Genomic DNA, 49088 nt, shown 5'->3' on the forward strand with positions numbered 1-49088 from the left:
GCACCCAGTTCAGCGCCGCCTTGCGCCAATGCCCGCAGGCTGGCATGTTGACGGGCGAATGTCGCCACGTGCAAGGGGGTGCGGCCGTGGCCGTCTCGCGCGTTGACGTCCGCCCCTGCAGCCAGCAGGCGCTGCAGACCAGGCACGTCGCCGCGCGCGGCTGCAAGATGCAGCCCTCGGTAAGCAGCGGATTCAGAGCCTGTAGGCGCTATTTGCGCGTTGACCACAGGCGCCAGCGAGAGGCCAGCCAACGTCAGACCCATGGCAGTCAGGCACCCGCGTCGACGAACCTGCGTGCTCATTGAAGCTGCCCGGCCACCTTGGTCAGTGCGCTCTGAGCGCATTGCTCATCCAGATGGCCGCCAGGGGCGCCCCCTACTCCCACGGCGCCGATCACTTCGTTACCTACCTTGATGGGTAGTCCCCCCGCCAGCAACAAATAGCCCGGAATCTGAGCCAGGTTGGCGGCAGCGGGGTTCTTTTGCGAAGCTTCCATGATGGCGCCCGTACTGTTCTTGGCCGAGGCAGAGGTGTAGGCTTTCAAGCGGCTGGCTTCCAGCGTGTGGGGACCAGCATTGTCCGCGCGCTGCACAGCACGCACGGTGCCTGCGCGGTCCACGACCGTGGCCGTGACCGCATAGCCATTGGCAGTGCATGTCGCCACGGTCTGTGCCGCAATTTCATTGGCCAGGGACAAGGACATATTCTTTTCGGTGCGAACTGCATCGGCTGCCTGAACGGCGTTGGCTGACAGGCTGAGAAGGGCGATAGCGAGGACTCGGTGCATGGTTTCTCCAGAAATTGGTGTTTTGCTGCGGCGTGGCTCGGATTCATCGGAACCTGGCGCCGTAGGGATACTGTAGAAATTTGCGGGCACCGCCGCCATGCGGCCAGTTACGTTCAAGCCTCCGTAAAACTACGGAGGTCTGCGGACACTTTGCATTGAATGGGTCAAGGGCGCAGTCAAGGTGCTCGAAAATATGTCCAGACGCCCAAGGCCCGCGCTTTGCACAAACGGGTTATGCCGCTTGACGCCGTGGAACTCTGCAGCGTGAGGCGCTACCCAAGAGTGGGCTTATCGACCGCTTCCAGGGTCCGCATCCGCGTCCACCAGCGCGGCATAGCGCCGTATGAGCTGAGCCAGCGAATCTGTACCCAACTTCGCAAACAAGTGGGCTCGATGGGTCTCTACCGTGCGCGGTGACAGATCCAGGGCTCGACCAATTTCCTTGTTGGTGAGACCGCTCGCGATCAGGCCCAGCACCTCACGCTCGCGCGGAGAGAGTTGTGCATAACGCTCCTCAGCAGAACGGTCGACGCCTTGGCGTTCACGTGTGCGCACATGCTGACGTACAGCAGTTTGAAGTGCCTCGATGAGCACTTCGTCGTCTACGGGCTTTTCCAGGAATTCCGCAGCCCCGGCCTTGAACGCGCGTCGACACATGTCTACCGTGCCATGACCAGTCAACATGATGATAGGCTGATCCACCCCGCGCGCCACCAGTTGATCCAGCACGGTCAGTCCGCTCGTGCCCGGCATGCGCACGTCGAGCAAGATGGCACCGATTCCGCCGCGCTCAAATCCATTCAGGAAAGCCTGAGGATCCTCCCAGGTCTGCACACGCAACCCCACTGTCCCGATCAGCAGGGCAAGGCCGTCGCGCACGGCTGCATCATCGTCTACCAAGTGAATAAGCGGAGACAGAGAGGCGGAGAGAACAGTCATGCCAGAGGAAGCAGTAAATGGAATTCGGCACCTAGGCCTTCAGGAGGACTAGCCAGCACCAGGCTGCCGCCCATGGCCTCAGCCAAACTATGAGACAAGCTGAGACCCAGGCCAAGGCCGCCCTCGCGTGTAGTGAAAAAAGGCTCAAACACCCGTGTTCTTGCCTCGGAAGGAATTCCCGCCCCCGTATCTCGAATCACGAGCAGCGCTTGTGCCCCTTGCCGCTGCCAATGCAGGTGGAGCCTCCTCCGAGCAGGGGACACTTGCTCCATCGCTTGCACTGCGTTCATCAGAAGGTTGTGAATAATCTGCTGCAGTGCCACAGGCTCAGCCCGAACGAGAGGAAGATCAGGCTGCGAGACGACCTCAGCCTCAATACTGTGGCGCTGTAGTTCCGGTTCGAGCAAATACAAAGCTTCTTGCACGGCCGCGCCCAGAGCCACAGGTTGAACTTGTGTTGCCAGCTCGGGCCGCTCCACGAGGCGACGCAACCGTCCCACCACGTCAGCAGCGCGGCGTGCCTGGTGGGCTGCTTGCGCCATGGCATCGCGCGCGGTTCCAACATCGGGCGGTTTTTCATCGAGCAAGCGACGGGCAGCCTGGGTATTGGCCAACAGCGCAGTCAGAGGCTGATTCAATTCGTGAGCCATGCCAGCGGCCAACTCACCCAAAGTGTTGAGACGAGCCACCTGACCCAGACGCAGCAACTCTTCAGCGCGCTGGCGCGCCACCCTTTGATTCCACAACATCCTGAGACCGGCCAGCAGCAATGCGGCTAACAGACTCCAGCCCACCATGGCTGCCAAAGGTAGCTCGCGCCAGGTCACGGGCCGCTCAAGGACCAGCTCCAGCGGCTGGCTGGCCGAAGCCAACACTTTCGCAGCTTCCCAGCGCCAGCGCGGGAAAGATCCGGGCCCAGCAAGCCCTGGTTGGATCACAAAGCTTGCACCAGCAAGGACAAGAGTCGCTCTCACCGCGCTGGTGGCCCCCTTCATGGGCCATTCGCCCCAGGGCATTGCAGCCTTCAGATCAATTAACAAAGCATGGCTGAGCGGGTGCGCCGCCAGCACCAACCAGTACCTGCCTGAAGACAGGTCTTCATTAGCAAGTACAGCCCGCCTCGTTTGCCGAGAAGTCGCCTCTGCATCCTTGAGAGTGACTTCGATGGCCGCAGGCCACATCTGTTGCTCTGGGCGTTGCACGACTTCGAGGATTTGCGGATAGAGCGCCGAGAGCCGCTCGGCGCCTCCACTCCCTTTGGCAGGTTGGAGCAGTGCCAGGGTGGCCAGAATGGCATCGTGCTGAGCCATACGTTGGCTCAAAACACGGTGGGCGATACGGGCATCTGTGTCGAAGTCCGCGCGCAACTCCGCCAACCGATTCATGGCCAGCCAGCCAGCCCCGATGGCGGAGCACGCCAGCCAGAGCGCCAGCCAGGAGTAACGACGCGCGATGGGCTTCATGTCAACAATTCTGGCATGCATTGCCAATGCACTAAAAAGGCACTGAAGCACCCTATAGGCCAGAAGATTGTGCTCGGCCCCAATTTATTGATTTTAGAAGCTGGTCGATAGCAGCCGCGGGGCTCATGATCGACACTCACTCACACAAATCGTGCAGACGCCTACGTTCGCCTCTCGTGAGACGGGTCGAGACTCTCCATCTCATCCTCGCCATAAGAATCGAATGCTGGAGGCCTGACACGCAATTCCCGTTCGTAGTCAGAATCATCTTCAAGCAACTCCGCGAATCGGCGGATGACGCCATGACCGGCGGGTTGCTCTGGCTGTGCGGGAGGGGCGGTACGGTCGATGATGCCGTCGATCATCCGATCTAGCATGCGTTCGGCTCCTGCATCGCTGTCCGCAGAAGCGGCATGCATCAGCGGCGTCCAGCCTTGACGATCCGCCGCATAAACGTTGGCGCCTGCCTTCAACAGCATTTCCAGCATCTCCTGGAATTTCACCCGCCTCCCTTCCTCCCGTGCAGCCTCGTCCTCCAAGCGGGCTCTGACGTATGGATCAGCGCTTTGCTCGGTGTTCAAAGACCCATTATTCGCCGTATCCAGGCCGCGCGCACTGACCGCGTGCATCAGAGCCGTCTGGCCTTGAAGGTCCGTCTTTTCAAGGTCCTCACCGCGTTCGATAAGTGCCTGCACAAAGGTCGGGAACTGCCTGGAAATGGCCTCCATCAGGAAGCTAAGGTCATTCCGTCCTGATTTTGAGTACTGAAAGGTAGCGCCATGATCCATCAAGAGCGACGCCATTTTCCAGTTTTGACGTGAGATTGCGGCTTCAAGGGCCCTATCTTTCAGAGCTGAATTGTGGGAGCCCGCGCCGTGTCTCAAGAGTAAGACCACCATATCCGTTTGGTCCGCAACGGCAGCGTACACCAGGGCGGGCGCGCCCTTGCTGTCGCACTTATCAATATTGATGCCCACCACCTTGAGCAAGCGCTCCACGACGTCCTCTCGCCCTTTCTTGGCTGCAATCATCAAAGCGGTGCGGCCATAACCCTCTCTCTGCTCCACTTGTGCCCCAAGCGTCAGCAAACAATCGACCATATTGAGATCACCGCGCTCGGCAGCCAGCATGAGAACGGTTCGCTGCTCGCAGTTAACGGCAAAAAAGCCAGGAATGCCAACGGAAAAGAGTTTGGAAAGTTGGATGGAGAACTGGGCCGGATACTGCTGGTGGATGGTCTGAAGCGTGTTCGCATCACTCTCCCGCACAGCTTGGCGCATCGCTTCGTCCAATGGCCGTCCGAGGTATTCTTCCCCCCGATGGTATATGGGCGTGGCGGCTCCACGGTAGTTACTCACGTCGTTTTGGCGGAATATGAAGCGCTCATGGCTTAGAGAGGTATTCAGTGCTCCGTTGCTCTCACCAACCTGAAAGCGACCTCCATAAGGTGACGCCGTCGTATGTGCTGGGCCAGGCGGCGTGGGGCTGCCCGTCTGAGGCTGAGACGTGGCCGGTTGGCGAGTCCCTGATGGATACAGCGAAGTGGAGTAAGGGACGGCGCCATGGGAGCTATTGAAGTCAGGCACAAAGGATTCCTTCATTAATTGCAGCGGTTCTGGCGAAGCATCCCTTTGACAAATGCGTCAGACCAGCATAGCTACTTCATAAGTCACACGATCTACCAATAGGTTCCGGGGCGGTATCATTTTCAAGTCTTGCACGCGGGCGTGTATCAGGTGCGGGATGTCCTGCGAAACCGCTGTCTTCACGCGTTGAAGTCAGACATTTCTGCTGCTCCGCCCACCAAGAGCTTCATGCGCTCATTGAAGGCCGTCTCGGATTCTCTGCAGAGGCGGACGTATTCTTGCTTGCTCATGCTACCTACGTAGTCCGTAAGGGCCTCCAGCAGCGCCGGCTGGCCCTGCGCGTGATCGAACGCGCTCCTGCCATCATCATCTCGCAGCATCACGTTGGGTCTTCTGCTCAGCAAATTTTCCACCGTCGCACGATCGCCTCGGGCCGCGATCACATCGATCAAGGCCGTACGGCCTCGCACATGTTGCGTATCAATTTCTTTGATGTGACTGAGAAGCAGAGTCAAAGTGCCGCTGATTCGGTTTGAAACTGCGTTCAATATCGCTTCCCAGCCACCGATTGAGCAGGCATTGAACTTGGACCACCACAGGGTTTCCTGCACAATTTCAGACCGCTCCTTGCGCTGCTCGGCAACCGCACGGGCCAATGCGTTCTCCAGTGTCAAAAGCCCTCCCACTTGAACGTCGGCGCCTATGGCCAGCAGAATTTCAACTACCTCAGCCTTTCGGTTCGCCACGGCGAAAAACAAGGGCGTTCTACCTAAGGAATCCATGGCATTCGGGTTTGCGCCTTGCGCCAACATAAAGTTCACCATGGTGGCACGACCATAAGCGCAAGCCTTCATCAAGAACCCACCACTTGGATCGTTCATCAAGGCTGTGAAAGCCTCTGCCGAGAATTGCGCCTGCAAGCCCGTCAACAACGCCATGTCATTGTTATCCACCGCAGTGCACATATGCCGGTGAGCTTGTGACGCTTCTACCGAACGCGGTTGCGGTATCGGCACCACAAGACGCTGGAACGGAGGAACCCGATTCGACTGCAAGTTCTGCAAGTCCATCAGGCCAGTTCGGCCTTGCTCGTCGGGTTGATTCAGATTGCCTGCTTTTCCCAGCAGAAGGGTCGCGATCTCCTTATAGGGATTTGAAACCCTTTGGACCTGCAGAGCACTTTCCGTGGTGAAGCGCTGCTCTGCATGCGAGCCGGTTCGTGCCGCCAGCAACTCGAGCACCTTTTCATGCTGCGCATCAAGCAGCCTCTCATAAGCGATCATCAAGGGACTGCGACCCTGAGCATCACGAATCTTGAAGTCTGCACCTTGATTGAGCAAGAGAAGGACCAAGTCGACTCGGCATCTTTCCACTGCGCAGATCAAAGGTGTCCACTGCGCCCCGCTATCTTGCAAATTGACGTCGGCGCCCTTGTTCACTACAGCAGCTACCCTGCTCACGCTGGCTCCTGCGTCAATTACATCCAACAGGACAGTGGTGCCCGAGCGTGGATCCAGCTCATTGATTTTCCGGGGCTCGTACCGCTTCAGTAGCCGCACGAATGGGTCAGAAGATCTTTTTTCACTCTCTGCCCTGGTTGCCAACATCAGCGGGCTTCGACCTTCGTTGTCGCGCAAAGTGAAGTCAGCACCGGATCTCAGCAAAGCGTCGACCATCCGTTCTCTCAGGGGATCTTGACGCGCAATAGCGACATGCAAAGCGGTTTTCCCCCCAGCATCCGGGATGTTCGGATGCGCCCCCTTGCTCAGAAGAAAGCTCAACTTTGAGATTTCGTCGGACAGCGCAGCCTTGACCAGGAAGGCCCCTTGTGGATGGTTCATCCATTGCTGAAACGCCAAGCAGTCGGCCTCGAAGAGCTGTTTCAGAGCGGCGTCATCTGCGTGATTGATCGCTGCGCGCAAGCGCTCAGGCATGGTCGGGATTTGCTTGCCGGGATCCACGCCCCGCGCTTCCAACAAAGCGTCGCGTGCCGCGCCATCGCCCATCTGGACGTCTCTTTCACCGCAGCCCTCAGCCTGGTGACGCGTGGGTGCCGCCAGAGGGTACGAAGCACCAAAGCCTTGTGTGATGGGGGGAAGCTGCGAGCTATTGGGGGTGGTCGATCCGAAGTTCATGAATTTCTTGAAGTCATTGAGCTGGGTGGGGCGGGTCGCCAAAAGAAAAGCGCATGCGATTTCTCTTGAAACGCGAACTGCAACCCGGACAATTACCTTGTTGGTAACGCAATCTGAAGAAGGGTTCCATGACGAGGCGTCACGCGGGCTCTGACGCATGGATCAGCTCTTTTCTTGGTGGTCCAAGACCCATTGTTCGGCGTATCCAGGCCGTGCGCGGTGACCACGCGCATCAGTCAGTCCGGCCTTGAAGGTACGTGTTTTCCAGGTCCTCGCAGCATTCGATAGGTCCCCGCACAAAGCTCGGGAACTGCGTGGAGATGGCCTGTATCAGAAAGCTAAGTTAGTCCCGTCTTGGCACCAAGGCATCGAAAGGGAGAACGGCATTCAAGAGCCGCGCCATTTCCAAGTTCTTACGTGACACTGCCATATAAAGGGCGTCAAATATCAGGTAAGGTTTTAGGGCGCCTGCGCGGTGTCTCAAGAGTAAGTCCACGATATCCGTTTGGTCCGCAGCGGCGGCATACACAAGGGCGGGCGTGCCCTTTCTGTCGCACCCATCTATATCTATGCCTTCCACCTTGAGCAAGCTCTCCACGACTTCCTGATTCCCCTTCTGGGCTGCAATCATCAAAGCGGTGCGGCCATAGTCATCTCTCTGTTCCACCTGGGCTCCGAGCGTCAGCAGATAATCGACCATTTTGCGGTCACCGAGCTCGACGGCCAGCATGAGAAAGGTTCGCTGCCCGGAGTCCACGGAAAACAGTTTGGAAAGTTGGCTCGAGAACGGGGCCGGATATTGCTGGCGGATGGCCTGAAGCGTGTCCACATCACTCTCCAGCACAGCTTGGCGCATCGCTTCGTCCAATGGCTTTCCGAAGTACTCATACTCCCGAGGGCCTATCTGCGGGGTGGCCCCAGAGAAGTGATTCACTTCATTGAGGCGAAACATGAAGCGCTCATTGCTTAGAGAAGCATTCAATGCGCCGTTGTTCTCAGCAACCTGAAAGCGACCTCTATACGGTGACGCCGTCGTATGTTCTGGGTCAGGCGGTGTCGGGATGCCCCACTGAGGCTGAGACGGGGCCGGTTGGTGAGTCCCTGATGAATCCAGGGGGTAGGACGGGAAGGCGCTGTGAGAGCTATTGAAGTCGGGCACGAAATATTCCTTCATTGATTGCAACGTTTCTGGCGAAGCACCCTTTTTGCAAATGCTTCAGACCAGCGGGTAGCAACTCAATGAGTCACACCATCGGCCAATAGGTTCCGTGGCAATATCACTTTCTAGTCGAAATGATTCGACTTCATGATGTTGATCATTGGAGCGCCGGATCCCATTGCGTCCGTGTGTCCTGTCCGGACTCCAGCGCCACCAGTTCATTCTCATCCACAGCCTGGGTGCGTTGCGCCCTGGCGTTCTCAAGGTCTGCCCTGTCGGACTCCAGCTCCTGGAGGCGGCGTTTTACTCCGCCCTGCCCGTGCTGTGCAGACTTGAGTTTCACAAGCTCGGTCATGTCAGCCGCAAGCTGCTGGAGGTCACGGATGAGTTCCGTTTGGCGGTCCAAGTGGAAGACAAGAAATTCCAGCACCTCTTCGGGGGCATTGGAGGAGGCCGCATGCATGAAGGCGTTCCAACCGTGGTGATCGCGCAGCTGGATGTTCGCGCCTCTGATCAGCAAGCTCGATACTGTCGCCAGATCGGCACCGGCAGCGATCACATGTATCAAGGCGGTACAGCCTTGCGCATCTTGCTCATCAACATCAGTGATCTGATTGAGCATGCACTCGAGCAAGCCACTACCCAACGAGGCAAGCTTGCTCGTGAGCGCGCTCCAACCATCGAGAGTTCTGAGATCCAAGTCTGTCGGTAGCAGGCGCTGCATGAGCTCAAAGCGCTCGCTTCGCTGCTGCACGACCGCCATCATCAGGGCGCTTCGGCCATCGTGCGCACGCAGAAAAATGTTGGCACCCGCGGCCAGGAGCTGACGCGCTATCTCGGGCTCTCGTTTCCAGACGGCGAGAAACAAGGCGCTCCTGCCTGAACTGTCTTGGGCATCCCGGTTCACACCGCTTTCAAGAAGAAACTTTACCCTGCTGACATGGCCGTGTTCGGCGGCCGCCACCAGAAAGGATTCGCCGTGGATCGTCATCACTTCGCTGAAATGATCTGGATAACATTCCCGGACGGCCTGCAACGCCTGGACGGTGGCACCGCCCTCCATATCGCGGAGAATCTTTTCCTGGATGTACGAGGCGTCCTGCCGATCATGGTTTTCGGCGAGCCATTGCGGCGCGTACGACCCATTGGGCCATGGAGCGCCAGTAGGAGATGGCAACCTGTTGGGGTCCATGGAGCCTGTGTCGAAGAGGATGGGTGCTGAATCGACATACACAATACGGAAGGAAGAGCTCTTGGCCAGAAGTTCCAGCAGAGCATTCTCAGACCCAACGGCCCGAATCATGTCGTCCAGGACGGTCAGTCCTGATTCATCCCTCACGTTGAGGTCCGTTACTGCTCTCAGAACAAGGTCCAGTGCATCGCGCTTCATTGAAAACGCGTACATCAAGGCGTTCCAACCGCCAAGATCGCGTAGCCTGACATCCCCTCCCCGCTCAAGCAACCACTTTATGATTGCCAGCTCACCGTCGGCCTCAATCACATCCATCAGGGCCGTCCTGCCACGATCGTCCTGTGCGTTGACGTTGGGCAGGCCTTGCATCAGATGATTCACTACGTCATCGCGCTTCCTCAAGACTGCAAACATCAGGGCGTTCCAACCGTCATCATCCCGCAAATCGGCTCGCGCACCCAGATTCAGCAACCTCTTCACGATGGCCAGGTCAGCGCCGGCCATGATCACATCCATCAGCGCAGTGCGACCATCGTCAGCCTGCGCATCGATGTGATCTGTCACTTCGTCAAGCATCAGCTCCAACATCTGCCGGTAAGGCCGGGACAGCGCTTCATTCTGGACACTCCAATTCACCATGAAGCGCTGGTCAGGAACCAGGCTTGACCTCAGAAAACTCTCCAACAGTTTCGCCCGCTGCGCCAACTGGTCTGAAACCACGATCATCAGAGCGTTGTATCGTTCGCTATCGCGCGCCCTGAAGTCCGCGCCCACCTCCAACATGCGGACCGCCAAGTCAATCCGGCGTGCTGAAATTGCGGAGATCAAAGGTAGCCGTATCCAATCTGTATTACCACCAGCCTGGTTGACATCCGCCCCCCGTCGCAGAAGGAGATCGAACATCTCCAAGTCGACTCCGGCGTCTAACGCATCCAGCAGGGCAGTGGTGTAGGTTTCATATTCGGGGCCTAGCGGCAGGGGCTCGTGGATTTCCCTTTCATATTGGCGCCATTGGTCCAGCAGAAATTCGGCTATCGCAGTGCGCCGCTCTGAACGCGCTGAAAGCGCATGCATCAAGGGACTCCAGTTCCTTGCGTCGCGCAGTTGGATGTCCGCTTTAGCTTCCACCAGGCACTTCACCATCGGCAGGTTCTGGCGCCCAACAGCGATCAGCAAGGCCGTTCTGTCTTCATCATCCTGGATATCCGGATTCGCCCCGCACGAGAGAAGCATCTCCATCATGCCCAAGCCAGCATGATCGTGCTGTGCAGCAAACATCAAGGCCGTTCTCCCTGCTGCATCCTGCATGCTCGGCTCCACGTCGCAATCGAGAAGAAATCTCAACATCTCAACATGGCCGAGCTCTGATGCCCGCACCAGAAACACTTCGTCGCCGTCGTGAATGGATTCGAAAAACCCGTTGGGATCGGACGCGGACAACTCACGCAGAGATAGAACGTCGTTGCGTTCAACCGCAAACCGAATTCGTTCGACTGCGGTCAAGACTCGGACATCTGGAATCAGCTGGAGTCCATTGAGCAAAGTTTCGCGGTCTGCACCATCGCTGATTTGAATGCGCCTCACATCCGGCGCAGCGGCTTGCGGCGGCGTCGCAACGAGACCATGAAAGTGCAGTTGAGATTGCAAACCGCCAGGATGGGGGGAGCCAAAGTTCACAGGGGAAGTTCTTTCCAGAGTTCGGTGGGTTGCCAACATGGAAGCTCAGCCGTCTTGCGAGGCAGGTTCAACCAATGAGTGAGACTTCCTTCAACCAGCGCGTATGAACTTCATTTGTCACAGGTCGTGGCCAGAGGTTCCATCGCCAGTTCATCCAACCCAAGCCACTCAGTGTTACCTCCAATCAACCAGGAGTTGGCACAGTTTTACTTGGACCGACCTGCCGGCCGACCAGCCTGCCCTGGCGAAAGACGACGCTGGGTGCGCTGTTGAAGATCGGCCACAAAATGATCTGAACCCAAAGCCCAACCGCTGTGTGCGGCGCGGGTCAGTGCCTCACTTTGTGCAGAACCCTGCCCCATCCCCACCAGGTTGGCGTAGGCGGCCTCTCTGGCAAACGGTGTATTGCCCAGCTCCCAGAACAGTGCATGCGGCGTGAGAAGTGGGTCTGAACGCAAGCCTATGTAGTGGGCATGACTGGACCAAGGGTAGTCCGCAGGGGACACTGCCATGCCTGCACGCAGCGGATTCAGATCCATGTAGATCATGCAAGCCAGCAGGTAGCGCTCTGCTTCTATCAAGCCAGATCGATAGCGCCCCTCCCACAAGGTGCCCGAGCGGTCATACCTGTCATTGAAGTAACGCACATAGCTGCGTCCAAGTGCCTGCATCATGTTCGGCAAGCCGTCGGCGCTGTCCGGCGTGACCAGCAGATGCAGGTGGTTGGTCATCAGTACATAGGCGTGCACCGCCACTTTGTGCTCGATTGCGAAGTTTCGCAGCAGGCCCAGCAATCGTTGGTAGTCCCCCGCCTCATGAAAAATGGGCTGACGATTATTGCCCCGCAGGATGACGTGGTGCGGATAGGCAGCGATGCTCAGACGAGGAAGGCGGGCCATAAATCTACAAGCCGAAGACTCTCAGCTCCTTCAAAAGTATTGGCAAGGATTCTACGAAAGAGCAAGAAACCAGGATCTGACCCCGGTTTTTAACCTAACTCATGAAGACATATTCCCGGATTCGCGATTTGAATTGAGCTTATATAACTCAAATCCGCAGATGAACTACTGACAATTGAAGCAGTACGACTTCATCAGAGAGGAAAAAGACTAATGCGGGTTTCACTGCCTTTTGCTTGCACATATAGAACCTGGTTCACCGCGGCGCTGCTATCGCTGTCCGCCACCATCGTCACGGCCACCCCCGTGACTCGCATTCAAGGCAAGCAAGGAAGCGCCGTGTGGACAACATCCACGACGGCGCCAGCAACCGCAACGGTCAGCACCGAATTGCTGAGCTTCACAACCGGGACGGGTGCCAGCGCAGTGACTTACTCCACTGGCCTGGATAACGGCATGCTGGTACCTGGCAGCTTTACGCCTGCCAATTTTCAGGCCTTCGTACCGTTGGCGACGGGCCTCACAGCCAATGCGTCCACGCTAACTGCCTGGGCTAACGGCATGGTTGTGCAGACGCCCTATCCCAACTTGACGTGGTTTCTCTCCGATGGCACCCAAGGGCTGGAGCTGGGCACTGCCATTTTCAATGCCCCCTCTCAGTCTCTTAACTTCCCCATCACCATCCCTAGCAGCGCCAGCCTCAGCGTTCCCGCCATTCTGACAACCCAGGTTGGTGACCCGGGCACGACAGATACGTATTACTTCGTGAACTCCAGCAACGTCATGATCGGCACACCGATTTCGGTCAGTTACGGCAGCGTGGCCTCTGTCGGGAATCTATCTTGGAAGTTCTTCACCGCTACGGGAGGCACTTCAGCGCAGCCCCCTGGACTCCGACCGCTCCGCATGCAGTCCTACACGCTGGCTGACTTTGGTTTGAATGCCTCTACAGTGGGCAGTGCCGCAGCCTTCAGGCAGGTCCTCAGCGGGCAATCAGACCTGGCGTTCGTCGCTTACAACCGGGACCTGCTGGCCATCAAAGCGCCAGACCTGTCCATTGATCTGACCAATCTGCCTACCGCGATCGTCTTGGGCGCCTCCTACAGCGGCAGCTTCGCGTGCACCAACATAGGCGCCAACAGCGCCACCGTCGGTACCAGTTGCACCCTGTCCGGCCTGCCTGCAGGCTTGTCGGTGGGCGCCTGTACGATCAGCGGCGCAGGCGCCTGGAGCGCAGGCAACTCGATTCCCGTGGGAAGCACGGTCACCTGCCCGGTGGCCGGAATTCCCACAGCCGCGGGCACCACGACCGCCACGGGCAGTACCAATGGCTCGAGCACCACGGTCGTGGGCGGCACCCCTGTGGTCACGGCGGACTCCGATATGTCCAATAACACTGCGACAAAAGAATTTGCCGTGCTCGCGGTGGACATGCAGGTAAGCGACGTCGACCTGCCTGCGGGCGTGGAAGGCGCCCCGTATTCCGGGAGTTTCGTGTGCACCAACGCAGGGAACATGGCAGCAGCCAATGCCACGTGCATCAGCTCCAGCCTGCCGAGCTGGACTACTGTCCTGTGCACTCCCCCCCAACCTGTCAATCCGTTGGCAGTCGGCCAGAGCATGGCTTGTTCCGTCACCGGCACGCCTCCCACGGGCAGCAACGGCACGACTCCGGTCACGATCACGGCCGGCTCTAACGGCCCAGAAGCCAATCCAGTGAACAACACGGCTTCAGGCAACATCGTCATCGCAGGCGTGCCTGACATGCGGTTTGCCAGTTTGAACTTGCCTGCGGCGACGGTGGGCGCGCCCTACTCCGGCAGCTTCACATGCACCAACTCGGGCACAGCAGCGGCCCCCGCAGCCACCTGCACCCCTTCGGGCGTACCCAGTTGGGCCACGGTGATGTGTACCCCGCCAATGCCTGTGTCTTCGCTCGCGGTCAATGGGTCTATCGCCTGCACGGTGACTGGAACACCCACCGTCAATGACCGCGGAACATCTGCCGTCACGGTGACCGCCGGACCGAACAACCCTGATTCCAACCCCAACAACAATACGGGCGCGGGCAGCATTGTGGTGACCGGTGTGCCAGACATGCAATTCACCAGCGTCAACCTGCCAGCAACTACGGTCGGTGTGGCTTACTCCGGCAGCTTCGTCTGCACCAACGGTGGTACAGAGCCCGCGTCTGCCGCGACCTGTGCGCCTACCGGTCTGCCCAGTTGGCTCACCACCACTTGCACGCCCACTACCCCTGTTGCTTCACTGGAGATCAACGCGACGATATCCTGCAATGTGACGGGCACGCCCACGGTCAACGACAAGGGCACCTCCGACGTGACCATTACCGCAGGCCCCAACAGCCCTGACGCTAACCCCAACAACAATACTGGAACAGGCAGCATCGTCGTTTCGGGCGAGCCTGATATGCAGGTGACCCAGGTTGAACTTCCCGCAGCTACTGTGGGTACCGCCTATTCGGGCAGCTTCGTGTGCACGAACGCGGGCACCGAAGCCGCGGCGGCGGCGACCTGCTCGCCTGCCGGCTTGCCTGCGTGGACCACCGTGACCTGCACACCACCACCTCCGGTCTCCTCTCTGGGGATCAACGAAGCGATAAGCTGTACGGTCACCGGCACACCAGCCACGGGCGATAAAGGCACGTCTACCGTCACTATCACGGCAGGCACCAGCACGACCGAGTCCAATCCGGACAACAACACAGGTACCGGTAGCATCGTGGTGACGGGAGAGCCCCATGTCGTCATTGACCTTTCGGGCATGCCGCCCAACGGCACCGTCAATCAGACCTACAACGGTTCATTTACCTGTGAAAACAGGGGCACTGCCGACGCGGATGCGGCACCCTGTACGGTCGCTGGCTTGCCGAACGGCTTGACCATAGGCGCTTGCACCATCAGCCCCAGCGGCGCGCCTTGGACATCGCCCGGCAACATTCCCGAAGCTCAAACTGTGACCTGCCCTGTCAGCGGCAGTCCCACCGCACCAGGCAGATCGGAGCTTATCGGGACGGGCGGCACCAGCACCGATACGGGCACGATCACCGTGGTGGCGGCTTTCGTGGCGCCGGTTCCCACCATGAGTGAATGGGCCCTGATGTTGATGACGAGCTTGCTGGCCGGACTGGGCCTGGTGGGCGCCCGTCGCATGCAACGCCGGGGTTGATCACAGCCTGCCTATCGGCGGCCAAGGCGCCGCCCTGGCGGCGCTGCGTACAAGCCGTCAGTGTTGCGGCAAAGATGCAGGGATGCCTCCATAATGCGGCCCATGCCTCGCCTCAGCCAACTCCTGTACCCGCCGCGGGACCCCGCACCACTTCGACCAGCCGCCACTGTGCTGCTGCTGCGCGACTCTCCCGCTGGTGTGGAGGTGCTGATGACGCGGCGCTCTCCCACGGCCAGTTTCGCGCCAGGGGCCTATGTGTTTCCGGGCGGCGGCATTGATGCTGCGGACGCGGCAACCCATGCCCTGGCAAGCAGGCGGGCCACGCAGAGCGACGAGCATCTGACGCAGGCCATTGCAGCCATACGCGAGAGCTTTGAGGAACTGGGCATATTGCTTGCAGAGCGTGCAGATGGCAGCTTTGCCACAGCAGAAGATGTCGCTGCGCTGGATCGCCATGCGCCCCTGGCTGAACAATGCCGGGCCCGGGGATTGAAGCTGGCCGCAGACAAGGTTTATGTACTGGCCCATTGGATCACCGACCGTGATCTACCGCGCCGCTTTGACGTCCCTTTTCTGGTCGCTCGCATGCCAGAAGGCCAAACGCCCGCTGCGGACGAAGCTGAGCAGTTCGAACCCGTCTGGGTGCGTCCGCAAGACGCACTTGAGCGCCACAAGGCAGGAAACTTTTTCATCATCTTCCCCACGATCCGCACTTTGGAACGACTGCAAAACTACAGTGACGTCCAGAGTATTCTGGTCGCCTGTTCTTCAGAAAAGCCCTTGTGGACCAGTTGCCCCCGTGCAGGGTTTCTGGCTGGCAAGGAAGCGCGCTACATGGAGCATGAGAGCCCATTCGGCGAACTGGAGATGGTGACGCCAGACGGCCAACTGCTGCACTCACTCGACTGGCAGGCTGAAAACCCTGTTTCCCTGCTTAAAAACGTGCAACGCCTGACGGCTGGCAACCCCGGCTTCATGACGGGCCCCGGCACCAACAGTTATCTGGTCGGTGATCCGCGCACAGGCTATATCGTGATCGACCCCGGTCCGGTGGATGATGCCCATACAGAGCGGCTTTGGCGAGCAGCGGGCGGCAACATCAAATACATTGTGTGCACGCATTCGCACGCCGACCATTCACCCGGCGCCAAGCCGCTTCAGGCGCTGTGCGCCCCCGCCAAGCCGCCTATCCTGGGCCTGGCCTCTGCGCCTACAGCGCGTGCGTCCAGCGAATTCACTCCAGACGAGGTGCTCGCCGACGATCAGCGCCTGGTGCTCACTGCTGATTCGCCCGATGGCCCCATCACCCACACCCTGCGCGCTATTCACACGCCAGGACATGCCGCCAACCACCTGTGCCTGCTGCTGGAGGAAGACGGCGTTCTGTTCTCAGGCGATCACATCCTGAACGGAAGCACCACCGTGGTGGACCCACCCGATGGGGACATGACCGCTTACCTGGACTCTCTGGATAAGCTGGGCGCCGCCTGCACCGAGCATGATGCCAACTTCATTTTGCCCGCTCACGGCTATGTGCTGGGAAGTGCACGCAACCAGATCACCCATCTGAAAAAGCACCGTTTGGCGCGCGAAGCCAAGGTGTTGGCGGCGATGCAGGCCCTGCCTCAAGGCTCTATGGATGACTGGGTCGCCAAGGCCTACGACGACGTGCCCTCCCGCGTGTGGCCCGTAGCCAAGCGCTCTCTCCTGGCGCATGTGGAGCGGATCCAGGGGATGGGGCTTAACCCCCCCTGAGGCGCTGGCGGGCCTTCCCCCTACGCCGGGCGCCCCCAGGGGGACGCCACTGGCGGCCGGGCCAAGCCCGCTCCGCGGTGGCCCTTGCATGGCCTGCTCCGCGGCCTTTCGACTCGGGTATCCCCGAGGGGACCCACCCTGGCGAAGCCATCTCAGTGGGTGCACTGGGAGGGGAGCGGGCGGGCGCCCGGTTGCCGGTCGCCACATAGGCCGTCAACACGAGCTCGGACGTGAGAGGACATCTCACCCGCTACACTGCCACTCAAACCCAATAATTGAGGAAGAGGGCTGTCATGGCAATGAGCGACACCGGAGTTATCCGCCGTCAGGGCATAGATGCGCATCCTGTTGAATTCACGGGCTCAGGTAGCGAATATTTCCGGGTCTGGATTGTCAATGTGCTGCTGTCCATTGTCACCCTGGGCATCTACACGCCGTGGGCCAGGCGGCGCACCGCGCAGTATTTCTACAGCCATACCCAGGTTGCAGGCAGCCCCATGGAATTTGTGGTCCAACAGCGCAAGATGGTGTTGGGCTTTCTGTTGATGGCTGCGCTCTACATCGCCTATCAGGTAGCGAGCGAGACCGGGCAGCAACTGGCCGCCAGCTTGTTGCTGTTCGGGTTTGCCGCGCTGTTGCCATTCCTTTGGGGCAGCGCCATGCGCTTTCGCCTGAGTGCCACACGCTGGCGTGGCGTGAGGTTCGCGTTTCTGGCTTCATGGCGGGAGGTGTATGCAGCCAGTTGGCCCGTGTTTGCCATCGCGGCTTTGTGGGCGGTGGTATTTTTTGCCATGAATGCGCTCTCACCGCATCCACCCATTGGCGTTGAAGGTGACGGACCTCCTGTACAACTTCCTTCCTTGAGCGGTCCTGTGGTGGGGCTGGGCCTGTTGGGGATGGCGTTGACGCTGCTGTGCGTCATACGGCTCGAGTACAACTTCCGAAGCTTATTGGTGCTGCGCGCCCGCGTCGGTGACCAGATGGGGCGCTGGAAACCTGTCTATATGGATTTTGTGCGCGTCTGGCTGGCCACGGCCGGCTTTTTCCTGTTGGTGGTGGTCGTCGTTTCATTGGTATTCACGCTGCTGGCAGGTGGTTCAACGGCATTGCTGGCGCAATCCTTCAAAGGCAGCGGCGTGGCTGGCATGATCTTCTTCTTCATTCTGGCTGCTGTGGGGGTGTTCCTGGCCTTTGTGCTGGCCACATTGCCCGTACGCGCCTACAGACAGGCACGCATCTTCCAACTGGTCTGGAACAACACAGGGGTCAGCCACATCGCGCGATTCAAAACCAATCTGCGCACCAGCGCTTTCATAGGGCTGCGAATCAAGAATGCCCTCCTGACCGTCGTGACGCTGGGCTTTTACCGGCCGTTTGCCGTGGCCAGTGAATACGCCATGAAAGTCAATTCTGTGACGCTGCACATCAAGGGGGGCACGGATCAGCTCGTGGGTCAACTGGTCAAGCAACAAGGCGCTTTCGGCGACGCCGCTGCAGATGCCATGGGCCTGGATCTGATTGGGTAGGCGCGCTGGACAAGATCCGAATGAGCACTGCCCCGCCATCTACTGCCATCGCCGCCTCCTGGTTCGATGGCCTCAGCACGCGCGCGCGACCCGCATCGGTACAACTGATTGCCAGTGCTGGCGGCCCCCGACTGCAACTACGCGCCCTGGACAAGGACCAGACACTGGAGCTGGCTCACCACCAAGTAGGATGGCCCGAACGCTGGAGCGCTGGACGCGCGCCACCACGGGTCGTGGTGGATCTGGGCGAGCACGGCAGCTTGCAGATCGACGACCCACTCCAATGGCAGGACATGTTGATGGCCAGCGGACGTCGACCCCCACTTGCCGAGCGCATGCAAACCCAGCTCAGGGTCCTGCTGGGCGTACTGCTTGTGGCCAGCGTGGGCATCTGGGCTTTCTATCGCTGGGGAACGCCGTGGGCAGCCACTCAGATCGCGCGTCATGTGCCGCTCGCCTGGGAGTTGGCGCTGACCGAGCGTGCCATGAAGGAAATTGATGAGACCTATGTCAAACCCACCAAACTGGCCCCGGAAAGGCAAGCGGAGATAAGAGAGGGCTTCGGTCGCCTGACAGCACTGATTGGACCCGATCTACAGCGCTACCCCGGTTATGCGCCGCCCCTGAAGCTTGAGTTTCGTTCAGGCATGCCCGCCAACGCCTTTGCACTTCCCGGAGGCACCATCGTCATGACGGACGCCATGGTTGAAAAGGCACGTTCGAGCGGCGCCGGCGACACGGCTTTGCTAGGCGTGCTGGCCCACGAGATCGGCCACGTAGACCATCGCCACACCACGCGCATGGTGGTCGAGCAAGGGGTGCTCAATGCCGGGCTGGGACTGGCGCTCGGTGATGTATCGAGCATAGTCTCATTCAGCAGCTCCCTTCTGACGGGCCTGGCGTACCGGCGCAGCCATGAGACCGAAGCCGACTGTTATGCCGTTGCGATGATGGGAAAGGCAGGCCTGCCTACCAAGCCCATGACGGATCTCTTGCTGTCCATAGAAAACGACGCGCAAGAGAAGCAGGCCGGCAACAAGGCGGCCGCCTCAGCCCCACCGCCGAACCAAGGCCCACGCGAGTCTGGCGCCTTTGACTGGTTCAGCACGCATCCTGATACGGCTGGTCGCGCAAAAAACCTGTGCCCTCAGCGCAGGTAAGAGGCGGCGCGGGGGCGCTCGAGCAGCAGCGTCAGCGCCAATGCAATGATGGCGGGTAAGGCCTGGACGAAGAATATCTTCGGTGCTGCGGTCGCCGCGCCATAAACTCCCGCGACGATCACGCACAGCAGAAAGTAAATCACCACGCTTCGTTTGCGGGTAAAAAGGCCCCACAACAAGCCGACGGCCAGAAAGCCGTTGTAGAGCCCCTGGTTGGCCGCGAGCGCGACCGTGGCATCTGCAAACTCTTGAGTCAGGTTGAAAGCTTTCAGTCCCTGCGGCTTATTCCACAAAAACATTTCGAGCACCATGATGTACAGGTGCTCCAGGGCCACCAGCAGGGCCATCGCCTTGGGAAGTAGGTTTTTCATATCGTCGCCTCCATCCGGCATCATAGCGACGCCCAGAGGAACGATCACACACCTTCAGCTTTCACCCGGCCGTTGCGGAGTGGGCCAGCAACGCGAGCCCTCCCACGAACACCAGCAGCAATCCGAACGCAACGACCACCAAAACAATCGGGCTTCCGCGTTCGTGAATCTGGGCCATGTCCTTGCGCCGGCCTACGCCAAGAAAGCTCCAAAGCACGGTCTTGATCTGCAGCAGAATATTCATATCTGACCTTTCACGGCATGGGTATTGACACTCGTATGAGCACTAGCGCCAATGCTGTTCACTTGAGCACACAAATACCCGTTCGGGCTGAGCTTGTCGAAGCCAGGTGCGACGCTTCGACAGGCTCAGCGCGAACGGACTGGGTTTAACTGAACAGCATTGGCACTAGCGCACACGATTGACGTCGAACGGCGTGACCCCGCTCGCCTTGTTACCCCAGGCAGAGCGCACGTAAGACGCCAATGCCGCAATCTCGGTGTCGTTCAAGCTCTGCCCAAAGGGCGGCATGCCGTAAGGGCGGGGATTGCCGTCCGTCGTGGCGGGAAAGCCCCCATGGACGATGATCTTGATGAGGTTGGCACTCGACGCCTGGGTGACGGTCCTGTGCCCGACCAGCGCAGGGTAGGCACCCAGTCTTCCCTCACCGCGTGCGCCATGGCATTCGGCGCATTGCGCCTTGTAGACCTGGGCGCCAAGCTCTCTTGATGTAGGGGCAACCTGGGTATCCGGCTGTCGTGTTGGCGCGTGTTCAGGCAGTGCGCGCAGGTAGGTCGCCATAGCTTGAAGATCAGGCTCACTCAGGTGTTGTGTGCTGCCATAGACCACTTCAGCCATAGGCCCCATGGCCGCGCCCTTGGCGCTGACACCCGTCTTCAGCAAATCCACGACCTCCTGTATGCCCCAGTTCTGCACACCGGCTTCCGCTGAAGAGGCCAATGACGGTGCGTACCAGTTCTGCATCGGCATCAATCCGCCATCCAAGCCCAGATTGTTTTGAGTGGCACCCATGAAGTTCCGTGGGGCATGGCATGCGGCGCAATGTCCCAGGCCTCGCACCAGGTAAGCACCTCGGTTCCACTCCGCAGATTTGTCTTGTTCGGGCGCCAAGCCACCCGGTGAGAAGTAAAGTGCGCGCCACACCGCCAGCGCCGCCTGGGTTCTGTAGGGAAAACGCAAATCATGTGGCGAGTTGGCTTGCCTGACCGCGGGCAGCGTGCGCAAGAATGCATAGAGGGCATCCGAATCTTCACGCGTGACGTGGGTGTATTCGGTGTACGGAAAGGCGGGATAGAGCAGCCGGCCATCGCGAGAGCGCCCGTGGTGCAGGGCTCGCCAGAAGTGATCTGCGGACCAGCGGCCAAGCCCGGTTTCCTCATCGGGTGTCAGATTGCCAGCGTAGACGATGCCGAAAGGCGTCGTCAGTGCCTTGCCGCCGGCGTAGGCTTGACCACCACGCTCGGTGTGACAAGCAGCGCAGTTGCCCGCTCTTGCCAGATAAGCGCCCCGCAGAACCAGCCCTGGGCTGACCACCACCGTAGGGAGTGCATCGCTCACCGGTTGCTCACCACGCACATTCAGCCATGCAATGAGCGCTGCACCAAGTCCTGCCAACAGCAGGACCGCCCCTAGTCGGATCGACAATGAACGCATGCGGCTCATGGCGTACTCCCGCACTTCATGAGCGAAGCCTGGGGTGCCTCGCTGACCGCCTTGGCATTGGCAGGAACCGGTTGAAGAGAAAGCCAGGTGGCCATGGCTCCCACGTCTTCAGCCGACAGACGCAGGGCGACCTCTTTCATGCAATCCGGCTTGGCGGCATGGCGCTGTCCATTTCTCCAGGCGCCAAACTGGCTCAAGAGGTAGTCGCGCGGCAGCCCGACCAGCCCGGGTGTTGCAGGCATGACGCCCGTCATGGCAGCGCCATGGCACGAGGCACAGGACGGAACACCACGTGCTGCATCCCCCTGACGCACCAGTTGCTCACCGCGGGCCAAGGCGGCCGCCAAGGCAGGCCCGGCCTCGGTCGTTGGTGGCGGAGGCGGATAGGCGAGTTCCAGGCCAGAGAAATAGTCGGCAATCTCCTGCAGGTAGGTGTCGCTCATTTGGTCGAGCAGATAAGCCATGGCCGCGTTCTTGCGCCGGCCTTCCCGAAAATTGACCAGTTGATTGAACAGATAGCCCGCCGGCTTGCCCGCGATGCGGGGAAAGTAGCCCTCGTTCGTGGCACGACCCTCCTGGCCGTGGCAGACGACGCAAGCCTGCATGCGCTGGGCCATGGTATTCATGGGAGGCGCAGCGAACGAGGGTGAAAGCCCACCCCAGGCCATCAGGACGGCGGCGATCGCACGGCACAAGAAGATTACTTTGGCTGTCATGGTGGTTTTCAAAGGATACCGCCCTAGTCTGCCAGCGAGATACTGATCTGATAAGGCTCAGATGCACTTATAAAAACCGTATCAGATGCATTCTTCACTGTGCCTTGTGAGATGTATTGCACATACCATATCAGTCATGGAGAATACGAAAAACTGCATATCAGATAGATGTCTCCATGAAAAAATACGAAGCTCTGGCCGAAGAGATCGAGGTTCAGATAACGGCTGGAACCTTGCGGCCCGGAGAGCGCCTGCCGTCCGTGCGGGAGACCATTGCATCGCGCAGCGTGAGCCCTTCCACCGTCTTCGAGGCTTACGCGCTGCTGGAGGCACGAGGACGCATAGAAGCGCGGGCTCGCTCCGGGTTTTTTGTCAAGGCGCCGACGCCTCAACGCAGCGAACCCCTGCTCGCTCGTCCGCAGCCTAATTCGCACACGGTGATCGTGAATGATCTGGTTCTGGAAGTGCTGGGGTCCATCCGCGAGCGGGGGATCGTGCCACTGGGATCGGCTTTTCCGAACCCAGCCCTCTTCCCACTTGAGCGTCTTGCGCGCGAAACCAGTGCGGGCCTGCGTGAACTGGAGCCCGAGCAAATGCTGCACGACCTGGGACCAGGCAATCAGGAGTTGCGCCGCCAGATTGCACTGCGCTACATGAGCAACGGCGTGGTGGCGAGCGCCGACGAGATCGTGGTCACCAGCGGCGCCATGGAGGCGTTGAATTTGTGCCTGCAGGCGGTCACCCGCCCGGGCGACGCGGTGGCGATCGAATCGCCCACCTTCTACGGTTGCCTGCAGGCCCTGGAACGGCTGCAGTTGCGAGCGGTGGAAGTAGCCACCCATCCGCGTGACGGCGTACAGCTGGACTCTCTCGAAAACGTGCTGCAGCGCGAGCGTGTGAGCGCATGCTGGTTCATGCCGAACTTTCAGAATCCACTGGGCGCGTTGATGCCGGCTGAGCAGAAAAAGCAGCTTGTGCAAATGCTCACGCGCCACCAGGTTCCGCTCATCGAGGACGATGTGTACGGAGAGCTGTATTTCGGGGTGCGCCGGGCTCTACCGGCCAAGGCGTTTGATGATGAGGGCTGGGTGATGCATTGCAGCTCTATGTCGAAAAGCCTGGCGCCCGGCTATCGCCTCGGCTGGGCTGCCGCGGGGCGTTTCGCGCGGGCGGTGGAACGGCTCAAGCTCTCCAGCACTTTATCCGTGGCCGTGCCTTCACAACTGGCTGTGCTGCGCTATCTGCGGGCAGGCGGCTTTGACAAGCATTTGCGCCATCTAAGGTCTCTGCTCGCCCTGCGGCGCGAGGAAGCGCTGCGCTGCATTGCACGGCATTTTCCTTCTGAGGTGCGTGTGACCCTGCCGCAGGGAGGCTATTTTGTGTGGGTGGAGCTACCTCCACAGGTGGACGCACTGGAGCTGCATCGACTGGCTCTCTCGCAGAGCATCAGCGTGGCGCCGGGCCCGATTTTCTCCGCAGACCAGCGCTTTCGGCACCATCTTCGCCTCAACTATGGGCATCCTCGGCTCGAGCAGTTGGAGCCGGCTTTGAAAACCTTGGGGCGGTTGGTGGCAGGGTTGATGAAGCGGCCGGCGTTGATGCCCAGGTAGAGACTTCAGAGCGCATGCACCTGGAATCGGCAGAGCTGCTTCAACCCAGTTGCCGCCACAGATAGCTGAATTCGAGCGCCTGCAGATGAGCGCGTTGCTCGTGGTCAGCCGCGCCGCCATGGCCGCCCTCCATGTTCTCGTAATAGAGCACATCGTGCTTTTGCTCCAGCATGCGCGCGGCCATTTTTCGCGCGTGTGCGGGATGGACGCGATCGTCCCGCGTAGAGGTGGTGAAGAACACAGACGGGTAGGCCACACCGGGCTTCACGTTCTGATAGGGGCTGTATTTGGAGATATACGCCCATTCAGCGGACAAGTCGGGGTTGCCGTATTCGGACATCCAGGACGCGCCAGCCAGCAGTGTGTGATAGCGGCGCATGTCCAGCAGCGGCACCTGGCACACCACGGCGTTGAAAAGATCGGGACGCTGGGTCAAGGCCGCACCGACGAGCAGGCCGCCATTGCTGCCGCCCATGATGCCGAGGTGGCGCGGCGAGGTGATCTGCCGCCGCACCAGGTCTTCGGCCACCGCGATGAAGTCGTCGAAGCTGCGCTGCTTGCTGGCCTTGACAGCGCTCTGGTGCCAGCCGGGGCCGTATTCCCCGCCACCACGGATGTTGGCCACCACCAGCACCCCACCATGCGGGTACCACGCCTGGCCGTAGGCCCCGGAGTACCAGGGTTGCAGCGAGACCTCGAAACCGCCGTAGCCATAAAGCAGCGTGGGGTTACGACCGTTGGCTGTTGCCCCCTTCGGCCAGACCACGAAATAGGGCACGGCGGTGCCGTCGCTGGACTTGGCGAAATACTGCTCGGCCTTCATACCGGAGCTGTCAAATTGCGCCCCACGAGACTTCAAAAGTTCGCGCTCGTCATGCACGGTCGTCGCAAGATGCAGCGATTCAGGTGTGAGGAAGTCTGTATAGGTCAGCCAGTAGGCTTCGGCCAGAGGATCGTCCTCAAGCAGAGGGTCATACAGCCCGCTCACGTCCAGCGTGCCTGGAAACGGGGCATCGATTTCCCGCCTGAAGAAAGTGTGGCCGTCCTTGCGCCACTGCTCCAGAGTGCCCGCCACGTTGTCGATGACGTTCAGCAGCAGGTGGTTGCGCGTCGCCGTGTAGCCGGCCAGTGATCGCGTGGCGGTCGGGGTAAACAATGCCTGCAAAACGCGTTCACCGCGCAAGTAAGCGGCGGCATCGGCATGCAGCAAAGAACCAGCCGGAAACGTCTTGTCTCCCACAGGCATAGGACTGCGCAGTTGCAGCAGCAGCGTCTCGCGCATGAAGTCAGGCGAGGCATCGCTCGGAATGTCCAGCGCAACCATCGCGCCGCTGACCGAATCGAGCAAGAAGGCGCGGGTGTTGTAGAAGTCGAGCGCGCGGGAGAATATCGTGCGCTCAAAGCCCGGCGTGCGATCGACCCTCACGCTCACGGAGACATCTTGTGGCTCTCCCTCGAACACCACCACGGCCGCAAGCACAGGCGTTCCCCGCTCCCACCGCTTGATAACGCGTGGATAGCCCGCGTCAGTCAATGAGCCCGGGCCGAAGTCGGTGGCCACATAGACCGTGTTGTCGTCAGCCCATTCGATACTCAGCTTGGCTTCGGGCAGGTTGAACCCATCCTGCACAAACTCTTTGCTGACGGTGTCGAATTCACGCACCACTGTGGCGTCGGCCCCTCCCCGCGAGAGCTGCAGCAGGCATCGCCGATAGTCTGGTGCCAGGCAGTCAGCGCCGCCCCAGACCCAGTTCTCGCCCTCGGCCTGGTTGAGTGCATCGATGTCGAGCACCGTTTCCCAAACGGGTTGTGGCTTGCGGTACTCGGCAAGCGTGGTGCGGCGCCAGATGCCGCGCTTGTGTTGCTCGTCCTGCCAGAAGTTGTAGAGCCAGTCGCCACGGCGCGAGACCCAGGGAATGCGGTCCTGGGCATTCATGACCTCCAGAAGTTGCACCCGCGTGGATTCGTATTCTGGCCGCGCAGCCAACTCGCTTTGCGAGGCCGCATTGCGTTCACGCACCCAGGCAAGCGAGCGCTCGCCTTGCACGTCTTCCAGCCAGTCGTAGGGATCGATGGGGGCGCCGTCGGGCTCGAGCACGGGATGCGATAGGTTCTGGGACATCGGATCAAGAAAAAATGTGAAGCCCACCGATAAGCCGGATTCTGTGCACCACGGTTGCCCGCGATGTGACCGCCATCAATCTGGGCCGGGGGTCGCCCACCCGGCTCAATGCCACCTACCCGCACACTCAGCGAGCCGCCTCAACGTGTGCCTACTTGGTGTTGCTGCGCGCAGAGATTGCCCGTTTCACCCGAACTGAATCGGCTCGTCTCTGTTGCTCTGATCCTCACCTCACGGTGGAGAGCCGTTAGCTCCTGCGCTGCTCTTTGCAGTCCGGACGTTCCTCCAGTGCGCCCTTTCGGGACATGCACCAGCGGCGGTCTGGCGGACTTCACAGGAGCGATTATCGCTCAGCGCTCAAGTTCGGTCCGCAGAACACTAAACAGTCTGTTGAGTTTGTTCCCACGTTCGGTGATAGCGCTCGACGACAAAGGCAGTAGCTCTTTAAACAAGTCTTGCGCTGGAATCAAATTGATTTCCAATCTGGGTTATGGAAATCTTTCTGTAACGCGGCACTCGGCCAACTGAAAATGACGACTCCCAATGAGTAACGGCTCTTCTCCAGAGGTTCTAACTCGCACGGAGACAAGCCCGACAGGCGAAAAGGGCCATATTCATATATCGCAAAGCGTAGAACGATTGCGCCAGAATGGGCCCATAGTCCGCATTCATCCCCATAGGAGAACCTGCCATGAAAGCCAGCAACGTACTAGAGACCATTGGACACACACCGCACGTTCGCATCAACCGCCTCTTCGGTCAGGATGCTGAGGTATGGATCAAGTCTGAGCGCTCCAACCCCGGCGGATCGATCAAGGACCGCATTGCGCTGGCGATGGTGGAGGATGCCGAGAAGAGCGGCAAGCTCAAGCCAGGTGGCACCATCATCGAGCCGACCAGTGGCAATACCGGCGTGGGTCTGGCGATGGTGGCAGCGGTCAAAGGCTACAAACTGATCCTGGTCATGCCAGACAGCATGAGCGTCGAGCGGCGCAGGCTGATGTTGGCGTATGGGGCTACATTCGATCTCACCCCCCGCGAAAAAGGCATGAAAGGCGCAATCGCCCGCGCTGAGGAACTGCAAAGCCAGACATCCGGTGGCTGGATTCCACAGCAGTTCGAAAACCCCGCCAACGTGGCAGTGCACGAAGCCACCACGGCGCAGGAAATTTTGAACGACTTCCCCGAAGGCCTGGATGCGCTGATCACCGGCGTGGGCACCGGCGGCCATCTCACAGGGGTTGCACGCGTGCTGAAGGCCAAATGGCCGGCGCTTAAAGTCTTCGCAGTGGAGCCTACCCAGTCACCCGTGATCAGTGGCGGATCTCCTGCCCCGCATCCGATCCAGGGCATCGGCGCAGGTTTCATTCCCAAGAATCTGGACACCAGCGTTCTGGATGGTGTGATTCAGGTCGAGGCAGAGGCCGCGCGGGAATACGGCCGCCGCAGTGCCAGCCAGGAAGGCTTGCTGGTAGGCATCAGCAGTGGCGCCACACTGGCCGCCATTGCACAGAAACTTCCCGAGTTGCCCAAAGGCTCTCGCGTTCTGGGCTTCAACTACGACACCGGCGAGCGCTACCTCTCGGTGGATGGTTACCTGCCTGCCTGACACAGCACCCCGGGCGTGATTGCGGCATAACAGCTACAGGCACGCCCACTTCCTGGGCGAAAGTAATCGTTTAAGGGTTTACGTGAACGCAGAATTAAGCCAAAAGGCCGTTCAATTGAGGTTTTGTGATCTGTAACGGCTCGTTATCGCCATGCCCTACACCAAGACTGCTCTCGCCTCAGTAGCTCTCAGTCGCCGCGATGCCGCCACCTTGTCCCAACGCCAGCGCGCTGCGCTGATCATGTTTGACGGTATGCGCTCTGCGGCGGAAGTCTTGCGCCACACCTCGGGCTTGGGGGTCAATACCGAAGACATTGCCTACCTGCTCAACAGCGGGCTGCTTCGGGAAGCCACTCCAGAAGAATTTGCAGCCAGACGCGCGGCCAACAGCTCATTCGCGTCCTTGACCACGCCTGCTCCTCTGACCACGCCCGCCCCTCTTTCTTCCCTTTCCCCTTTGAGTTCACCCTCTCCGCTGGATCGGGCATCGCAGCGCTCGGGCCTGGAATTGGGTAGCCCCGCCCTGACAGCCGATGAACAGAAGCGTCGTTACCAGGCAGCCTATCCACTGGCCACCCAGTTGACGGCCACCCTGGGTCTGCGTGGGTTCAAGCTCAATCTAGCGGTAGAGCGTGCCGAGGGTTACACCGGCCTGCGAGACCTGTTTGCCAAGATCGAAGCTGCAGTGGGTACCGACCGCGCCGCAGCCTTGCGCGCTGCCCTGGCCGGCGAAACGACTTAGCGCCTGTTTACGAACTGACCGTCAATATCGCAGGCGCTGGCAAGGTGTCTGCGTCAACACTCCATTGGAGGAGCCTGCACACGGGTTGGAGCGCAAGCATTTATCATCACGCATTCCACACTGCATTGCTTGATAAACACAAGCCCAGCAACTCATGATACGCATAGCCGAACTTCGTCTGCCTCTTACTCAGGCTGATGCCCCTGAGAACGCGCTGCGCACTCTGGCCGCGCAAAAGCTCCAGGTTCCTGAGACCGCCATCGCCTCACTGGAGGTTTTCAAGCGCAGCTTCGACGCCCGCAAAGCCGAGTTGCTGGCGGTCTACATCGTCGACCTCTCGCTGGCAGACACCGCGCGGGAGTCTGCCCTCCTGGCGCAGCTGGAAAAAGATCCGCACGTTCAAGCCACACCAGATATGGCCTGGCACCCGCCCTTCTCCGCGCCAGCCGGTTGGCCCGCAGACCAGCAAGAAGAGCGTCCGGTGGTGATCGGATTTGGCCCTTGCGGCATCTTCGCCGCCTTGGTGCTGGCCCAAATGGGTTTGAAACCCATCGTTCTGGAGCGCGGCAAGCCCGTGCGCGAGCGTACGCGGGACACCTGGGGCCTCTGGCGCAAAGGCCAGCTCAATACGGAGAGCAACGTTCAGTTTGGTGAGGGCGGCGCAGGTCTGTTTTCAGACGGCAAGCTCTATAGCCAGGTGCGTGACCCGCGCCACCTGGGTCGTAAGGTGATGCAGGAATTTGTCGACGCCGGCGCGCCGGAAGAAATCCTCTGGGTGGCGCACCCCCACGTAGGGACGTTCAAGCTGGTCAAGGTGGTGGAAAGCCTGCGCGATCAGATCACCGCCCTTGGAGGGGAGATTCGCTTTCAGCACCGCGTCACGGACCTGGTACTGGAAGGCGAGACGGCTTCGCAGGCCGTGCGCGGCCTGCGAGTGGAAAACCTTCAGACGGGTGAGCACTACGAACTTCCTGCTCGCCGCGTGGTCATGGCGCTGGGACACAGTTCACGCGACACCTTCGCCATGCTGTACCACCGCCAGGTGGCCATGGTGGCCAAGCCTTACTCTATTGGCGTGCGCATTGAACATCCTCAGGGCGTGATCGACCGCGCCCGCTGGGGTCGTCATGCTGGCCACCCTCTTCTGGGCGCGGCCGATTACAAGCTGGTGCACCATGCGGGCAATGGCCGCACGGTCTACAGCTTTTGCATGTGCCCAGGTGGAACCGTCGTCGCTGCCACGAGTGAGTCAGGCCGCGTTGTGACCAATGGCATGAGCCAGTACAGCCGAAACGAGCGCAATGCCAATGCGGGCATGGTGGTGGGAATAGATCCATCCGACTATCCCCGAGACCCTGCAGCCTTCATTGACACGCTGGGCGATTCATTCGGCGTAGAAAACCTGCCTTCGGATCAAGTGCATCCCTTGGCAGGCATTGTGATCCAAAGGCAACTCGAAGCCAGTGCCTATGTGCTGGGTGGCGCGGACTACACCGCGCCTGCACAGCGTGTGGGCGACTTCATGGCGCAACGCCCCAGCAGCGAAGTGGGTGAGGTCATTCCTTCCTACAAGCCTGGGGTGCACTGGACTGACCTGCATACGCTCTTGCCGGACTGGGCAACTGCAGCCATGCGGGAAGCACTTCCGGCATTCGGGCGAAAGATCAAGGGCTACGACATGGCGGACGCCGTGATGACCGGTGTCGAGACGAGAACGTCATCGCCCGTGAACATCCGCCGTGGCGAGGATTTGCAGAGCCTCAACGTGCGCGGGCTCTTTCCCGCTGGCGAAGGCGCTGGCTACGCAGGCGGCATTTTGTCCGCCGGAATTGATGGCATCAAAGTAGGGGAAGCGGTGGCCATGGATTTGAATCAGGCGCCAGGGGCGATGCGGCCCTGAATGCGGAAGGGAACGCCCGCCTGGGAATTGCGGAAGAACCCCGAAGATCTTCCACCTTGCTCAGCAGACCGTCGTCTCGCTGGCCCAGAGCTGGTTAACGCGCTCCAGGGACCCTAGGCCCCCCAGTTTTGGGGGCCCGCCCCCATTCAGCCTTTGTAAGCCTGCAGTGCAGCGATGCGCTCTTCCATGGGAGGGTGCGACGCAAACAGCTTGCCCAAGCTACCAGTAATACCCATCGCCTGCATAGTCTTGGGCAGCTCCCCTGGATGCATGCCGCCCAAACGCTGCAAGGCACTGATCATGGGTTGCTTGCGGCCCATCAGTTGTGCAGCACCCTCATCTGCGCGATATTCCCGGTGACGTGAGAACCAGGCGACGATCATGCCGGCCAGGAAGCCGAACAGGATGTCCAGAACGATGGTGCTGACATAGTAGCCAATTCCAGGGCCAGAACTGTCGCTGCCCTTGCGCAGGGCGCTGTCGATGAACGAGCCAATCAGGCGGCTGAGGAACACGACGAACGTGTTCATCACGCCCTGGATCAAAGTCATGGTGACCATATCGCCATTGGCTACGTGGGCCACCTCATGCCCCAGCACTGCCTCGACCTCTTCCCGCGTCATGCCTTGCAACAGGCCAGTGGAAACCGCGACCAGGGCTGAATTCTTGAAAGCGCCCGTGGCGAAGGCATTGGGCTCACCCTCGTAGATACCCACTTCGGGCATCTTGATGCCGGCTTTCTCAGACAGGCGGCGCACGGTCTCGACAATCCAGGCCTCGTCGGCATTGGCGGGCTGGTTGATGATTTTGACCCCCATGCTGCTTTTAGCCATGGGCTTGCTGATCAACAGCGAAATGATGGCGCCAGTGAAGCCAATCACCAGCGAATACACCATGAGCTGGCCCACCTGCATGTTGGGGCCAGCAAAGCGATTCAGACCAAACAAGCTGGTGACGATGCCCAGCACCACCATAACGGCGACGTTGGTCATAACGAACAACATGATGCGTTTCATCGGGTCCCTTTTTCCTTTATTAGATGGGCTCGGCCACGCCGAGTTTGGTAATTGGGGCGTATTTGAACAGTTTTCAATGACTAGGTTCCAGCAATTTACACGCCAGAATGCTGCGAGCGCACGCTTTGAGCTTGTCGAGGCGTGTCAAAGCGCCTTCTGACGCACTGCAGAGCGACCGGCAGATTCGGCCAACGCAGCCCTTTTGGGTCGAAACACCGCCTTGTCGTCATAGAAACCGGCGTCCTCATTGTCCGACCACCAGCCCGGTATGCCCAGAAGTGGTAGGGGTACGAAGGGCTTGGGCACAAGGCGCTCTGCACACAGCCAGTCCGCGAGCCATTCGTCCGCCTCGTCAGGTGTTCGCAATTCCTTTGGGACGGCCATCACGTGTGCAGTGATCGATTTGTAGGGTGAAACCAGTTTTTCCAGTGCAGCATGCCCGAGCAGCCAGAGCCTTGCCTGCCCCCAGAGCGGCCGCAGGGGTCCGAAGAGTTCGTCCCATTGCCGCTCTCTCAGCGCGCTCATCAGGGGTTCGGGAGCTGCCAGCAGGGCCCCGTTTTCGTCAAACACGGTGATCGCATCCCGCACCGGCCCCCGGGTGGCCTGAACACCATTGGCGGCAATCTCCTGCGCCTGCAGGGCATTCATGCGGCGCTTTGCACGCGGATAACGCAACCAGATCAGGCCATTGAGGAAGTCGTGAAGATTGTCGCGCGTAGGCACCGCACGGCGCTCAAAAATAAAACGTTCATACGCCTGGCCCTCAGCCAACGCGTGGTGAGGCACAAAGCTGACTGGCGCTGGGCCAACGGCATTCAATGCTTGAGCCACACCCGCTCCAGCCGTCCAACTGGCCAGCGCCGGCTGCCCGAGTGAACGCACCGCCTCCCACCAGGGGGCATTCCAGTTGATTTGAAGAGCTTGGGTTACCATGTTCTCCAATCCTGCCACAAGCGAAAAAGCAATCCAGGAGGCTGTCGGACTTGGAGCGCCGATAGCGAGAAAATGGACCGCTGCGGCCATTTCGCAGCCGGCGATTTCCAAGTCCGACAGCCTCCTAGGCGCCATCAAATCAATGCCCTTCAAGCCTGCTCGAGCCCAGTGCGCACGCTGTGCTCCAAGTTCATCGCCACCTGAGCGGCCATGATCTCGACCGTCTTGCTCGTACTGCATGGCTTGTTGGTGGTGGCAGCTGCCATGCGGGTGCTGCTGCGCGACGATCTCTCGCCCGACAAGCGCATGGCCTGGCTGATGGTGCTCACGCTGCTGCCTTACGTTGGCGTAGTGCTTTATTACCTGCTGGGTGAAATCAATCTGGGCCGGCGCCTTACCGGCCGCCACCAACCAGTGGCCCAGTTCATGCGCAAGCACTGGCCGGACAACACGCCCGTTCGGCACATGCTGGGAAAGCCGGAGAACATATCGACGCTCATTCGCCCTCAATGGCAGGGTGTCTTTCGGTATGCCGCATCTGTCAACGGCTTCTTTCCACTTTCCGGATGCCGTGCCGAGCTGATGTCGGGCAACGACGAAACGCGCGTGCGCATGCTGGCCGACATGGATCTGGCAGAACACGAAATCAATGTCCTCTATTACATATGGCTGGGCGATGAGATGGGAACCGATATCGCCCATGCCTTGATCCGTGCCGCCAAGCGAGGGGTGGTGTGCCGCGCCATGGTAGACGGGCTCGGCTCGCGTCCTCTGATTCGCACCGCGCTCTGGCGCTCCATGCAAGAGGCTGGGGTGAAGTTGGCCGTGGCCCTGCCCATCAACAACCTGCTGAAAGTCGTCCTGACCAGCCGCATCGATCTTCGCAATCACCGAAAGATCACGGTGATCGATGGGCGGGTGACTTATGTGGGCAGCCAGAACTGTGCGGATGCTGCTTTTCTGGTCAAGGCGCGGTATGCCCCATGGGTGGACATCATGCTGCGCGTGGAAGGACCTCCCGTGGGCCAGGTGCAGTTGCTGTTTGCCAGCGACTGGGTGCAGGCCACCGGCGACGACAGTTTCAACCCCTTGACGCAAGAGACGTTGGCACACCCTGACGGCTTTGCCGCTCAAATGGTGGGCGACGGTCCCACTGAACGAAGCCGATCAACACCGCAGTTGTTTGCAACCCTTATTGCCACGGCGCAGCGCGAACTGACCATTTCCACCCCGTACTTTGTGCCTGATGCGACGGTCATGGAAGCGCTTTGTGCCGCAGCTTTTCGGGGTGTGAAGGTCACGCTCATATTCCCGAAGCGCAATGACTCGTGGATCGTGGCCGCAGCCAGCCGAAGCACCTATCACCGCTTGCTGCGGGCGGGTGTATTCATCCATGAGTTTCGCGGTGGTTTGCTGCATGCCAAGACCTTGACCGCTGATGGCGAGGTCAGCCTGGTGGGTTCGACGAACATCGATCTGCGCAGCTTCGACTTGAATTACGAGAACAACATGCTGCTCCAGGACAAGGGCACGACTGCAGCCGTGCAGGCGCGCCAGCAACATTACATCGACCAGGCAGACACCGTGACTCTGGAACAGGTTCAGCAGTGGCCTTGGTGGCGCCGCATCTGGAACAACGTCATGGCCACACTGGGGCCGGTGCTGTAGGCGACGCGCCTGGGAACCGAGGGCTCAGCGGTGTTCGCAACCGCAATTCCCGTGCGATAAAGTACAAAAATCAGAGGGCTGAGCAAAAAAACGCTGCCTCACCCATGTGTTCGTGATTAACATTCTGACGAATCCCAAGGATTGGTCGTTTCATGAACCTTTCGCCGGCCCCTCTCAAGCGCTCCATCCGCGGACGCGACATACACGAGCAACACCGTGTCGCAACCCCTCTGGAACTGCTTTTCGATCTGACTTTTGTGGTGGCGGTGGCATTGGCCGCTGCCCAACTGCACCACGCGGAGGGAGCGCACCACATAGTGCAAGCACTGCCTGGTTACCTGCTGGCGTTTTTCGCTATCTGGTGGGCCTGGATGAACTACACCTGGTTCGCCTCTGCTTACGACAACGATGATGCGGTCCATCGCATACTCACACTCCTGCAGATGGGCGGGGTGCTGGTCTTTGCAACCGGTGTGCCTGGCCTGTTTGAAGGACAGTTTTTTCTGGGTGTATTGGGGTACGCACTCATGCGGCTGCCGCTGTGCATCCAGTGGATACGAGCCGGGATGGGAGACGCTGAGCGCCGCGCCGTGTGCTGGCGCTACGCCACAGGCATCGCCGTCGTGCAAGTGCTTTGGATCCTGTTCCATATGGCGCGCTCACAAGGCTGGCTGGCAGAGGGCATGATCTGGCCCGTGCTAATTGTCTTGGTAGCGCTGGACCTATCGGTACCGGCCTGGGCGGAGCGTCCCGGACCGGCGACCCCCTGGCACCCTCACCATATCGCAGAGCGGTACAGCGGCTTCGTCATCATGATCCTGGGCGAGGCCATCTTGGGCACCACCAATGCCATAGCGGGGTTGGTGCAAGCACACGGCTCCTCATGGGATGTAGGCCTTGTGGGACTAGGCGGAGCACTGCTCGCATTCTGTCTATGGTGGATGTATTTCCTGCTCCCCTCAGGAGAAGCTCTTCACCACCACCGTAATCGAAGTTTTGGCTGGGGGTACGGCCACTATTTCGCCTTCGCCGCGCTCGCGGCGGTCGGCAGCGGACTGGAAGTGGTAGCCGATACGCTGAAGGCGACCAGTGAAGCCACCCAGCAGGCCAGCCACGCGTCTTCACCGCTCTTTGCCATCAGCGCCGTCGCCATCCCGGAGGCACTATTTGTGTTCTTTATCTGGGCTCTTTATCGATATGTCACTCGCGCCCAGGATAACCAGATGGGCCTTGTAATCGTTGTGTTGGCCTGCATTGGCCTTGGCCCTCTGGCTGTGGCGCAGGGCTTGCCGTTGCCCTGGGGGCTGGTGTTGCTTTCGCTGGGCCCTGCCATCGCCATCATCTACAACGAAAGGGGACGTCAGCGGCGGGCCGATCGTTTCGCGGTGCAGTAAGGGAAGTCCCATCGCTGATTCGACTCGAAGCAGGCGATCCAATCCCTTGATACACAGGATGCGATGCTGAAACCAGGTGGCGTTCGATCGGCTTACAGAGACTTCCATCCCAAGGTTTCACCTCCGCGAAGTGGTTTAACCACTGTGTCGCCAAAGGGTACCTGTTCTGGTGGCTGCCATTGCTCTTTGCGCAACGTGATTGTGCCCGTATTGCGAGGCAGGCCGTAGAAATCTGCACCAAAGAAGGAAGCAAAGCCCTCCAGCTTGTCCAGAGCACCTGCAGCCTCAAACGCCTCAGCGTACAGCTCCATCGCCGTCAGCGCGGTATAGCAGCCAGCGCATCCGCAGGCGTGCTCCTTCAAGTGTGAGGCGTGGGGAGCAGAGTCGGTACCCAGAAAGAACTTGGGACTGCCGCTGATGGCGGCTTTGACGAGGGCTTGGCGGTGCTCTTCTCGCTTCAGGACAGGCAAGCAGTAGTAGTGTGGCCGGATACCGCCCTGGAAGATGACGTTTCGGTTGTAGAGCAGATGGTGTGCAGTCACCGTAGCTGCCGTGTAGGCGTCACTTTGCTCGACAAATTGAGCCGCTTCCTTGGTGGTGATGTGCTCGAAGACGACTTTCAGCTCTGGAAAATCGCGGCGAAGCGGCTGCATGACACGGTCAATGAAAACGGCTTCACGGTCGAACAGGTCGATCTCCGAATCAGTCACCTCGCCATGCACCAGCAACTTGAGACCTGCACGCTGCATGGCCTCCAGCGTCTTGTAGGTTTTGCGGATGTCGGTCACTCCGGCGTCGCTGTTGGTGGTGGCGCCGGCGGGGTAGAGCTTAAGGGCATGGACACCCGCTTCCTTGGCGCGAGCAATTTCTTCCGCTGGAGTCACATCCGTCAGATAGAGCGTCATCAGGGGCTCGAAGTCCATGCCGGCAGGCACGGCTTGCAGGATGCGCTCCTTGTATTCCAAAGCCTGAGCGGCCGTGGTCACGGGCGGTTTCAGGTTCGGCATGATGATCGCGCGGGCGAACTGTGCTGCGGTGTGGGGCACCACGGAGTTCAGGGCGGCACCGTCGCGGACGTGGAGGTGCCAGTCGTCGGGGCGGGTGATGGTTAGGGTTTGGGGGGCGGTCATGAGGGGGGATTTTCTCAGAGACCGGGGTGGGGTGTTTTTTGCTTTGTTTTGGAGCGGGGTGAGACGGTATTTCTGGCTATTTGCAGACGAAGAAATTGGGGTACGGCTGCGATTACCAATTAACTTCTGCTCATTCATTGAGGTCGGAGGCCGGGGTGTGCGCCCGGCGGCGCACCTACTTCTTCTTTGCTCCGCCAAAGAAAAGTAGGCAAAAGAAAGGCGGCCCCACTGTCCGTGACCCTGCGCTTCGCTCCGGGCAACCTGCGGTGCTCGTGCCCAAGGCGGTGCGGCAGAACTCGCTGCTTTCGCTTCGCTCAATACGCTCAGACAGCTGCCGCAAGCTAGTTCACGAAGCAAGAGCATCTTGCAGTGCTCTTGCCCGCCCCAGGCCCTGTGCTCCTCGGCACGGCCAAAGGGGGTGGGACACCCACTCGGGCCATTGCTTCGCTCGGCCCTACACGCATTGGTCGCAAGCGATGGTTTTACTCCCTCTCCCGCCCGCAGGAGAGGGAGCCAAAATCAAAAGGCCGCGGAGCAGGCCATGCGGGTGTAGCCGCGGAGCTGGCTTTGCCAGGCCGCTGGCTGCGTCCCCCCCAGGGGGATGGCGCGTAGCGCCTCAGGGGGAGCCACATTACTCCAGGCCGCTGGTTGCGTCCCCTGGGGGATGGCGCGTGAGCGCCTCAGGGGGGAATCAGTCAACTCGTATAGTCCCCAGCCGCCTCCGGCTGAAATTCAATGGCGCGTATTTCAATGGCCGATTCCTTGCCATCCGCCACGTGCCAACGTGCCACATCGCCAACGCTCAATCCAAGCAGACTGGTGCCTACCGGCGAAAGTACAGAGATCATGCCCGTGGCTGCATCTGCGTCAGGGGGATAGCACAGCGTGATGATTCGCTCTTCACCGGTTGCCGTGTCAAGGACACGCAATTTGCTGTACATGGTGACGACATCGGGGCCTATCTCTTGGGGGCGCACAAGATCCGCGTTGTCTATGGCCTCGCTCAGCTCTTCAGCCTGCGGGGCGCTGGTGTTGCCGAACTGGCGCTTCAAAAGGTTGTAGATACGGACGTGGTCGAGCTCGGTGATCACGCGGCGAAGCACTTGAATATTGGAAGTCATTGCAATCTCCTGTCGAATAGGAAAAGCAGCGCTGGCGGGCAAGGCCCGACGATCTGGAGAGGGAGGCGCTGGAGAGGGAGAGGAGAGCGATCGTCGGGCTCAGGGGAGTGCGGCCGAGTGGCGCATTCCGTGGGGCGTGGTCGCCCTTTTGAGCTGATGAGCGCCAAAGCGCGCGCGCACAATGGCAGCGCCAGCCAAAATGGCCGACGTGCACACGGGCAACGCACTCAGGGTTTGCATGCAAGCATGATAGCGGCTGCAGGCGCAAAAGGCCAGCCGAGCCCCGATAATAGGGGGTTAGCGCGCCTGAAGCGCTTTTTTTGAGCGCTTTAAAACAAATACAGCATGACCTCCCCCCTTTCTCCCGGAGAGAACTCCGGAGCCACCCCGCCCTCCGAGGCCGAATCCAAGACCAGGGTGCCCCTGAAGATTGAAGACTGGCTCACGGTCTTGATCATGGCGGCGCTGGCCTTGATCACCTTCGCCAACGTCCTGGTGCGCTATTTCACCAATGCGTCGTTCGCGTGGACAGAGGAAGTCTCCATATTCCTGATGATCGCCCTGTCCATGGTGGCGGGCTCCGCCGCCGTGGCACGCAATCGGCATATTCGTATCGAGTACTTTGCCGACTCCGGCCCCATCAGCCGGCAGCGCGCGCTGGCCAAATTCGGTGCGGCCATGGTTGCACTGCTTTTCGCGCTCATCGCCGCCCTGTCAGTGCGCATGGTGTGGGACGATATTCAGTACGGCGAAACCTCTCCGGGGATTGGCGTGCCTCAGTGGTGGTATTCAATCTGGCTGCCCATCATTTCTGTGGCCATCACCCTGCGTGCCATTGGACTGATGCGGCGCAAAGGTGTTGCAGCCTCTGATGACCCCGCCCTGCCGACTTCACCCGAAGTTCGTGCGGAGGAACATGCACCATGATCGCGACTCTGTTGTTTACCGCTTTCATCGCGATGATGTTGCTTGGCGTACCGATTGGCGCGGCGCTGGGGTTGGCTGGCGCGGCAGCCATTGCGATTGCCAATAGCGATGCACAGTGGTTCGGCCTGCTGGCCGTGCCGCAGAATTTCTACGCCGGCCTCGGCAAGTACCCTCTGCTCGCCATCCCGATGTTCGTTCTGGTCGGCTCGATCTTCGATCGATCGGGTGTGGCGCTGCGGCTTGTGAATTTTGCGGTCGCCATCGTGGGACGCGGACCGGGCATGCTCCCTCTGGTGGCCATTGCAGTGGCCATGTTTTTGGGTGGCATCTCGGGCTCCGGCCCTGCGAATGCAGCAGCCGTGGGCGCGGTGATGATCGCCGCCATGAACCGAGCCGGCTATCCAGCCAGCTACTCGGCCAGCGTAGTCGGCGCAGCGGCATCCACGGATATCCTGATTCCTCCCTCTGTGGCGTTCATCGTCTATTCTGTCCTGGTGCCCGGCGCTTCTGTTCCAGCACTTTTTGCTGCGGGCATGATTCCAGGCGTGTTGGCAGGACTGGCGCTGATCGTGCCTGCGGTCTGGCTTGCCCGGCGGCACAACATGGGTGCGCTGGAAGCCTCCATGCCCCGCCCCCCGTTCTGGAAGAGTTTCCGCGAGGCCGTCTGGGGCTTGGCAGCACCGGTGCTGATCCTGGGCGGCATGCGCGCGGGTTGGTTCACACCGACGGAGGCTGCCGTGGTCGCCGTGTTCTACGGGCTGTTCGTGGGTATGGTGATCCACCGCACCATGACCCTGCGTGACCTGTTTCCTATTCTGAAGGAATCAGGCGAGCTCTCGGCGGTGATTCTGCTGGTGGTGTCGCTGGCGGGCATCTTCGCCTATTCACTCTCGACGCTGGGTGTGATTGACCCGATCACGCGTGCCATCTTGAATTCCGGCCTGGGCGAATATGGGGTACTTACCCTGCTCATTCTCCTGCTGATCACCGTGGGCATGTTCCTTGACGGCGTCTCCATTTTCCTGATCTTCGTGCCCTTGCTGTGGCCTATCGTTGAGCACTACAAATGGGACCCGGTCTGGTTCGGGGTGCTGCTTACCCTGAAGGTGGCGCTGGGCCAATTTACACCCCCTCTGGCGGTGAATCTGATGGTTTCTTGCCGCATAGCCAATGTACGAATGGAAGAGACCGTGCGCTGGGTGGGTCCGATGCTGCTGGCCATGGGCTTGGTCATGGTGGCTGTGATCGTCTGGCCGCAGTTGGCGCTCTGGCTACCGGGCGTGCTCGGATACTGATGCACGCCGTGCCTGCATTCCGCTCAAGATAGCTGTTCCAGAAGGCCCTGCATGCCCAGGGCCATGACAAGATTTTCTACCGACCTTGCTAGCCATTTTTAAAAGGAGACTTCCATCATGATCAAACTTCGACGCACCCTGCTCGCTCTCGCCACAGTCGCCACAGCTGTGGCTGGCTTGGGCCTGTCTGCCCCTGCTGTGGCCCAGAACTACAAGAGCGAATACAAGATGTCGCTCGTGCTGGGCACCGCCTTTCCATGGGGCAAGGGCGGCGAAATATGGGCGAATAAAGTACGCGAGAAGACCAATGGCCGTATCAACATCAAACTCTACCCTGGCGTTTCATTGATTCAAGGGGATCAGACGCGTGAATTCTCCGCGCTGCGCCAAGGCGTGATCGACATGGCCATCGGCTCGACCATCAACTGGTCTCCGCAGGTCCGGCAGCTCAACCTTTTCTCGATGCCTTTCCTGATGCCCGACTACGCTGCTGTCGACGCGCTGACGCAGGGAGAAGTCGGTAAACGCATTTTCGAAACCATCGACAAGGCGGGCGTACTGCCGCTGGCCTGGGGAGAAAACGGTTACCGTGAAATCAGCAACTCCAAGCATGCAATCAAGACGCCGGCAGACCTGAAAGGGCTGAAGATTCGTGTAGTGGGCTCACCACTGTTCCTGGAAACGTTTACAGCTCTGGGCGCAAACCCTACGCAAATGAGCTGGGCTGACGCGCAACCCGCTCTCGCCAGCGGCGCCGTGGACGGCCAGGAAAATCCCCTGAGCATCTTTACCGCCTCCAAGCTTCAAACAGTGGGCCAAAAGCACCTGACCATGTGGGGCTACGTTGCGGATCCGCTGATCTTCGTGGTCAACAAGGAAGTGTGGAATTCCTGGACGCCAGCCGACCGCGAGGCCGTACGCCAAGCCGCGCTTGAAGCCGGAAAAGAACAACTCGCCCTGGCCCGCAAAGGCATGGTGGAGCCAGGCCAGCCCTTGCTCAAGGAGATCGAAGGCACGGGCGTCGCGGTGACCCGCCTCTCCGCCAGCGAGCGTGAAGCTTTTGTGAAAGCCACCCAGCCGATTTACACCAAATGGAAAAACCAGATTGGCGCTGATCTTGTGACCACAGCTGAAAAAGCTATCGCAGCACGCAAGAAGTAAGCCGAGGCACCAGCCTTGAGCACTTAATCGCCTCGGTGATCATTCAAAGCCGAGGCGTTACGTCGAAATTCAGGCGCTCAGATGCCTCCTCTACCGAGATAAGTCTGAAAAGGCTGAGGCAGGCATCGATCCTGTGAACCGAGGTTTTGATAACCCAGTAAGCCCTATGTCTACAAGGAATTTCTCGCTTGCGTGCGAGATGAACCTGTGCCAAAAACGGGGGGCTTACAAAGGGATGTAGTGGAAGCAGCCCAACTTTCGCTGGCCGTATACAGTCGAATACAACACGCACTCTATGGTGCCGTGGGGCAAGACGAGGCTTGGCCGGAGGCTTTGCGCGTCATGGCCGAACTCTTCGACGCCAGCTTCTCGATGTTGGTGGCGGCCGGTCAGGGACAACGCGACCAGAGCTTTTATGCTGCCTGGAATCACTCCGACGAAGCCGCCCGCGCCTATTCCGACTATTGGTGGCAGCACGACATCTGGCTTCAACAGGGCGTCGCAGACGGCTTGTTCGTTCAGGGCAATATTGCGCGAGGCAGTGACATCGTGCCCCTACCGGTATTTCGTCAAAGCCGCTTCTACAAAGAGTATCTGGCGCCACTCTCGACCGAATATCTGCTGGTTTCGGCGGTATCAGACGGCAGTGTGCCGGGGTTGGCACCTCCGTCTCACCTGAGTTTCTTTCGTCGGCCTGATCAGCCCAATTTCAGCGAAGACGATATAGCCATCATGCAGTTGATCTTCCCGCATGTGGTTCGTGCGTTCGACCTTCATTGGAGTACGCGTCGCCTGCAGGAACAAGTGACCCTGCTGCACCGTTTCCTGGACGCGCTGGACTTTGGCGTGGTCATGCTGGACCCCGCAGGCCGGGTGCTTTACGCCAACCAAGGCGTTCGAACATTGATGGCAGATCCGCACTCTGCACGTTGGCTGGGAAGCTTGCCGCAACGCGTGGCCTTGCACGAACCATTAGGGCCGTTGGTACATGCCTGCGCTCGCGGGCAGGGCGGCGGAGCTGCTTTTGGCCAGACCAATCCCAAACTGATGGCTCTGACTTTACCGATAGAAGAACCTTGTGGGCCGGCGCCCGAGAAAATACAACCAGGGGCGTGCATGCTGCTCCTGGCCAGGCATGTCGAAACACCTCCGGCGGTCTCTGACTTTGTGATGCGTATTTTCGGCTTGAGCCCCGCAGAGGCGCGCTTGCTGCCCCTCATGCTGAGAGGCTGTGCACCCGCAGAAATGGCCTTGGAACTGGGCGTGAAAATCAGCACAGTGCGCTCGCAGCTCTCCTCCATCTTCGCCAAGACTGGCTCTACGCGCCAGCAGGACCTGATCCGACTACTGGGAAGTTTGCCGCCGGTTCGATAGATTCAGGCTTTAGCTTTTCAGGGGCTGATCGAATGGCATCAGCACAGGGTCCCTGGTAGGAACGTTCGAATCTGCCTCGCCACTGAATTGGGGAGCCTGGTCGTCCGAAGCCGCAAGGCTTGCTTGACCAAGCGGCTAGTGGTGGCGCGCCCCTGGAGATGGCGCACAAGCGCCTCAGGGGGATGGATCAATGCTGGAGGATCTTGCTCAGGAAGTCCTTGGTGCGCGGCTGACGGTTCTCTGGGTGATTAAAAAACTCGTCTTTGGAACAATCTTCCAGAATCTTGCCACCCACGTCAATAAAGATCACCCGATTGGCGACTTTGCGGGCAAAGCCCATCTCGTGTGTGACGACCATCATGGTCATGCCCTCGTGCGCCAACCCGACCATCACGTCGAGCACCTCACCCACCATTTCAGGGTCCAGCGCGGAAGTAGGTTCATCGAACAGCATCACCACAGGGTCCATGGACAGGGCGCGCGCAATAGCGACACGTTGTTGCTGGCCACCGGAAAGCTGGCCAGGAAACTTGTCCTTGTGCGCCATCAACCCCACGCGGTCGAGCATCTTCAGGCCACGGACTTTGGCTTCATCAGGCTTGCGGCCCAGTACCTTGATCTGAGCGATGGTGAGATTTTCCGTCACCGAAAGGTGCGGGAACAGCTCGAAGTGCTGAAACACCATGCCGACCTTGCTGCGCAGCTTGGGCAGATCGGTCTTGGAGTCCGTCAGCGACGTCCCGTTGACGATGATGTCGCCCTTCTGGATGGGCTCAAGACCGTTGACGGTCTTGATCAGAGTCGACTTACCCGAGCCCGAAGGGCCGCAAACCACCACCACGTCGCCCTTTGTGATATTGACCGAGCAGTCGTTGAGCACCTGAACAGGGCCATACCACTTGGAGACGTTCTTTACCTGGATCATGTAATCAGACATATCAATCTCTCTTTCCGGTCAGCGAATGATGGCAATTTTCTTGTGCAAGCGCTTGACCAGCCAGGACAGCGCATAGCAGAGGATGAAGTAAAGCACGGCAGCCATCAGGTACATCTCTACCGGGCGGCCCAGGTTCTTACCCGCAGTCTCGAATCCCTTGAGCAGGTCATAGGCTCCAATGGCGTAGACCAGCGAGGTATCTTGAAACAGGATGATGGTCTGCGTGAGCAGTACCGGCAGCATGTTGCGAAATGCCTGCGGCAGGATGACCAGCTTCATGTTCTGCCCATAGGTCATGCCCATGGCCTGGCCGGCAAACACCTGGCCGCGCGGAATGGACTGGATACCTGCACGCATGATCTCGCTGAAATACGCGGCTTCAAAAGCCACGAAAGTCACGATGGCGGAATACTCTGCCCCGATAGGCCGGCCAATCATGAAAGGCACCAGCAGGAAGAACCACAGGATCACCATGACCAGTGGAATGGAGCGCATGCCGTTGACATAGATCGCCGCCGGTACGTCCAGCCACTTCTTGCCAGACAAGCGCATGAGCGCCAGGATGGTGCCAAAGAAGATACCGCCCAGCGTGGCGACAATGGTCAACATGAAGCTGAAATACAGCCCCTTGAGGATGAAGTTCTGGATCAGATCCCAGTTGAGGATGGAAAAATCGAGGTTCATGCTCAATGTCCTCCGCCAGTACCGGCCGCTACGAAGCCGGGAACTCTGGAACGCTTTTCTATGAAAGCCATGATGCGGTTGATGACCATCGCCGAGATAATGTAGAGCACGGTGACTCCCAGATATACCTCAATGGGGCGCGAGGTCTCCTCACCCGCCTGCAATGCAAACTGCGTCAGCTCCGGAATGGACACCGCGAAGGCCACCGCGGAGTTCTTGAAAATGTTCATCGATTCGCTGGTAAGCGGCGGGATGATGATCCGGTAGGCCATGGGCAAGATCACGTACCTGTAGTACTGCGGGGTGGTAAAGCCCAGCGCCATGCCTGCATAACGTTGCCCCTTGGGCAGCGCCTGAATACCCGAACGCACCTGCTCGGCAATACGAGCCGAAGTAAAGAGACCCAGCGCCAACACGATCAGGATGAATGGAGGAAAGTCTCTCATGGGAGGAACCAGCGCCGGGACGACGTGATACCAAAGAAAAACCTGCACCAGAAGCGGGATGTTTCGAAACAACTCCACCCACGCATTGCCCAGGCGCACCAACCAGGGGCTGTCCGGCAAGGTACGCAACACGCCGATGATGGAACCCGCCAGCAACGCAATGATGAGCGCCGTCAGCGATACGCCGACCGTCCAACCCCAGGCCGAAAACAGCCAATTGAGGTAGGTAGGGTCAACCTTTGTTCCAAAGCATCCGGCGACCACATCACCGGTCAAGGTATCCTGACAGAATACCTTCCAATCCATATTGAGCATCTCACTCCTCCCTTCAACGCGCCGTTCTTAGAACGAAAAACGCCCGCCATCATTTTCATGGCGGGCGCAGCTTACGCTTGCGAGTGCGCCATGTTTATTTCTTGGCGTAGTCTTCCATTGGCTTGTCGTTAGGGCTTGCCCAAGCGGCTTTGGTGCTCTCAGAAGCGGGCATGTTCAGCGATGTATTGCTCGGTGGAATCGGTTGCATGAACCACTTGTCATACAGCTTGGCCAGCGAGCCGTCCTTGATCTGACGCACGATGCTGTCGTCGATGGCCTTCTTGAGCTTAGGATCATCCTTGGGCAGCATGCAGGCGATGGGCTCTACGTTCAGGACTTCGCCCACAATGGCGTAGTCCTTGGGGTTCCTGGCTGTGGAGATGTTCTTGGCCAGAATCGAGCCGTCCATCACGAATGCATCAGCGCGGCCACTTTCCAGCAGCAGGAAGCTGTCCGCGTGATCCTTGCCCGTAACTTCCTTGAAGTCGATACCGTTGGCGCGCTCGTTCTTGCGAAGCGTCTGCACGGAAGTGGTGCCGGTGGTAGTAGCCACTGACTTACCGTTCAAATCCTTGATGGATTTGATACCGGAACTGGTCTTAACGGCCATGCGAATTTCTTCCACATAGGTGGTGAATGCGAAAGCCACATCTTTCTGACGAGCGATGTTGTTCGTCGTAGAGCCGCATTCGAAATCAATGGTGCCGTTTTGCACCAGAGGAACACGGTTTTGCGATGTGATGACCTGGTAGTTGACTTTCAAGGTCGAACCGAGTTGTTTACCCAGGTCTTCGATGATGCGCTCAGCCATTTCGGTATGGAAACCGACGTACTTGCCACCGCCGATTGTGAAAGCCAGCCCGGAAGAATCACGCACACCCAGGTTCACGGCACCACGGGATTTGATCTTGGCAAGCGTGTCCACTGATTGCGCCACGGCGCCACCAGCAACTAGAGAGAACGCCACCAAGGCGAGAAGATGTTTTTTCATGCGGATGGTCCTTTGAAAAAAAGAAATGGCAGAAGCCTTGAGAACGCAATTCTACGAAGTGGGCCGTACGCGTTAACCCGCATTTCTGAGACCCAAGAGCGAAATTCGCCAAAAAATTGACCTCTGTGCGAACTATTTGCTCCGACTTATACGTATCAATTTTCGTGCCTGAACAGAAGCGGGTCAAAGATTTTCTTCAGATCGCTCTGCATTCTGCTGCAAGGCCCACATGTCGGCATAGCGTCCACGGGCCAGGAGCAGCTCCATGTGGGTGCCTCGCTCGATGATTTGGCCGTGTTCCATGACCAGAATCTGATGGGCATCGACCACGGTGGAAAGCCGGTGCGCAATGACCAAGGTGGTCTTGCCGCGCGCCGCATTCTGGATCTCCGCCTGAATGTCGCGTTCATTGCGCGAATCCAGGGCACTTGTAGCTTCGTCAAAGATCAGGATAGGGGGATCTTTGAGCAGCGTGCGGGCGATCGCCACGCGCTGCTTTTCTCCGCCGCTCAATTTAAGCCCCCGCTCACCCACCATGCTTGCATAGCCTTTGGGCAAGCTGGCAATGAGTTCGTGAATGTGAGCTGCGCGCGCTGCCTGCTCCACTTGCGCGTCGGTGGCTTCCGGACGGCCATAGCGAATGTTGTAGGCGATGGTGTCGTTGAACAGCACCGTGTCCTGGGGCACGATGCCGATGGCACGTCGCACGCTGGACTGGGTCACGCCGCGAATGTCCTGCCCGGCTATCAGTATTCGGCCATGACCGCCGGGCTGGGCCGGAGCATTCGTATTCGCTGATTGAGCTGGCGATACGCCCACATCGTAGAAGCGGTAGAGCAAGCGAGCCAGCGTGGACTTACCGGAACCCGAAGGGCCGACCACGGCCACTGTCTTGCCCGCTGGAATTGAAAAACTCAAGTCATGCAGAATGGGCCGGGCAGGCTCGTAAGCGAAGTCCACATGCTCGAAGCGAACGTCTACCGGCCCATGCGTTCTCAGATCTTCCGCGCCCGGGGCGTCAGCCACTTCGCGCTCGCGGTCCATCAAGGTGAACATTTTCTCAAGGTCAATGAGGTTTTGCTTGATCTCCCGGTAAATCACGCCCAGAAAGTTCAATGGGATGTAGAGCTGAATCATGAAGGCGTTGATCATCACGAGATCACCCAGGGTCAGCTTGCCGTCCACCACACCCTGCGTCGCCCGCCACAACATGGCAATGAGGCCCGTCGCAATGATGATCTGCTGACCCGTGTTGAGCAGTGAGAGCGTGCTCTGGCTTTTCAGCCGCGCTTTGCGCAGATGCTGCAGGCTCTCGTCGTAGCGCCTGGCCTCAAAATTCTCGTTGTTGAAATACTTGACGGTCTCGAAATTCAGAAGCGAATCGATGGCCTTGCTATGGGCCGCGGAATCAGACTCGTTCGCCTGGCGGCGAAACTGCGAGCGCCATTCGGTCACCGTCACCGTGAAGACGATATAAACCCCCAGCGCCGTCAAGGTGATCCATGCGAAACCGGGGTCGAAATTGACCGCGAGGATGATCAGCACCATCGCGACTTCCACCAGCGTGGGCAAGATGGAGTAGAGCGTATAGGAGATCAGTGATTCGATGCCGCGTACGCCGCGCTCGATGTCCCGTGTCATGCCACCGGTTTGCCGCTCAAGGTGAAAACGAAGGCTCAGTGCGTGAAGATGCTCGAAGGTTTGGAGCGCGATCTGCCGAGACGCGCCTTGTGTGGCTTTGGAGAAAACCAGTTCGCGCAACTCTGTGAACAAGGAGGTCAGCAAGCGCAGACCTCCATAGGCAAGCAGCAGCCCAGCTGGAACAACCAGCACCGCAGCCGGATCACCCGGCTTGAGGGTCATGCTGTCAATCAGATTCTTGAGAAGCACCGGTACGCTGACGTTGGCCACCTTGGCGCCAATCACGAACAGGAACGCAGCGCACACGCGCCACTTGTACTCCCACAGATAAGGAAAAAGCCGAGCCAGGGTGCGCCAATCGGACCGCGACGCTGTGCTGCCCTTTGCTAATCCCTCTGTCCGACCGGGAGAATTTTGCTCGCCGCCTCCGCGCATGTTGGAAAATCGCCTTTCGTTATGTTTTCTAGATGGTGCCCATGTCCCACATCACAAGCCCGCTTACCACGCATCTGCGCCCACCCAATACAGAACCGGTGCAGGGCGAATCCGTGGAGCTGCCCGCAGATCATGTATTGGTCTTGAAAGTCATCCCACTTCCCGGAGATGCCAATGCCAACGGGGACATTTTCGGTGGCTGGGTCATGGCCCAGGTGGATCTGGCAGGTTCTGTATTGCCCGCCCGCTATGCCCAGGGGCGCATGGCGACGGTGGCCGTCAATCAGTTTGTGTTCAAGCAACCCGTTCGAGTGGGCGATATTCTTTCATTCCTGGCAAAAATGGAACGCATCGGCCGCACCTCCATGACGGTCAATGTGGGAGTCTACGCTGAGCGATTCAACAACCAGGGACGCTACATCAAGGTCACTGAAGCGCAGCTCACGTATGTCGCGATTGATGACCAAGGCAAACCCAGGCCTGTGCCTGTAAGCGCTATGTAACGCCCCTCCTTGCGGGTTTTTACCTCTGACGTGCTCGCAAGGCTCGCCACTCTGTTGAGTCCACTGCGCGGTTCGAGGGCGGGTTCTACCCATCCACTGGATGAGTCGGCGTATTCAGAATAAGCTGGTAAAAAGCCACATCCAGCCAGCTTCCAAACTTGAAACCCGCCTGCTGGATGGTTCCAGCGTGAACGAAGCCCAACTTCTCGTGCATCGCAATGCTGCCCGCGTTGGCGGCGTCAATTGCGCCAATCATCACGTGCAACTGCTGTGCGCGAGCGGCTTCAATGAGTTGGCCCATTAACGCGTGGCCCAGGCCTTTGCCGCGGTGATCCTTATGGACATAGACTGAGTGCTCGACGGAGTACTTGTAAGCCGGCCATGCGCGAAACGTGCCATAACTGGCGAAGCCCAGGAGAGCCCCGTCTTGATCGACCGCTCCGATCACCGGAAATCTACCAGCTGCCTTGGCCTGAAACCACCCCTCCATGTTTTGCGGCGTGCGGGGATGGTAGTCGTACAAAGCCGTCGAATTAACTATCGCTTCGTTAAAGATGCTGAGGATCGCCTGCGCATGCTCGTCGTGAGTGCAGGCAATGAATTTCACTTCAGTCAACGAACGCATCTAGAGACCTTCTTGCGATGTATGTGAATGCCGCGCCCATCCCAGGCCGCGCGCCGTCATATCGGGGTAGCAGCAAGGCAGGCCGACCAGGGCGTGCTCACACCACTTGAATGAAGAATGATACGTCGCGCTCATGCGAGCGGCGTCGCACCCTCACCCCGCCCTCTCCCCTAGCCGGGGGGGGGGGGGGGGGGGGGGGGGGGGGGGGGGGGGGGGGGTAAAACACAACGCCCGCGGGGGGGACGCCGGGGGCGCCCGGGGAGGCGCCGCA

At 59.5% G+C, this 49088-nt stretch carries 39 protein-coding genes and 1 other RNA gene (1 of these 40 only partly in view); 15 read left to right on the top strand and 25 right to left on the bottom strand.

Annotated features, from left to right (window positions below):
- The 9 genes from ABIE13_RS24585 to ABIE13_RS24625 form a co-directional block, all read right to left on the bottom strand.
- Window positions 1-302, bottom strand: partial view of an ankyrin repeat domain-containing protein gene (locus tag ABIE13_RS24585; protein ID WP_436278476.1) — the 5' end (the start) only. Its footprint begins 409 nt before the window's first position; only the first 302 of its 711 coding nucleotides appear in the window; it begins with the start codon at window positions 300-302; its stop codon lies off the left edge, out of view.
- Window positions 299-787, bottom strand: coding sequence for a GlcG/HbpS family heme-binding protein (locus tag ABIE13_RS24590; protein WP_354448447.1), 489 nt, complete (start codon window positions 785-787; stop codon window positions 299-301). The genes ABIE13_RS24585 and ABIE13_RS24590 overlap by 4 nt, the downstream gene beginning before the upstream one ends.
- Before the next feature lie 288 nt (window positions 788-1075).
- The gene (locus tag ABIE13_RS24595) at window positions 1076-1726 is read right to left on the bottom strand and encodes a response regulator transcription factor (protein WP_354448449.1); all 651 of its coding nucleotides are present in this window, start codon (window positions 1724-1726) and stop codon (window positions 1076-1078) included.
- On the bottom strand, window positions 1723-3189 hold the full coding sequence (locus tag ABIE13_RS24600) for a sensor histidine kinase (protein ID WP_354448451.1): 1467 nt from the start codon (window positions 3187-3189) through the stop codon (window positions 1723-1725). The genes ABIE13_RS24595 and ABIE13_RS24600 overlap by 4 nt, the downstream gene beginning before the upstream one ends.
- A gap of 161 nt (window positions 3190-3350) precedes the next feature.
- On the bottom strand, window positions 3351-4790 hold the full coding sequence (locus tag ABIE13_RS24605) for an ankyrin repeat domain-containing protein (protein ID WP_354448452.1): 1440 nt from the start codon (window positions 4788-4790) through the stop codon (window positions 3351-3353).
- Window positions 4791-4954: 164 nt separating this feature from the next.
- Window positions 4955-7069 (bottom strand): ankyrin repeat domain-containing protein, encoded by a 2115-nt coding sequence (locus ABIE13_RS24610; protein WP_354448454.1) that lies wholly within the window; start codon window positions 7067-7069, stop codon window positions 4955-4957.
- Between the two features lie 184 nt (window positions 7070-7253).
- Window positions 7254-7862, bottom strand: a complete 609-nt coding sequence (locus ABIE13_RS24615) for an ankyrin repeat domain-containing protein (RefSeq protein ID WP_354448456.1) — start codon at window positions 7860-7862, stop codon at window positions 7254-7256.
- A 364-nt stretch (window positions 7863-8226) separates the two neighbouring features.
- A complete protein-coding gene (locus ABIE13_RS24620) occupies window positions 8227-10977 on the bottom strand; it encodes an ankyrin repeat domain-containing protein (protein ID WP_354448458.1) in 2751 nt (916 codons plus the stop codon).
- Window positions 10978-11144: 167 nt separating this feature from the next.
- The gene (locus ABIE13_RS24625) at window positions 11145-11837 is read right to left on the bottom strand and encodes a transposase (RefSeq protein WP_354448460.1); all 693 of its coding nucleotides are present in this window, start codon (window positions 11835-11837) and stop codon (window positions 11145-11147) included.
- 213 nt (window positions 11838-12050) lie between these two features.
- Between ABIE13_RS24625 and ABIE13_RS24630 the strand changes: the two genes are divergently transcribed.
- The 4 genes from ABIE13_RS24630 to ABIE13_RS24645 all read left to right on the top strand — a co-directional run bounded on the left by ABIE13_RS24630 (window position 12051) and on the right by ABIE13_RS24645 (window position 19467).
- The gene (locus ABIE13_RS24630; protein WP_354448462.1) at window positions 12051-15026 is read left to right on the top strand and encodes an IPTL-CTERM sorting domain-containing protein; all 2976 of its coding nucleotides are present in this window, start codon (window positions 12051-12053) and stop codon (window positions 15024-15026) included.
- Between the two features lie 102 nt (window positions 15027-15128).
- Window positions 15129-16781 (top strand): MBL fold metallo-hydrolase, encoded by a 1653-nt coding sequence (locus tag ABIE13_RS24635; RefSeq protein WP_354448464.1) that lies wholly within the window; start codon window positions 15129-15131, stop codon window positions 16779-16781.
- Between the two features lie 293 nt (window positions 16782-17074).
- Entirely contained in the window at window positions 17075-18307 is a 1233-nt protein-coding gene (locus ABIE13_RS24640; protein ID WP_354448466.1) for a YjgN family protein, read from the top strand.
- Between the two features lie 20 nt (window positions 18308-18327).
- Entirely contained in the window at window positions 18328-19467 is a 1140-nt protein-coding gene (locus tag ABIE13_RS24645; RefSeq protein ID WP_354448468.1) for a M48 family metallopeptidase, read from the top strand.
- On the opposite strand, the gene ABIE13_RS24650 is transcribed toward ABIE13_RS24645, so the two are convergent.
- The 4 genes from ABIE13_RS24650 to ABIE13_RS24665 all read right to left on the bottom strand — a co-directional run bounded on the left by ABIE13_RS24650 (window position 19455) and on the right by ABIE13_RS24665 (window position 22238).
- Window positions 19455-19838, bottom strand: a complete 384-nt coding sequence (locus ABIE13_RS24650) for a DUF1304 domain-containing protein (protein WP_354448515.1) — start codon at window positions 19836-19838, stop codon at window positions 19455-19457. The genes ABIE13_RS24645 and ABIE13_RS24650 overlap by 13 nt on opposite strands.
- Before the next feature lie 61 nt (window positions 19839-19899).
- Window positions 19900-20082 carry a DUF2970 domain-containing protein gene (locus ABIE13_RS24655; protein WP_354448470.1) on the bottom strand — a complete coding sequence of 61 codons (183 nt, stop codon included), beginning with the start codon at window positions 20080-20082 and terminating at the stop codon, window positions 19900-19902.
- Window positions 20083-20247: 165 nt separating this feature from the next.
- Window positions 20248-21513, bottom strand: coding sequence for a c-type cytochrome (locus ABIE13_RS24660; RefSeq protein ID WP_354448517.1), 1266 nt, complete (start codon window positions 21511-21513; stop codon window positions 20248-20250).
- 5 nt (window positions 21514-21518) lie between these two features.
- Entirely contained in the window at window positions 21519-22238 is a 720-nt protein-coding gene (locus tag ABIE13_RS24665) for a c-type cytochrome (protein ID WP_354448472.1), read from the bottom strand.
- A gap of 176 nt (window positions 22239-22414) precedes the next feature.
- Between ABIE13_RS24665 and ABIE13_RS24670 the strand changes: the two genes are divergently transcribed.
- Window positions 22415-23848 (top strand): PLP-dependent aminotransferase family protein, encoded by a 1434-nt coding sequence (locus tag ABIE13_RS24670; RefSeq protein ID WP_354448474.1) that lies wholly within the window; start codon window positions 22415-22417, stop codon window positions 23846-23848.
- 40 nt (window positions 23849-23888) lie between these two features.
- Here the strand turns inward: ABIE13_RS24670 and ABIE13_RS24675 are convergent, their stop codons facing one another.
- Window positions 23889-25970 (bottom strand): prolyl oligopeptidase family serine peptidase, encoded by a 2082-nt coding sequence (locus ABIE13_RS24675; RefSeq protein WP_354448475.1) that lies wholly within the window; start codon window positions 25968-25970, stop codon window positions 23889-23891.
- 14 nt (window positions 25971-25984) lie between these two features.
- Window positions 25985-26303, bottom strand: an RNA gene (gene rnpB / locus ABIE13_RS24680) — RNase P RNA component class A.
- 358 nt (window positions 26304-26661) lie between these two features.
- Between rnpB and cysK the strand changes: the two genes are divergently transcribed.
- From cysK to ABIE13_RS24695, 3 genes are all read left to right on the top strand, one after another.
- A complete protein-coding gene (gene cysK / locus ABIE13_RS24685) occupies window positions 26662-27579 on the top strand; it encodes a cysteine synthase A (protein WP_354448477.1) in 918 nt (305 codons plus the stop codon).
- A gap of 151 nt (window positions 27580-27730) precedes the next feature.
- Window positions 27731-28321, top strand: coding sequence for a hypothetical protein (locus ABIE13_RS24690; protein ID WP_354448479.1), 591 nt, complete (start codon window positions 27731-27733; stop codon window positions 28319-28321).
- Window positions 28322-28475: 154 nt separating this feature from the next.
- Window positions 28476-30221, top strand: coding sequence for an NAD(P)/FAD-dependent oxidoreductase (locus ABIE13_RS24695; RefSeq protein WP_354448481.1), 1746 nt, complete (start codon window positions 28476-28478; stop codon window positions 30219-30221).
- A 146-nt stretch (window positions 30222-30367) separates the two neighbouring features.
- Here ABIE13_RS24695 and htpX read toward each other — a convergent pair whose 3' ends face one another.
- On the bottom strand, window positions 30368-31237 hold the full coding sequence (gene htpX, locus ABIE13_RS24700; protein WP_354448482.1) for a protease HtpX: 870 nt from the start codon (window positions 31235-31237) through the stop codon (window positions 30368-30370).
- A gap of 144 nt (window positions 31238-31381) precedes the next feature.
- On the bottom strand, window positions 31382-32170 hold the full coding sequence (locus ABIE13_RS24705) for a DUF3025 domain-containing protein (RefSeq protein ID WP_354448518.1): 789 nt from the start codon (window positions 32168-32170) through the stop codon (window positions 31382-31384).
- 210 nt (window positions 32171-32380) lie between these two features.
- Between ABIE13_RS24705 and cls the strand changes: the two genes are divergently transcribed.
- Window positions 32381-33838 (top strand): cardiolipin synthase, encoded by a 1458-nt coding sequence (gene cls / locus ABIE13_RS24710; RefSeq protein ID WP_354448483.1) that lies wholly within the window; start codon window positions 32381-32383, stop codon window positions 33836-33838.
- A 152-nt stretch (window positions 33839-33990) separates the two neighbouring features.
- Complete coding sequence (locus ABIE13_RS24715) at window positions 33991-35232, top strand: low temperature requirement protein A (protein WP_354448485.1); 1242 nt, start codon at window positions 33991-33993, stop codon at window positions 35230-35232.
- Between the two features lie 92 nt (window positions 35233-35324).
- Here ABIE13_RS24715 and pyrC read toward each other — a convergent pair whose 3' ends face one another.
- Entirely contained in the window at window positions 35325-36362 is a 1038-nt protein-coding gene (gene pyrC, locus ABIE13_RS24720) for a dihydroorotase (protein ID WP_354448486.1), read from the bottom strand.
- Between the two features lie 695 nt (window positions 36363-37057).
- Complete coding sequence (gene rnk, locus ABIE13_RS24725; RefSeq protein ID WP_354448488.1) at window positions 37058-37483, bottom strand: nucleoside diphosphate kinase regulator; 426 nt, start codon at window positions 37481-37483, stop codon at window positions 37058-37060.
- A gap of 345 nt (window positions 37484-37828) precedes the next feature.
- On the opposite strand from rnk, the gene ABIE13_RS24730 reads away from it, so the two are divergent.
- From ABIE13_RS24730 to ABIE13_RS24745, 4 genes are all read left to right on the top strand, one after another.
- Window positions 37829-38410: a TRAP transporter small permease gene (locus ABIE13_RS24730; RefSeq protein WP_354448490.1), complete on the top strand. Its 582-nt coding sequence runs from the start codon at window positions 37829-37831 to the stop codon at window positions 38408-38410.
- Window positions 38407-39705 (top strand): TRAP transporter large permease, encoded by a 1299-nt coding sequence (locus ABIE13_RS24735; protein ID WP_354448492.1) that lies wholly within the window; start codon window positions 38407-38409, stop codon window positions 39703-39705. The genes ABIE13_RS24730 and ABIE13_RS24735 overlap by 4 nt, the downstream gene beginning before the upstream one ends.
- A 117-nt stretch (window positions 39706-39822) precedes the next feature.
- Window positions 39823-40866: a DctP family TRAP transporter solute-binding subunit gene (locus tag ABIE13_RS24740; RefSeq protein WP_354448493.1), complete on the top strand. Its 1044-nt coding sequence runs from the start codon at window positions 39823-39825 to the stop codon at window positions 40864-40866.
- A gap of 240 nt (window positions 40867-41106) precedes the next feature.
- A complete protein-coding gene (locus tag ABIE13_RS24745) occupies window positions 41107-42240 on the top strand; it encodes a helix-turn-helix transcriptional regulator (RefSeq protein WP_354448494.1) in 1134 nt (377 codons plus the stop codon).
- A gap of 187 nt (window positions 42241-42427) precedes the next feature.
- Here ABIE13_RS24745 and ABIE13_RS24750 read toward each other — a convergent pair whose 3' ends face one another.
- From ABIE13_RS24750 to ABIE13_RS24770, 5 genes are all read right to left on the bottom strand, one after another.
- Window positions 42428-43165 carry an amino acid ABC transporter ATP-binding protein gene (locus tag ABIE13_RS24750; protein ID WP_354448519.1) on the bottom strand — a complete coding sequence of 246 codons (738 nt, stop codon included), beginning with the start codon at window positions 43163-43165 and terminating at the stop codon, window positions 42428-42430.
- A 30-nt stretch (window positions 43166-43195) separates the two neighbouring features.
- Window positions 43196-43861, bottom strand: a complete 666-nt coding sequence (locus ABIE13_RS24755) for an amino acid ABC transporter permease (protein ID WP_354448496.1) — start codon at window positions 43859-43861, stop codon at window positions 43196-43198.
- Window positions 43862-43863: 2 nt separating this feature from the next.
- Complete coding sequence (locus tag ABIE13_RS24760; protein ID WP_354448498.1) at window positions 43864-44622, bottom strand: amino acid ABC transporter permease; 759 nt, start codon at window positions 44620-44622, stop codon at window positions 43864-43866.
- A 94-nt stretch (window positions 44623-44716) separates the two neighbouring features.
- Window positions 44717-45613: a transporter substrate-binding domain-containing protein gene (locus tag ABIE13_RS24765; protein WP_354448500.1), complete on the bottom strand. Its 897-nt coding sequence runs from the start codon at window positions 45611-45613 to the stop codon at window positions 44717-44719.
- 183 nt (window positions 45614-45796) lie between these two features.
- Window positions 45797-47689 (bottom strand): ABCB family ABC transporter ATP-binding protein/permease, encoded by a 1893-nt coding sequence (locus ABIE13_RS24770; RefSeq protein WP_354448502.1) that lies wholly within the window; start codon window positions 47687-47689, stop codon window positions 45797-45799.
- 41 nt (window positions 47690-47730) lie between these two features.
- On the opposite strand from ABIE13_RS24770, the gene ABIE13_RS24775 reads away from it, so the two are divergent.
- A complete protein-coding gene (locus ABIE13_RS24775) occupies window positions 47731-48192 on the top strand; it encodes an acyl-CoA thioesterase (RefSeq protein ID WP_354448504.1) in 462 nt (153 codons plus the stop codon).
- An 85-nt stretch (window positions 48193-48277) separates the two neighbouring features.
- Here the strand turns inward: ABIE13_RS24775 and ABIE13_RS24780 are convergent, their stop codons facing one another.
- Window positions 48278-48817: a GNAT family N-acetyltransferase gene (locus ABIE13_RS24780; RefSeq protein WP_354448506.1), complete on the bottom strand. Its 540-nt coding sequence runs from the start codon at window positions 48815-48817 to the stop codon at window positions 48278-48280.
- Between the last annotated feature and the right edge of the window lie 271 nt (window positions 48818-49088).

The sequence above is a fragment of the Ottowia thiooxydans genome (genome assembly GCF_040548795.1).
Lineage (GTDB): Bacteria > Pseudomonadota > Gammaproteobacteria > Burkholderiales > Burkholderiaceae_C > Ottowia > Ottowia thiooxydans_A.

Excerpts from the sequence above, each read along its gene's own strand:
- ABIE13_RS24670 (WP_354448474.1), top strand. The coding sequence starts at position 22,415 with ATGAAAAAATACGAAGCTCTGGCCGAAGAGATCGAGGTTCAGATAACG.
- ABIE13_RS24770 (WP_354448502.1), bottom strand. The coding sequence starts at position 47,689 with ATGCGCGGAGGCGGCGAGCAAAATTCTCCCGGTCGGACAGAGGGATTA.
- rnk (WP_354448488.1), bottom strand. The coding sequence starts at position 37,483 with ATGACTTCCAATATTCAAGTGCTTCGCCGCGTGATCACCGAGCTCGAC.
- ABIE13_RS24690 (WP_354448479.1), top strand. The coding sequence starts at position 27,731 with ATGCCCTACACCAAGACTGCTCTCGCCTCAGTAGCTCTCAGTCGCCGC.
- ABIE13_RS24590 (WP_354448447.1), bottom strand. The coding sequence starts at position 787 with ATGCACCGAGTCCTCGCTATCGCCCTTCTCAGCCTGTCAGCCAACGCC.
- pyrC (WP_354448486.1), bottom strand. The coding sequence starts at position 36,362 with ATGACCGCCCCCCAAACCCTAACCATCACCCGCCCCGACGACTGGCAC.
- ABIE13_RS24625 (WP_354448460.1), bottom strand. The coding sequence starts at position 11,837 with ATGGCCCGCCTTCCTCGTCTGAGCATCGCTGCCTATCCGCACCACGTC.
- ABIE13_RS24635 (WP_354448464.1), top strand. The coding sequence starts at position 15,129 with ATGCCTCGCCTCAGCCAACTCCTGTACCCGCCGCGGGACCCCGCACCA.
- ABIE13_RS24650 (WP_354448515.1), bottom strand. The coding sequence starts at position 19,838 with ATGAAAAACCTACTTCCCAAGGCGATGGCCCTGCTGGTGGCCCTGGAG.
- ABIE13_RS24645 (WP_354448468.1), top strand. The coding sequence starts at position 18,328 with ATGAGCACTGCCCCGCCATCTACTGCCATCGCCGCCTCCTGGTTCGAT.
- cysK (WP_354448477.1), top strand. The coding sequence starts at position 26,662 with ATGAAAGCCAGCAACGTACTAGAGACCATTGGACACACACCGCACGTT.
- ABIE13_RS24675 (WP_354448475.1), bottom strand. The coding sequence starts at position 25,970 with ATGTCCCAGAACCTATCGCATCCCGTGCTCGAGCCCGACGGCGCCCCC.
- ABIE13_RS24765 (WP_354448500.1), bottom strand. The coding sequence starts at position 45,613 with ATGAAAAAACATCTTCTCGCCTTGGTGGCGTTCTCTCTAGTTGCTGGT.
- cls (WP_354448483.1), top strand. The coding sequence starts at position 32,381 with ATGATCTCGACCGTCTTGCTCGTACTGCATGGCTTGTTGGTGGTGGCA.
- ABIE13_RS24695 (WP_354448481.1), top strand. The coding sequence starts at position 28,476 with ATGATACGCATAGCCGAACTTCGTCTGCCTCTTACTCAGGCTGATGCC.
- ABIE13_RS24620 (WP_354448458.1), bottom strand. The coding sequence starts at position 10,977 with ATGTTGGCAACCCACCGAACTCTGGAAAGAACTTCCCCTGTGAACTTT.
- ABIE13_RS24755 (WP_354448496.1), bottom strand. The coding sequence starts at position 43,861 with ATGAACCTCGATTTTTCCATCCTCAACTGGGATCTGATCCAGAACTTC.
- ABIE13_RS24595 (WP_354448449.1), bottom strand. The coding sequence starts at position 1,726 with ATGACTGTTCTCTCCGCCTCTCTGTCTCCGCTTATTCACTTGGTAGAC.
- ABIE13_RS24760 (WP_354448498.1), bottom strand. The coding sequence starts at position 44,622 with ATGCTCAATATGGATTGGAAGGTATTCTGTCAGGATACCTTGACCGGT.
- ABIE13_RS24775 (WP_354448504.1), top strand. The coding sequence starts at position 47,731 with ATGTCCCACATCACAAGCCCGCTTACCACGCATCTGCGCCCACCCAAT.
- ABIE13_RS24615 (WP_354448456.1), bottom strand. The coding sequence starts at position 7,862 with ATGTTTCGCCTCAATGAAGTGAATCACTTCTCTGGGGCCACCCCGCAG.
- ABIE13_RS24655 (WP_354448470.1), bottom strand. The coding sequence starts at position 20,082 with ATGAATATTCTGCTGCAGATCAAGACCGTGCTTTGGAGCTTTCTTGGC.
- ABIE13_RS24735 (WP_354448492.1), top strand. The coding sequence starts at position 38,407 with ATGATCGCGACTCTGTTGTTTACCGCTTTCATCGCGATGATGTTGCTT.
- ABIE13_RS24600 (WP_354448451.1), bottom strand. The coding sequence starts at position 3,189 with ATGAAGCCCATCGCGCGTCGTTACTCCTGGCTGGCGCTCTGGCTGGCG.
- ABIE13_RS24610 (WP_354448454.1), bottom strand. The coding sequence starts at position 7,069 with ATGCGTCAGAGCCCGCGTGACGCCTCGTCATGGAACCCTTCTTCAGAT.
- ABIE13_RS24640 (WP_354448466.1), top strand. The coding sequence starts at position 17,075 with ATGGCAATGAGCGACACCGGAGTTATCCGCCGTCAGGGCATAGATGCG.
- ABIE13_RS24665 (WP_354448472.1), bottom strand. The coding sequence starts at position 22,238 with ATGACAGCCAAAGTAATCTTCTTGTGCCGTGCGATCGCCGCCGTCCTG.
- ABIE13_RS24705 (WP_354448518.1), bottom strand. The coding sequence starts at position 32,170 with ATGGTAACCCAAGCTCTTCAAATCAACTGGAATGCCCCCTGGTGGGAG.
- ABIE13_RS24780 (WP_354448506.1), bottom strand. The coding sequence starts at position 48,817 with ATGCGTTCGTTGACTGAAGTGAAATTCATTGCCTGCACTCACGACGAG.
- ABIE13_RS24605 (WP_354448452.1), bottom strand. The coding sequence starts at position 4,790 with ATGAAGGAATCCTTTGTGCCTGACTTCAATAGCTCCCATGGCGCCGTC.
- ABIE13_RS24660 (WP_354448517.1), bottom strand. The coding sequence starts at position 21,513 with ATGCGTTCATTGTCGATCCGACTAGGGGCGGTCCTGCTGTTGGCAGGA.
- ABIE13_RS24730 (WP_354448490.1), top strand. The coding sequence starts at position 37,829 with ATGACCTCCCCCCTTTCTCCCGGAGAGAACTCCGGAGCCACCCCGCCC.
- ABIE13_RS24740 (WP_354448493.1), top strand. The coding sequence starts at position 39,823 with ATGATCAAACTTCGACGCACCCTGCTCGCTCTCGCCACAGTCGCCACA.
- ABIE13_RS24750 (WP_354448519.1), bottom strand. The coding sequence starts at position 43,165 with ATGATCCAGGTAAAGAACGTCTCCAAGTGGTATGGCCCTGTTCAGGTG.
- ABIE13_RS24630 (WP_354448462.1), top strand. The coding sequence starts at position 12,051 with ATGCGGGTTTCACTGCCTTTTGCTTGCACATATAGAACCTGGTTCACC.
- ABIE13_RS24715 (WP_354448485.1), top strand. The coding sequence starts at position 33,991 with ATGAACCTTTCGCCGGCCCCTCTCAAGCGCTCCATCCGCGGACGCGAC.
- htpX (WP_354448482.1), bottom strand. The coding sequence starts at position 31,237 with ATGAAACGCATCATGTTGTTCGTTATGACCAACGTCGCCGTTATGGTG.